The 53,874-nt window shown below is 64.5% G+C and carries 66 protein-coding genes (2 of these 66 only partly in view); 40 read left to right on the top strand and 26 right to left on the bottom strand.

Annotated elements, in window-relative coordinates:
- The 23 genes from AC3G88_RS08805 to AC3G88_RS08695 all read left to right on the top strand — a co-directional run.
- Window positions 1–686, top strand: partial view of a DUF1376 domain-containing protein gene (locus tag AC3G88_RS08805; protein ID WP_488893299.1) — the 3' portion only. It extends 271 nt beyond the left edge of the window; 686 of the gene's 957 nt are visible here — the last part of the coding sequence; its start codon lies beyond the left edge, outside the window; it ends in the stop codon at window positions 684–686.
- On the top strand, window positions 683–1,354 hold the full coding sequence (locus tag AC3G88_RS08800; protein ID WP_488893298.1) for a DUF6475 domain-containing protein: 672 nt from the start codon (window positions 683–685) through the stop codon (window positions 1,352–1,354). Before AC3G88_RS08805 ends, AC3G88_RS08800 begins: the two co-directional genes overlap by 4 nt.
- A 245-nt stretch (window positions 1,355–1,599) precedes the next feature.
- Window positions 1,600–2,106 carry a hypothetical protein gene (locus AC3G88_RS08795; protein WP_488893297.1) on the top strand — a complete coding sequence of 169 codons (507 nt, stop codon included), beginning with the start codon at window positions 1,600–1,602 and terminating at the stop codon, window positions 2,104–2,106.
- Window positions 2,088–2,441, top strand: a complete 354-nt coding sequence (locus tag AC3G88_RS08790) for a hypothetical protein (protein ID WP_488893296.1) — start codon at window positions 2,088–2,090, stop codon at window positions 2,439–2,441. Before AC3G88_RS08795 ends, AC3G88_RS08790 begins: the two co-directional genes overlap by 19 nt.
- Window positions 2,442–2,697: 256 nt before the next feature.
- Window positions 2,698–3,006, top strand: coding sequence for a hypothetical protein (locus AC3G88_RS08785; RefSeq protein WP_488893295.1), 309 nt, complete (start codon window positions 2,698–2,700; stop codon window positions 3,004–3,006).
- On the top strand, window positions 3,003–3,485 hold the full coding sequence (locus AC3G88_RS08780; protein WP_488893294.1) for a RuvC family protein: 483 nt from the start codon (window positions 3,003–3,005) through the stop codon (window positions 3,483–3,485). The genes AC3G88_RS08785 and AC3G88_RS08780 overlap by 4 nt, the downstream gene beginning before the upstream one ends.
- Window positions 3,478–3,672, top strand: a complete 195-nt coding sequence (locus AC3G88_RS08775; protein ID WP_488893293.1) for a hypothetical protein — start codon at window positions 3,478–3,480, stop codon at window positions 3,670–3,672. The genes AC3G88_RS08780 and AC3G88_RS08775 overlap by 8 nt, the downstream gene beginning before the upstream one ends.
- Before the next feature lie 55 nt (window positions 3,673–3,727).
- Complete coding sequence (locus AC3G88_RS08770) at window positions 3,728–3,976, top strand: hypothetical protein (protein ID WP_488893292.1); 249 nt, start codon at window positions 3,728–3,730, stop codon at window positions 3,974–3,976.
- Window positions 3,976–4,449, top strand: coding sequence for a hypothetical protein (locus AC3G88_RS08765; RefSeq protein WP_488893291.1), 474 nt, complete (start codon window positions 3,976–3,978; stop codon window positions 4,447–4,449). Before AC3G88_RS08770 ends, AC3G88_RS08765 begins: the two co-directional genes overlap by 1 nt.
- Window positions 4,446–4,730 carry a DUF968 domain-containing protein gene (locus tag AC3G88_RS08760; RefSeq protein WP_488893290.1) on the top strand — a complete coding sequence of 95 codons (285 nt, stop codon included), beginning with the start codon at window positions 4,446–4,448 and terminating at the stop codon, window positions 4,728–4,730. The genes AC3G88_RS08765 and AC3G88_RS08760 overlap by 4 nt, the downstream gene beginning before the upstream one ends.
- Window positions 4,731–4,758: 28 nt before the next feature.
- A complete protein-coding gene (locus AC3G88_RS08755) occupies window positions 4,759–5,274 on the top strand; it encodes a hypothetical protein (protein WP_488893289.1) in 516 nt (171 codons plus the stop codon).
- 79 nt (window positions 5,275–5,353) lie between these two features.
- Window positions 5,354–5,518 (top strand): hypothetical protein, encoded by a 165-nt coding sequence (locus tag AC3G88_RS08750; protein ID WP_488893288.1) that lies wholly within the window; start codon window positions 5,354–5,356, stop codon window positions 5,516–5,518.
- Window positions 5,519–5,531: 13 nt separating this feature from the next.
- Window positions 5,532–5,843 carry a hypothetical protein gene (locus AC3G88_RS08745; RefSeq protein WP_488893287.1) on the top strand — a complete coding sequence of 104 codons (312 nt, stop codon included), beginning with the start codon at window positions 5,532–5,534 and terminating at the stop codon, window positions 5,841–5,843.
- 21 nt (window positions 5,844–5,864) lie between these two features.
- Window positions 5,865–6,545, top strand: coding sequence for a hypothetical protein (locus AC3G88_RS08740; RefSeq protein ID WP_488893286.1), 681 nt, complete (start codon window positions 5,865–5,867; stop codon window positions 6,543–6,545).
- An 81-nt stretch (window positions 6,546–6,626) separates the two neighbouring features.
- A complete protein-coding gene (locus AC3G88_RS08735; protein ID WP_488893285.1) occupies window positions 6,627–6,980 on the top strand; it encodes an Lcl C-terminal domain-containing protein in 354 nt (117 codons plus the stop codon).
- Between the two features lie 30 nt (window positions 6,981–7,010).
- Entirely contained in the window at window positions 7,011–7,472 is a 462-nt protein-coding gene (locus AC3G88_RS08730; RefSeq protein ID WP_488893284.1) for an Lcl C-terminal domain-containing protein, read from the top strand.
- A gap of 14 nt (window positions 7,473–7,486) precedes the next feature.
- Window positions 7,487–7,861 (top strand): four helix bundle protein, encoded by a 375-nt coding sequence (locus tag AC3G88_RS08725; protein WP_488893283.1) that lies wholly within the window; start codon window positions 7,487–7,489, stop codon window positions 7,859–7,861.
- Window positions 7,836–9,206, top strand: a complete 1,371-nt coding sequence (locus AC3G88_RS08720; RefSeq protein ID WP_488893282.1) for an RNA-directed DNA polymerase — start codon at window positions 7,836–7,838, stop codon at window positions 9,204–9,206. The genes AC3G88_RS08725 and AC3G88_RS08720 overlap by 26 nt, the downstream gene beginning before the upstream one ends.
- A complete protein-coding gene (locus AC3G88_RS08715) occupies window positions 9,203–9,508 on the top strand; it encodes a hypothetical protein (protein ID WP_488893281.1) in 306 nt (101 codons plus the stop codon). Before AC3G88_RS08720 ends, AC3G88_RS08715 begins: the two co-directional genes overlap by 4 nt.
- On the top strand, window positions 9,505–10,113 hold the full coding sequence (locus tag AC3G88_RS08710; RefSeq protein ID WP_488893280.1) for a hypothetical protein: 609 nt from the start codon (window positions 9,505–9,507) through the stop codon (window positions 10,111–10,113). The genes AC3G88_RS08715 and AC3G88_RS08710 overlap by 4 nt, the downstream gene beginning before the upstream one ends.
- 2 nt (window positions 10,114–10,115) lie before the next feature.
- On the top strand, window positions 10,116–10,481 hold the full coding sequence (locus AC3G88_RS08705) for a hypothetical protein (RefSeq protein ID WP_488893279.1): 366 nt from the start codon (window positions 10,116–10,118) through the stop codon (window positions 10,479–10,481).
- On the top strand, window positions 10,474–10,776 hold the full coding sequence (locus AC3G88_RS08700) for a hypothetical protein (RefSeq protein ID WP_488893278.1): 303 nt from the start codon (window positions 10,474–10,476) through the stop codon (window positions 10,774–10,776). The genes AC3G88_RS08705 and AC3G88_RS08700 overlap by 8 nt, the downstream gene beginning before the upstream one ends.
- Complete coding sequence (locus AC3G88_RS08695; RefSeq protein WP_488893277.1) at window positions 10,773–11,219, top strand: zinc-finger-containing protein; 447 nt, start codon at window positions 10,773–10,775, stop codon at window positions 11,217–11,219. Before AC3G88_RS08700 ends, AC3G88_RS08695 begins: the two co-directional genes overlap by 4 nt.
- 263 nt (window positions 11,220–11,482) lie before the next feature.
- Here AC3G88_RS08695 and AC3G88_RS08690 read toward each other — a convergent pair whose 3' ends face one another.
- Both AC3G88_RS08690 and AC3G88_RS08685 read right to left on the bottom strand, forming a co-directional pair.
- Window positions 11,483–12,010, bottom strand: a complete 528-nt coding sequence (locus tag AC3G88_RS08690; RefSeq protein ID WP_488893276.1) for a hypothetical protein — start codon at window positions 12,008–12,010, stop codon at window positions 11,483–11,485.
- Window positions 12,003–12,731 (bottom strand): hypothetical protein, encoded by a 729-nt coding sequence (locus AC3G88_RS08685; protein ID WP_488893275.1) that lies wholly within the window; start codon window positions 12,729–12,731, stop codon window positions 12,003–12,005. Before AC3G88_RS08685 ends, AC3G88_RS08690 begins: the two co-directional genes overlap by 8 nt.
- Window positions 12,732–12,864: 133 nt before the next feature.
- Here AC3G88_RS08685 and AC3G88_RS08680 point away from each other — a divergent pair, with 133 nt between their 5' ends.
- The 7 genes from AC3G88_RS08680 to AC3G88_RS08650 all read left to right on the top strand — a co-directional run bounded on the left by AC3G88_RS08680 (window position 12,865) and on the right by AC3G88_RS08650 (window position 18,029).
- On the top strand, window positions 12,865–13,923 hold the full coding sequence (locus AC3G88_RS08680; protein WP_488893274.1) for a hypothetical protein: 1,059 nt from the start codon (window positions 12,865–12,867) through the stop codon (window positions 13,921–13,923).
- A 28-nt stretch (window positions 13,924–13,951) separates the two neighbouring features.
- The gene (locus tag AC3G88_RS08675) at window positions 13,952–15,583 is read left to right on the top strand and encodes a YqaJ viral recombinase family protein (protein ID WP_488893273.1); all 1,632 of its coding nucleotides are present in this window, start codon (window positions 13,952–13,954) and stop codon (window positions 15,581–15,583) included.
- A 34-nt stretch (window positions 15,584–15,617) separates the two neighbouring features.
- Window positions 15,618–16,250: a hypothetical protein gene (locus AC3G88_RS08670; RefSeq protein WP_488893272.1), complete on the top strand. Its 633-nt coding sequence runs from the start codon at window positions 15,618–15,620 to the stop codon at window positions 16,248–16,250.
- 9 nt (window positions 16,251–16,259) lie between these two features.
- The gene (locus AC3G88_RS08665; RefSeq protein ID WP_488893271.1) at window positions 16,260–16,559 is read left to right on the top strand and encodes a hypothetical protein; all 300 of its coding nucleotides are present in this window, start codon (window positions 16,260–16,262) and stop codon (window positions 16,557–16,559) included.
- A 134-nt stretch (window positions 16,560–16,693) separates the two neighbouring features.
- Window positions 16,694–16,834 carry a hypothetical protein gene (locus AC3G88_RS08660; protein ID WP_488893270.1) on the top strand — a complete coding sequence of 47 codons (141 nt, stop codon included), beginning with the start codon at window positions 16,694–16,696 and terminating at the stop codon, window positions 16,832–16,834.
- A gap of 2 nt (window positions 16,835–16,836) precedes the next feature.
- Window positions 16,837–17,361 (top strand): hypothetical protein, encoded by a 525-nt coding sequence (locus tag AC3G88_RS08655; protein WP_488893269.1) that lies wholly within the window; start codon window positions 16,837–16,839, stop codon window positions 17,359–17,361.
- A gap of 245 nt (window positions 17,362–17,606) precedes the next feature.
- Entirely contained in the window at window positions 17,607–18,029 is a 423-nt protein-coding gene (locus AC3G88_RS08650) for a helix-turn-helix transcriptional regulator (protein ID WP_488893268.1), read from the top strand.
- On the opposite strand, the gene AC3G88_RS08645 is transcribed toward AC3G88_RS08650, so the two are convergent.
- Window positions 18,015–19,310 (bottom strand): tyrosine-type recombinase/integrase, encoded by a 1,296-nt coding sequence (locus AC3G88_RS08645; protein ID WP_488893267.1) that lies wholly within the window; start codon window positions 19,308–19,310, stop codon window positions 18,015–18,017. The genes AC3G88_RS08650 and AC3G88_RS08645 overlap by 15 nt on opposite strands.
- A gap of 244 nt (window positions 19,311–19,554) precedes the next feature.
- Here AC3G88_RS08645 and mutS point away from each other — a divergent pair, with 244 nt between their 5' ends.
- Window positions 19,555–22,176 carry a DNA mismatch repair protein MutS gene (gene mutS, locus AC3G88_RS08640; RefSeq protein WP_488771374.1) on the top strand — a complete coding sequence of 874 codons (2,622 nt, stop codon included), beginning with the start codon at window positions 19,555–19,557 and terminating at the stop codon, window positions 22,174–22,176.
- Window positions 22,173–23,225, top strand: coding sequence for a hypothetical protein (locus tag AC3G88_RS08635; protein WP_488771330.1), 1,053 nt, complete (start codon window positions 22,173–22,175; stop codon window positions 23,223–23,225). The genes mutS and AC3G88_RS08635 overlap by 4 nt, the downstream gene beginning before the upstream one ends.
- 147 nt (window positions 23,226–23,372) lie before the next feature.
- Here AC3G88_RS08635 and AC3G88_RS08630 read toward each other — a convergent pair whose 3' ends face one another.
- Window positions 23,373–23,912 (bottom strand): FKBP-type peptidyl-prolyl cis-trans isomerase, encoded by a 540-nt coding sequence (locus AC3G88_RS08630; protein ID WP_153948906.1) that lies wholly within the window; start codon window positions 23,910–23,912, stop codon window positions 23,373–23,375.
- Between the two features lie 11 nt (window positions 23,913–23,923).
- Here AC3G88_RS08630 and AC3G88_RS08625 point away from each other — a divergent pair, with 11 nt between their 5' ends.
- Window positions 23,924–25,132, top strand: a complete 1,209-nt coding sequence (locus AC3G88_RS08625) for a ribosomal protein uL16 3-hydroxylase (protein ID WP_488771328.1) — start codon at window positions 23,924–23,926, stop codon at window positions 25,130–25,132.
- A 199-nt stretch (window positions 25,133–25,331) separates the two neighbouring features.
- The gene (locus tag AC3G88_RS08620; protein ID WP_082926518.1) at window positions 25,332–25,571 is read left to right on the top strand and encodes a hypothetical protein; all 240 of its coding nucleotides are present in this window, start codon (window positions 25,332–25,334) and stop codon (window positions 25,569–25,571) included.
- Between the two features lie 98 nt (window positions 25,572–25,669).
- On the opposite strand, the gene AC3G88_RS08615 is transcribed toward AC3G88_RS08620, so the two are convergent.
- The 7 genes from AC3G88_RS08615 to AC3G88_RS08585 form a co-directional block, all read right to left on the bottom strand.
- Window positions 25,670–26,458, bottom strand: coding sequence for an MBL fold metallo-hydrolase (locus AC3G88_RS08615; RefSeq protein WP_488771327.1), 789 nt, complete (start codon window positions 26,456–26,458; stop codon window positions 25,670–25,672).
- A gap of 67 nt (window positions 26,459–26,525) precedes the next feature.
- Window positions 26,526–27,776, bottom strand: a complete 1,251-nt coding sequence (gene bamC, locus AC3G88_RS08610) for an NlpB/DapX family lipoprotein (protein ID WP_488771326.1) — start codon at window positions 27,774–27,776, stop codon at window positions 26,526–26,528.
- A 58-nt stretch (window positions 27,777–27,834) separates the two neighbouring features.
- Window positions 27,835–28,719, bottom strand: coding sequence for a 4-hydroxy-tetrahydrodipicolinate synthase (gene dapA, locus AC3G88_RS08605; RefSeq protein ID WP_488771325.1), 885 nt, complete (start codon window positions 28,717–28,719; stop codon window positions 27,835–27,837).
- 168 nt (window positions 28,720–28,887) lie between these two features.
- A complete protein-coding gene (locus tag AC3G88_RS08600; protein ID WP_488771324.1) occupies window positions 28,888–29,457 on the bottom strand; it encodes a class I SAM-dependent methyltransferase in 570 nt (189 codons plus the stop codon).
- A gap of 60 nt (window positions 29,458–29,517) precedes the next feature.
- Window positions 29,518–30,183: a site-2 protease family protein gene (locus tag AC3G88_RS08595; RefSeq protein ID WP_092596242.1), complete on the bottom strand. Its 666-nt coding sequence runs from the start codon at window positions 30,181–30,183 to the stop codon at window positions 29,518–29,520.
- Window positions 30,184–30,286: 103 nt separating this feature from the next.
- Window positions 30,287–30,922 carry an L-threonylcarbamoyladenylate synthase gene (locus tag AC3G88_RS08590; protein WP_153948910.1) on the bottom strand — a complete coding sequence of 212 codons (636 nt, stop codon included), beginning with the start codon at window positions 30,920–30,922 and terminating at the stop codon, window positions 30,287–30,289.
- Between the two features lie 31 nt (window positions 30,923–30,953).
- The gene (locus AC3G88_RS08585) at window positions 30,954–31,799 is read right to left on the bottom strand and encodes a 3',5'-nucleoside bisphosphate phosphatase (protein WP_488771323.1); all 846 of its coding nucleotides are present in this window, start codon (window positions 31,797–31,799) and stop codon (window positions 30,954–30,956) included.
- Window positions 31,800–31,919: 120 nt separating this feature from the next.
- On the opposite strand from AC3G88_RS08585, the gene AC3G88_RS08580 reads away from it, so the two are divergent.
- Complete coding sequence (locus tag AC3G88_RS08580) at window positions 31,920–32,987, top strand: NAD(P)/FAD-dependent oxidoreductase (protein WP_488771322.1); 1,068 nt, start codon at window positions 31,920–31,922, stop codon at window positions 32,985–32,987.
- Window positions 32,988–33,068: 81 nt separating this feature from the next.
- Here the strand turns inward: AC3G88_RS08580 and AC3G88_RS08575 are convergent, their stop codons facing one another.
- On the bottom strand, window positions 33,069–33,962 hold the full coding sequence (locus AC3G88_RS08575) for an alpha/beta fold hydrolase (RefSeq protein ID WP_488771321.1): 894 nt from the start codon (window positions 33,960–33,962) through the stop codon (window positions 33,069–33,071).
- A gap of 145 nt (window positions 33,963–34,107) precedes the next feature.
- Between AC3G88_RS08575 and AC3G88_RS08570 the strand changes: the two genes are divergently transcribed.
- Window positions 34,108–35,847, top strand: a complete 1,740-nt coding sequence (locus tag AC3G88_RS08570; protein ID WP_488771319.1) for an acetate--CoA ligase — start codon at window positions 34,108–34,110, stop codon at window positions 35,845–35,847.
- On the opposite strand, the gene AC3G88_RS08565 is transcribed toward AC3G88_RS08570, so the two are convergent.
- Entirely contained in the window at window positions 35,844–36,728 is an 885-nt protein-coding gene (locus tag AC3G88_RS08565; RefSeq protein ID WP_488771318.1) for a ferritin-like domain-containing protein, read from the bottom strand. The two genes, AC3G88_RS08570 and AC3G88_RS08565, sit on opposite strands and share 4 nt — an antisense overlap.
- 132 nt (window positions 36,729–36,860) lie before the next feature.
- Between AC3G88_RS08565 and AC3G88_RS08560 the strand changes: the two genes are divergently transcribed.
- From AC3G88_RS08560 to AC3G88_RS08550, 3 genes are all read left to right on the top strand, one after another.
- Window positions 36,861–37,385 carry a gamma carbonic anhydrase family protein gene (locus AC3G88_RS08560; protein ID WP_066738778.1) on the top strand — a complete coding sequence of 175 codons (525 nt, stop codon included), beginning with the start codon at window positions 36,861–36,863 and terminating at the stop codon, window positions 37,383–37,385.
- 47 nt (window positions 37,386–37,432) lie between these two features.
- The gene (gene hslO / locus AC3G88_RS08555) at window positions 37,433–38,437 is read left to right on the top strand and encodes an Hsp33 family molecular chaperone HslO (protein ID WP_488771317.1); all 1,005 of its coding nucleotides are present in this window, start codon (window positions 37,433–37,435) and stop codon (window positions 38,435–38,437) included.
- A gap of 167 nt (window positions 38,438–38,604) precedes the next feature.
- Window positions 38,605–39,015: a hypothetical protein gene (locus AC3G88_RS08550; protein WP_488771315.1), complete on the top strand. Its 411-nt coding sequence runs from the start codon at window positions 38,605–38,607 to the stop codon at window positions 39,013–39,015.
- A 90-nt stretch (window positions 39,016–39,105) separates the two neighbouring features.
- On the opposite strand, the gene ftsB is transcribed toward AC3G88_RS08550, so the two are convergent.
- The 12 genes from ftsB to edd all read right to left on the bottom strand — a co-directional run bounded on the left by ftsB (window position 39,106) and on the right by edd (window position 52,207).
- Window positions 39,106–39,447, bottom strand: coding sequence for a cell division protein FtsB (ftsB, locus tag AC3G88_RS08545; protein WP_153948917.1), 342 nt, complete (start codon window positions 39,445–39,447; stop codon window positions 39,106–39,108).
- 241 nt (window positions 39,448–39,688) lie between these two features.
- A complete protein-coding gene (gene eno / locus AC3G88_RS08540) occupies window positions 39,689–40,978 on the bottom strand; it encodes a phosphopyruvate hydratase (RefSeq protein ID WP_153948918.1) in 1,290 nt (429 codons plus the stop codon).
- A gap of 63 nt (window positions 40,979–41,041) precedes the next feature.
- Window positions 41,042–41,332, bottom strand: coding sequence for a DUF1330 domain-containing protein (locus tag AC3G88_RS08535; RefSeq protein WP_153948919.1), 291 nt, complete (start codon window positions 41,330–41,332; stop codon window positions 41,042–41,044).
- Window positions 41,333–41,465: 133 nt separating this feature from the next.
- Window positions 41,466–42,335, bottom strand: coding sequence for a 3-deoxy-8-phosphooctulonate synthase (gene kdsA, locus AC3G88_RS08530; protein ID WP_488771313.1), 870 nt, complete (start codon window positions 42,333–42,335; stop codon window positions 41,466–41,468).
- 25 nt (window positions 42,336–42,360) lie between these two features.
- On the bottom strand, window positions 42,361–44,013 hold the full coding sequence (gene pyrG, locus AC3G88_RS08525; RefSeq protein WP_092596280.1) for a CTP synthase: 1,653 nt from the start codon (window positions 44,011–44,013) through the stop codon (window positions 42,361–42,363).
- Between the two features lie 137 nt (window positions 44,014–44,150).
- Window positions 44,151–44,972 (bottom strand): alpha/beta fold hydrolase, encoded by an 822-nt coding sequence (locus AC3G88_RS08520; RefSeq protein ID WP_488771312.1) that lies wholly within the window; start codon window positions 44,970–44,972, stop codon window positions 44,151–44,153.
- Between the two features lie 99 nt (window positions 44,973–45,071).
- Complete coding sequence (locus tag AC3G88_RS08515) at window positions 45,072–45,875, bottom strand: proteasome-type protease (RefSeq protein WP_092596288.1); 804 nt, start codon at window positions 45,873–45,875, stop codon at window positions 45,072–45,074.
- A gap of 104 nt (window positions 45,876–45,979) precedes the next feature.
- Entirely contained in the window at window positions 45,980–46,813 is an 834-nt protein-coding gene (locus tag AC3G88_RS08510) for a transglutaminase family protein (RefSeq protein ID WP_488893266.1), read from the bottom strand.
- An 82-nt stretch (window positions 46,814–46,895) separates the two neighbouring features.
- Entirely contained in the window at window positions 46,896–47,849 is a 954-nt protein-coding gene (locus AC3G88_RS08505; protein WP_153948922.1) for an alpha-E domain-containing protein, read from the bottom strand.
- 34 nt (window positions 47,850–47,883) lie between these two features.
- Window positions 47,884–49,359 carry a circularly permuted type 2 ATP-grasp protein gene (locus AC3G88_RS08500; RefSeq protein WP_488893265.1) on the bottom strand — a complete coding sequence of 492 codons (1,476 nt, stop codon included), beginning with the start codon at window positions 49,357–49,359 and terminating at the stop codon, window positions 47,884–47,886.
- A gap of 242 nt (window positions 49,360–49,601) precedes the next feature.
- Window positions 49,602–50,126: a gluconokinase gene (locus AC3G88_RS08495; RefSeq protein ID WP_153948924.1), complete on the bottom strand. Its 525-nt coding sequence runs from the start codon at window positions 50,124–50,126 to the stop codon at window positions 49,602–49,604.
- A 164-nt stretch (window positions 50,127–50,290) separates the two neighbouring features.
- A complete protein-coding gene (edd, locus tag AC3G88_RS08490) occupies window positions 50,291–52,207 on the bottom strand; it encodes a phosphogluconate dehydratase (RefSeq protein WP_488771307.1) in 1,917 nt (638 codons plus the stop codon).
- Window positions 52,208–52,510: 303 nt separating this feature from the next.
- Between edd and AC3G88_RS08485 the strand changes: the two genes are divergently transcribed.
- Complete coding sequence (locus tag AC3G88_RS08485; protein WP_488771305.1) at window positions 52,511–53,473, top strand: MurR/RpiR family transcriptional regulator; 963 nt, start codon at window positions 52,511–52,513, stop codon at window positions 53,471–53,473.
- Between the two features lie 6 nt (window positions 53,474–53,479).
- Here the strand turns inward: AC3G88_RS08485 and AC3G88_RS08480 are convergent, their stop codons facing one another.
- A protein-coding gene (locus AC3G88_RS08480; protein WP_488893264.1) for a DNA internalization-related competence protein ComEC/Rec2 crosses the window boundary here: on the bottom strand, window positions 53,480–53,874 show its 3' end. 2,152 nt of this gene lie beyond the right edge of the window; 395 of the gene's 2,547 nt are visible here — the last part of the coding sequence; its start codon lies beyond the right edge, outside the window; the stop codon is at window positions 53,480–53,482.

Below are 53,874 nucleotides of genomic sequence, written 5' to 3'. Positions count from 1 at the left end.
GCGCCGGCGCGCTCCGCGGCTGGATCGAATGCAGCGACGGCCGGCTATACCACCCTGTCGTCGCCGAGAAGGCGCGCGACGCATGGCAGGCCAAGCTGCAGCAAAGATGGCGCACTGAATGCGGCCGCATCAAGAAACACAACGAGCGCCACCCCGGCGCCAACGTCCAGAAACCGTCGTTCGAGGAGTGGATGGCGGCGGGCTGCCCGCAATGCCAGTTGCTTCCAGTCCCTGACGACGCACCGCAATGTCGCCAGGGACAACAGCATGATGTCACCGGCGAAACGCCCTCCAAGAGACAGGGAGAGGGACAGGGACAGGGAGACTCTATATATACCGTTCCTTACGGAACGGGCGGCGAGCCGCCTGCAAAGAGTGCCGAGCAGATGAACAAGGACGAGCTCTGGTCCGCTGGCAAGTCGCTGCTGCAGCAGTCCGGCATGCCAAAGGAGCAATGCGGCACCTTCGTGGGCAAGCTGGTCAAGGACTACGACCCGCAGATCGTGGTGGAGGCCGTGCGGGCCGCGGTAGTTGAGCGGCCGGCAGATCCGGTTTCGTACCTCAAGGCGACCTGCCAGCGCATGAGCGGCGAGCGCCAACGCCCGAACAAGCAGGAAGCACTTGAAGCCAATAACCGGGCGGTAGCCGAGAAAGCCGCTGCCGAAATCCTTGGAGCCACGCAATGACCCCGCAAGACGTAGCCTCCTTTTCCGCGCTGATCTCTGACGTGTACGCCTTCTATCGCCAGGACTCCTCGACGTTTGCCGTCAAGGTCTGGTGGCAGGCCATGCAGCCGTTCGAATTCACTGCTGTCGCTGATGCTCTGAACCGCCATTGCGTCAACCCGGACTCAGGGCAATTCATGCCCAAGCCAGCCGACGTCGTGAAGATGCTGCAGGGTTCCACGCAGGACGCCGCGCTCGTGGCCTGGGCCAAGGTGGATCGCGCCGTGCGCACCGTCGGCACCTATCGCTCTGTCGTATTTGATGACCCGCTGATCCATCGCGTTATCACCGAAATGGGTGGATGGATCGAACTTGGTCGCAAGGAGGAGGACGAGTGGCCGTTCTTACGCAACGAGTTCGTGAACCGATACCGCGGTTACCGCATGCGCAGCGAGGTTCCTGACTACCCGCCGCACCTGATTGGCATGTCGGAGGCGCAGAACTCCAAGGCCGGATTTCAGATCGAGCTGCCCTTGCTGCTCGGCGACCCCAAATCCGCTGAACTGGTGGCCAGACGCGGATCCAATGCGCCGCTACTGCAGATCACGAAGGCCGACCCCAAAACGCTGCTGCTTAGGGGTGCTCGTAAGCCCGGCGATGAAATCCCTCCACAAGCCTCTTCTTTTTGACTATCATGCTAACGTGTTAGCGTTTCGTTTTGCTATTAGCCATGCCGACCTGCATCACTTGCCAGTACTGCAACCTTAAAACCGACACCGCCATGGCGCGGTTCGGCTATGGCCATTGCGACCTGGACAAGCAATCAGGCCTATTCCGCCCGTTTGACCGAGAGATCGAATGTAGCAGGTTCGAGCGGCTCCCTCGGGACCGCGAAGAAGCACGGCTCGAATGGGCCAAGGGTCGTCGGTGAGTCATGGCTAAGAACAAGCGTCCGCGCAAGCAGTACCGCCCGAAGCAGATCAACCCGACCGCGATCGTCGATGCGTTCGCGGCACGTCTGCCGATGGCCACCGACAAGCAGCAGGACGTGTCGTTGGTTGCCCATCAGTCCCTGACGGCTCTCACGCAAGGCAAGGGCACCGAGTTCGACGCCGAGGCGCTGGCCGTCGCCATGAACCTTTCGATGCTGCTGACGGAGTTGGACGTAGGCAAGGACTACATGGCGGTCGCGATAGCTGGACAGGAAGCGGTGGTTCGCTGCCAGGCCCGCGCTGCGAACACCGGCAAGTGGGGACTGGACGGCCCCGCAATCGCTGCCATCGAGCAAGCGCTCGAACTGCACGACCAGCAGGTCGAGATTGCCACGCAAGCACAGATGTCCGCCGCGATACGCGAGATGCACCGACGGATCGCAAATCCAGAGTACGTGATGAGAGTCGAAAAAGAGGAGAGGAAGACCGAATGCCATCCCCAGTCCTGAGAACCGCCAAGGCCGATCGCGCGCGCACCGTGCGACAGATCGAGATCGTCGATGCCCTGGTGTCGAATGCCGGCGAGCAATTCACCGTCGACGCGCTGGTGGCCCGCTTCGGCTCCACACCTGAGAAATTGGGCAAGATCGCCAACCGTGCCGCCGAATCCGCCCTCCTCCGCAAGGGCCGCGACATTGCCGGTGAGATCGTCTACTGGGCACCCACCATCAGCGAACGCGAAGTCGAGCGCAACCGACACAAGGGTGGCATCAAGGGCTACGAGGCCTACCTGTTCTCGCACTGGCGCATTGCCGCGGAAGCCCCGTTTGCGAGGTACGCATGAACTGCAAGCCTGGGGATTTGGCATACCTGTCCAGCGACTGCGTAGACGAGGGCGTTGTCGTTGAGGTGTTGTCGGCGGTAGCTCGCGCACCGGATCAACCTCCGGCGTGGAATTGCAGGTCCAGGACGCCGCTAAGGTGCACGTGGGAGATTAAAGGCACGGACTGCTTGGCTACTGAAGTCGCCATCGAAGACCGGTACCTCCGCCCCATCAGTGGCGTCCCCGTAGAAGACGAGCAGCACGACGAGGTGCCCGCATGACGCCCAACCAGGACCAATTCAGCAAACGCTTCGCCACGGTCCGGTTCGTCATGGGCAAAGCGTTCCAGCAGCACTTCGTCGGCCGCGGCCGCAAACCGGACACCGCTGACCGGATCATCCGCACGGCCGCGCGCGAGTTCAAGCGCAAGCGTCTGGACGTCCGCCTCGACCCGACTTCTGTGAAGTGGCTCGGCTGGACGGGCAACTACACAGGCCTGGAGATCAGCGCGCGAATTGACGGCGTCGAGCAGAAGATCGTCATGGACACCGCCATCGCCGCTCGGCGGATGCGAGGTGAGGCATGACGATCCTTGCCATTGACCCAGGCACCACAGAAAGCGGCTGGTGCATCTACCACCCCGAGAGAGGCATCTTGGGTGCCGGCGTAAAGCCGAACGACCTCATCCTGGACGAGATCCGCTATCAGCCTGTCGATCACCTGGCTATCGAGATGATCGCTTCATACGGAATGGCTGTCGGCAAAGAGGTTTTTGAGACCTGCGTCTGGATCGGCCGCATGGTCGAGACCTTCCGCGCCCCCAGCGACGTGCGCCTTATCTACCGCCGCGACGTGAAACTGCACCTGTGCGGGACCACTCAAGCCAAGGACGCCAACGTGCGTCAAGCCGTAGTCGATCTGTTTCCGCGCACCGGTGGCGGCAAAACGCCACAGGTCGGCACGAAGAAACAGCCAGGCCCGCTTTACGGCGTCACCTCGCATGCATGGTCAGCGTTGGCGGTCGCATTGACCGCGCTCCATCAGATGGAGTCCGCCCGTGCCTGATCCCCTGATCGCCCTCCCCGGCGTCGAGCAAGAAGGCGCCGCTGCATTCGAGCACGGCAAAGCCATGTGCATGCACGCCATGCCGAAGGGTTTTGCGTTCAACCCCTACCCGCTAGGCACGGTCCTTCATGCCAACTGGTTGACGGGGTACGCCGCAGCCTGGCGTGTGGACGGCAAGCGCAGGTGATAACAACCGATACGCTGTATTTCCGTTTTACAACCTTTGTGATGTAAGGAGAGCCATGAAAAAGAACATCGCAGGCGCTGTCACCTTGGTCGTTATCGGCTTCCTGCTCGGCTTCGGCCTGAAGTTGCTTCTGTGGATCGTGCTCATTGTCGGCATCGCCCTCGCTGTGGGCTGGACCATGACCGCCGGCAGCAAGTTGGGCGAGGACGACATCGAGGAGGTGTTCCCCGATCCGCCTACCAGAGCGCCGGAAGCCCGCCACGAATGGCGCAACAACAGCGCCAAGGCTCCCCACGCAGACTAATGGCCAAGGTCACACTTGAACGCGCGCAGACGGGTAAGTTGGATGGATTGTCCGATGCCGACAAGCGCGCGTACGGCAGATTTCGCAAGGCTATCGAAGGAATGGCGCCAGGCGACACGCTGGCCTTCGAGTTCAAGCTGCCTCGCAGCCCGGTTTTTCATCGTAGGCATTTCGCTATCCTTGGTGCCATCTTCGACGCTCAGGACCAGTTCACGGACCGCGATCAGATGCGATGCTGGCTCCAGGTTGGCGCAGGGCACTGCGAGTACGTCCCGGCAGCGGATGGTGGCCTTATCGCCATGCCAAAGTCGGTCGCTTACGACGCGTTAGACGACGCCGAGTTTGCCGAGCACCACAGGAGCGTCATCGCCTTCCTGCGCGAGCCGCACGCCTACAAGTTCCTGTGGCCGCAGATGTCAGCCGCTGGCGCCGAGGGGATGGTCGAATCCATTCTTGCGGAGTTCGAGCGATGAGCAAAACCGCCACCAGGGCCGAATCGCGCCACATCGAGCGCGTCAAGAACATGGACTGCTCCGTCTGCGGCGCAGCCGGGCCAAGCGATGCCCACCACATCCTTGAAGGGCGCACACCGGGCCGGAAGAGCCCGAACTTCTGTGTGATTCCGCTCTGCAAAGACTGCCATCAAGGCAGCTTCAACGGGATCCACGGCCAGCGCCGCATGTGGGAAGTCATGAAGGTGAGCGAGCTCGACTGCCTCGCCTGGACGATTCAGCAACTCTACGGCGGCCGCTGACCGCCAGCAAAAGACCGGGGAGAGATCAATGAAATTCCGAGACACCGACGCCGTCCTGCGCCATGCCTACGCCATGGAGCAAATCCCGATCTGCAAGGTATCCGACGCCCAGCGCGCCATGGCCGGCGCAAGCGCGACCAACAAGGGGGCCGACGGCGCCCTGTCCCCGCTGGATCAGCACGCCCAGGCCGCGATGATCCGCAATCACGTCAATAACCTCCCTCCCCTATCCCGGGCCTATGGCTGGGCCATGTTCTCCTGGTCGGACGAGCGTACTAACGCGTTAGCGGTGTTGGATTCCCATGTCGCCCGCGAGACGAAGATCGCCAACAACCGGATGCGCTCGCTTCTCGTCCGGCGGTACGTCGACATCGGCCGCAAGAACCGACCGACGCACGAGCTCATCGCGACCAAATCCAGCGTGCACAAGCGTACCGTCCAACGCTACGAGACCCCAGTGAACGAGGCTATCGACGTCATCCGCGCGCGCTTCTACGAAATCCTCGACGAGGACTTCGGGAGAGCTGGCCTGATCCGCCTCTAAATATTTTTGCTAACGTTCTTGCACACACGTTATCTGTTTGCTAAAGTGTGCACATACGTTAGCAAAACGGGAGCGCGAGATGAACACCTACCAAGTCACCTTCAAGACGAGCCTCGGCCAGATGAGCGTCGATGTCGCAGCCTTCGACCGCGATGACGCCCAGGAATCGGCCATCGACCTGATGGAACAGGTAGGTGTGTGCCACGGCGAGATCGTCTCGATTCGCCGCGCTGACCTGCACTAATTCGGAGAGCGCCGTGGACCGCTATCAAGCCGAAGACCAGATCGAGCACAACCTGCGCGTCGGTGCCATCGAGGAGTACGTCGACGGAGATACCGCGCTGGAAGTGCTCGGCGAACTGGTAAAGCTGTTCAACGCCCGCGCCAAGCCAGGCATCCCCGTGATGGAACACCTCCGCCAAGCAAACATCGCCATCGCTGGCAAGTTGGCCCAGTTCACCGAGCAGGTCATCGCAGACAACGTCGATTTCGTGATCTCGGCCGCGGCCGAGGATCGCCTCCACGCCCGCTCCGACTACCGCGAACGGGTGTCTGAGGCGCTCCACTGAGTTTCCCTAGGGGAAGACAACATGAAGAAGATTCTCACCAGCGTGGCGCTGATTGCGTCGACGCTGCTCCCCATGGCCGCCCATGCGGTGGACATCGAGGTGGGTGCCGGACTGGTTCACTACCAGCCCCGCGGCAACATGATGTGGTACCAGGAAGGCATGCCGTACAAGCTGGACCTCAACGCGCCGTCTATTGAGGTCGGGCTTGCAGGCGCCGTCATCACCCACGACCGGTGGGGCCTGGACTGGCATGCCGGCTACGTCTACATGGGCACCGTAAGTTCGGACGCCATCGCTACCTCCGATGAGAACTACAACAAGGTTCTGAAGAGCTGCGACGGCCCTTGTCACTACAAGAGCCGCTTTGTTGGCCACGGGAACGTCCACGGAATCAAGCTCTCGCTCGAACCGAACTTCACCCGCAACGGCATCCGCTATGGCATCGAGTTCGGCGCCTACATCTTCAAGCCGAAGTGGGAAGTCACGCTCTACAACCGCCCCATCGAAAACGGCTACGAGGGTACCGGAGCAGTGACCGTCTCTCACAACCGAAAGATCCAGGTAGCGCCAGTCGTCGGCGCCTCCGTTGGATACAAGAACTTCAGCGTTTCGTATCTCTACTACTTCAACCGTTCCACCGGCGATGAATGGCATTCGCTGTGGAAAGGCACGAGCACGCTGATGCTCAAGTACCGCTTCTGAGTACCCCTTTGCGGTGCTCTGCATTCCCCCGCCGGGGCGCCGCCTTTTCCATTCCTCCACTCCACCGACCAAGGAGAACGCATGCAAGTCCAAATCCCACCGCTCGCCGAAGGCGAGGTCTACCTCTGCGGCTTCGTCGATTCCAATGGGGACGTCACGCACACGATTCTGCTGCCCGGCGATACCCGCGCGACGTGGCATGGCGCACTCGAATGGGCCAAGAGCATCGGCGGCGATCTCCCGACTCGCGCCGAGCAGGCTGTCGCCTTCGCCAAGCTCCGCGATCAGTTCGAGCAGGCCGCGTACTGGTCGAACGAAGAGGATACCGAAGACCCCGGCTGGGCTTGGTCTCAGCACTTCCGCAACGGCCGCCAGCTCGACCACCACCAGGGCCACGAGTTGCGCGCCCGTGCCGTCCGCAGGTTGACCATTTAACCCTTCATCCATTTCCAAAGGAGGTTCGCAATGACGATCACGCTTGAAGCCATCAAGGCAGAGCACTCCAGAATCGGCGACATGATCGCGGCGTTCGAGAAGCAATCCGCCAGCGAATATGTCGTGGCCGGCGCCACCATCGAACTCAGGGCTGGCGAACGCTACGCCGGCGTCGTGCTCGATGAAGACGGTTTGTTTAGCCACCACCTGATTCTGCTTCCCGGTGATGTCGATGACAAGACGTGGGAAAAGGCCAATGAATGGGCCGCATCGATCGGCGGCGAACTGCCCACGCGCCGCGAGCAATCCCTGCTCTTCGCCAACCTGAAGGGCGAGTTTGAAAGCGCCTATTACTGGTCTGGCGAGCGCCATGAGAAAGAATCCGGCTGGGCTTGGTTTCAGTACTTCGGCGACGGCACCCAGGACTACGGCCCGCAGCGCTACGAGTTGCGCGCCCGTGCCGTCCGCAGGTTCATTCCTTCAGTAATTTAACCATTTGAACCACCGTGGCACTGCACAACCAACTTCCGATCTATAAGGCCGCATACGGTCTTTTGGACGTTGTCACCGATCTGGTCAAGAACATGGCGCGCGATTTCAAACGCAGCATCGGCGAGAAGATCAACGCCGAGTGCATTGAGATCATGGTGCTGGTGTTCCGCGCCAACGTTTCCGCCGACAAGTCTCCTCACCTGACAGAACTGCTTGAGCGCCTTCAGGTGATCGAGTTGCTCCTGCGCTTGAGCATGGACAAGCGGCTGATCTCCAGACCGGCCTATGCCAAGGCTATCGAGATCACTACGGGAATCGGGAAGCAGGCCAACGGGTGGAAAAAGTTCGCAAGTCGCCCGCTTCATGGAGGTCAAGGCCGCCATGACTGAGCGATCTTTCAACCTGGTCGTGCCGCTGGCTCACGAGGCCACCGCCATGCGCACCACGGATACCTCCGACTTCGGTCGGGCAGCGTCCGGCGCAGTTTCCCGCCTGAGCAATCGGATGGGCGACGTAGATAGCACGATGTTTCCGGCTGGGCTTGGTATCAGAACTTCAACAACGGCAACCAGAACAACAACCAACAGAACAACGAGTTGCGCGCCCGTGCCGTCCGCAGGTTGGAACGAAAGCGCCCCCTTCTCGTTCGCCGAACTTGTCGAGGCCTATCTCGACTGCCGGCGCACGAAACGCAACAGCGCCAGCGCTCTGGCGTTCGAAATCCACCTGGAGGGCAATCTCCGGGCCCTGTACGACGAGCTGACCGACGGCAGTTACACGCCAGGCCGCTCGAAGTGCTTCGTCATCACCCGCCCAAAGCCGCGCGAGGTTTGGGCCGCAGAGTTCCGCGACCGCATCGTGCACCACCTTCTGTACAACCGGATCGGCCCTCGGTTCGAGCGTTCGTTCATCGCAGATTCCTGCGCGTGCATCACGGGCCGCGGCACGCTTTACGCGGCTCGCCGCCTCGAAGCGAAGGTGCGTTCGATCACCCAGAACTGGTCGCACCCGGCGTACTACCTGAAGTGCGATCTCGCCAACTTCTTCGTCAGCATCGACAAGCGCGTCTTGCTCGGCCTGCTGCAGAAGAAGATCCACGAGCCGTTCTGGCGCGGTCTGACAGAGCTCGTGCTGATGCACGATCCGCGGGCCGACTTCGTCTACCGAGGCGATCCGGCGATGCTGGCACTGGTACCGCCGCATAAGCGGCTGATGGAACAGCCGGCGCATCTCGGCCTGCCTATCGGCAATCTGAGCAGCCAGTTCTTCGCCAACGTGTATCTGGATGTGCTCGACCAACACGTGAAGCACCGCATCGGCGCACACCATTACATCCGATATGTCGACGACTTTGTGATTCTCCACAAGTCGCCTCAGTGGCTGAACGCCGCTCTCACCGAGATTGACGCCCTCCTGCCCCGCCATCTCGGCGCGCGCTTGAACCCGTCAAAGACGATCCTGCAGCCAGTAACACGCGGAATCGATTTCGTCGGCCAGGTGATCCGGCCTTGGGCGCGGCATACACGGAAGCGGACGCTCAATGTCGGTGCGCACCGCCTTTCCACTATGCCGGCCGGCGAAGTCTTTGCCGCAGCGAATAGCTACCTAGGGCTCGTCCGCCAGGCTAGCGCCAGCCATACGAATCAAGCCTCAATCGCCAAAATTGCGAGGCGGCGTGGGCATTCCATCGACTTCAGCCTGACGAAAGTCTACCGAAAAAAGGAGGCAGCGTGACCCAAAAACTATTCATCGTCGAGATCAGCACCACGGCTATCGTGGCCGGCAATGACGAGGCAGATGCTCACCGCAATGCCTGCTATCGCATGAGCGACATCATCGGCGATGCCGATCCGGAGATCGACGTCGCTGGCGAGGTCAAGAGTCTTGCCGGTCTTCCGGATGGCTGGGATGGGGATGCCTACCCGTACTGCGGAGACGGTGAAACTCCCTTGAAAGGACTTCTGCCCGAGGAAGAGCCGACCCGCGACACCAGGACTATCGACATGTTCGAGGCGCAGACTGGAGAAGTCGCATGAAACCCCTGAAGGCATACGAGGTCTACGACGGCGGCGACAACTGGGCAATCGTGTTCGCCACCAATTCGGCCACCGCCCGCCGCGAAGGCGCAAACGAGTGCAACTGCGACTGGGAAGATGTTGACCATTGCCGCCGCCGGCCCGCGCTCGACCAATTCGCACCGGGGCCGGTTCCTCCGCTTGCGCTCATTGCGCAGGGCTGGCATTACGAGTGCTTCCACTGCGGTTGCCGGGTTGACGAGGACATGTGCGACGTCGAGCCGGACCCGCACTTCGATACGTGCTCCGAATCCTCCCCGGTTGAGCGCGGACAGTTCGTCTATTGCAGCAAGTCCTGCGCAGCGATCGACGCCGCCCGCCGGCGCGGACGACAGGCCGCAGAGGCGGCGCTAATCGAACTCGTGGAGACAAAGTACCCCGGTTCCGTGGCGACGCATGTTCACATCTACGGCGATCGCATTGAACAGAACGATGGCCACTGCTCCGCAACCTTCACCTTTCCTGGAGGCAAGTACGCCGCCACCTGGAGGGTGGGCGACGGCATTTGGGTCTCTCAATGCGATCAGGATGCGTGGGCAGCGTATCGCGGCGATGCGGAGGATTGAGGATGCTGACCATCCGCCTACCCCGCCCCAGCGTGGATCTGGACGCCGTAGTCGTTGAGGCCGCTGAGAAACCCGTCGACGTAATCGTCGTCTACAAGTGCCCAGAGTGCCTCGAGGAATACGACTGGGAAGATGAAGCAATCGAGTGCTGCCAGGAAGATGCCGCCGAGCAGATCGCCCCGGGGCGCCTCGTTTGCCCGCAGTGCGGCAGCCAACATGACGACGTTGAGGATGCCGTCGATTGCTGCCTATGGAAGACCCACGGACCGGCGGAGCGATATGCGCTGGCGCAGCAGATGCGGACCTACGGCTACCTGCTGGACAGCGCGCTGGTCGGCGTCGTGACGGAGGGGGCAAGCAATGCCTGACGAAGACGGATACCCAGAAGATGATGAACTGAAGCAGATCGCCGAATGGTCTTGGCAGGACATCCCATTAATGCTGGCATTCGTGCTGGGCCTTTGGTGGTGCCCGGACTTTGGTTGGCACCTAGAGGGCGACAAACTCAAGTTGTCCACCGGAGGATGGTCTGGCAATGAAAGCCTGATAGGAGCTATGCAGGCGAACCGCATGTTCTGGACGCTATGCTGGGAATCTTCGCGGCGAGGTGGCCACTACGAGTTCGACTTGTCTCCTCTCAGGAGAATGGGAGAGAAGGGATGACCGCCCTCACCCCGTGGAATCCGTCCCGCCGCGCCGTCGCGCGCGTGAAGGCGCCATTGCCGGCGCCGACGCATTGCCGCTACTGCGGCGCCCGAGTCTCAATCGTCAACAACAGCGAGATCTACGGCAAGCCGCACGGCGACTGGCCGTGGCTGTATCTGTGTGGCAATCGGCTATGCGGCGCCTACGTCGACATGTACGCCGGCACCGGCATCCCGAAGGGAACGCTGGCCGATTCCCCGACGCGCCAGGCGCGCGGCTGGGCCAGCCAGTTGTTCAACTCAATCTGGCAGAGCGACTACATGCCCAAGGACGGGGCCCGCGCCTGGCTGGCCGGCGCACTCGGCATCTCCGAGTCCGAGTGTGAGATCGGGCGGTTTGATGTGCCGGAGTGCCAGCGAACCGTTACCCTTTGCTTGGAGCTTGCGAGGAAAGCGGCCTGACTACTTCGGGATCGGAATGTCGAACTGGGTTCGACAGCTTGGACATTTGACTGGTTCCACGTCCCCCACCGCGTTTAACGGAACGAGTGGTTGATCCTCCCCCCGATCCAGGAAGCACACTGGGCACGGAAACGCTTCTACATCACGAAGGCGAAGCCACCGCGCCTCGAACTTCTCAATGGCCTCTTGCGGCCAGCCATCGCGACGTAGATACGCCGCCAATGCTCGATACAGATCCGGATGTCGCATACTTTGATCCCCAATCAATAGTCGGCCGGAGAACGACGCCTCATGTCATCGATAGCTCGCTGTTGCGCAGCATCGACCTCCGCACGCAATACATCGCTTGCGATTTCAGCATCGCACTGCGGGCACTTTAAGTAGGGGACTCCACCGGGTCGCTGCAAAACAACCTTCATTCCACCGTCATAGCAAGCCTGGCAGAGATAGTGTTGGGGCTGGCCAGCGATCAAATCCTTGAAGGTGTATGCGAAGCTGTGTGGGCTAAGCGAAACCAAGTGATAGCGCTCACGTTCTTCGGCAGCCGCTTTGAGCTTAGTCACCTCTTTCTCAAGTTCGGCAATGCGCTTATCTAGCCCCCGCGCCTCCTGCGCACTACGAAGCGCATCTTGAACGGCGTCGAACGCGTTATTTGTGACTGCGCGGAGGCTCTCTGTCATATCAGCGACCGCATTCTCAGCGACCTTTTGATCATGAATTTCGATACCCCTCTTCAGCATATCAAGAGCGGTATTGGCCCCGGACACGGCAGCCATGAGTTGATCAATCATGTTTGCTCCCTTCGGCATTGATCGACGGATCGATGCGTGCAACCGCCTGCAGGTCGGCAGCATCCTCTCCGCTGATAGGCATCTTTAGCTCGTCGTACTTGCGCTGGATACCGGCCGCGTGCACACGGGTTAGCGAATCGACTTCCCACAGCCCCGGCGCCTGGCCTTGCTGCGTAAAGACGAATGCGGCCGGCTGCACGAGTTGGGCATGCGACACCGTGAACTCACAGTGATGCATGCCCATGTCGACCCCGCAATTGTTCGGCTTCAGTATCTGGCCGCCTACCGCGAACACGGGGCTCACCTTCCCGGCCTGCTGCTGCAGCCACATTACCTGAACGTATTCCGAGGTCTTCGGCTTCGGCGGCCGCCCCAGTTTCTTGTCGGCCGGAACGCCAATGACGATGGTCGCCTCCACCTGGCGCAGACGGACCGCGCCGGCCTGCACTGAGATATCGGCTTTGCTGATGTAAGTCTTCCCGGCGCCAGCGACGTTCACCGCCTCCTGGCCTTTGGAGTGCGCATAGCCGTCAATCAAGCCCTTGGCGTACTGCTCTTCAGTGATGACAAACAGCGCGCCGCCCTGCCGGACAGCAATGTAGTCGCCCCACGGCGTCGAGATACGCGGATTGCCGCCCGGGCCCGGATCGACCCGAATAACCGCCTGAGCGCCAGCAACAGCCGGCAGGACGGCCAATAACCAAACCAATACGGAGCGCATAGCTTCTCCTCCCTTGATGTTTTTGGCGATTCTATGGCGTCACCAGAAAAAAACAACGCACGGTTCTTGCACAGTTATTATTCTTTTGCTAACGTGTGTGCATGCACGTTAGCAACCAACCTGCGAGGAGAAGATGACTCAGACCGCTCTGGCCGTCCGAAGCGAATTCGGCGCCCAAACCACTACCACCGCACTCGTTGAGACCGCGTCCACCGCAGTAGCCGCCCAGGCAAAGGCCATGGTCGAAGCCCGGTATGTCATGGCCATGCAGCGGCCGCGCGACTGGGATCAGGTCCGCCAAACGCTCCTGCGCGAGTGCCGCCGCCCGTCGTTCGCCCACAACAAGAGCGCCTATTACCGCAAGCCGATCGGCCAGGGCGTGGAAGGTCTCGGTATTCGCTTCGTCGAGGTGGCGCTGCGCTGCATGACAAACGTCCTGGTCGAAACGACCATGATCTTCGAGGACGACAGTAAGGAAGTGCACCGCGTATCGGTGACCGACCTGGAATCGAACCTCACCTACCCGCTCGACGTGCGCGTATCCAAGACGGTCGAGCGCTCCAAGCCGATGGACGACGGCAGCTACATCTCCGCCCGCAAGAACAGCTACGGCAAGATGACGTACACCGTCCCCGCCAACGATGACGACCTTCTAAACAAGCGGGCCGCACAGATTTCCAAGGCCATTCGGACTCTAGGCCTGCGCATCATCCCCGGTGATATGCAGGACGAGGCCGAGGAGATCATCAAATCCGTCCGGATGGATGAAGCGGCGCGCGACCCAGATGCTGAGCGCAAACGGATTGCTGACGCCTTCGCCGGCATCGGCGTCAAGGCCTCCGACCTGGTTGCCTATCTCGGCCACGCCCTCGACAGCTGCTCGCCGACCGAGCTCGTCGACCTGCGCGGCATCTACGGCGCCATCAAGGACGGCGAGGCCACGTGGAAGTCCGTCATGGACAACAAGGCGGAGCAGTCTGGCGGTAATGGCGGCGACGAGAAGAAGCCGGAAGGCAAGGTCATCCCCGTCTGTAGCGACGAGCGATTCAAGGACAAGACTCCGGAGTGGAGGAAGCTGATCCTCGACAAGAAGAAGGCCGTCGCCGACTTGATCGCGATGATCGAGAGCAAGGAAAAGCTCACCGAAGACCAGAAGCTCGAAATTGACGCCTGGTCTCACGAGAACGACTGACCTAGCCATCCCCAACCGGAAGACAGACATGAACATAATGAACGTTGTACAAGGCTCGCCCGAATGGCTGGCCCTGCGCAGGAATTACCTGACGGCTTCCGAAGCGCCTATCGCGCTCGGGAAGTCGAAGTACACGAATCGAAGCGATCTGCTGCGGCAGAAACACACCGGCGTCGAGAAGGAAGTCGACGCCTTCACCCAAGGGCTGTTTGATCAAGGCCACGCCGCCGAAGCGATGGCCCGCCTGATCGCCGAGGAAATCGTCGGATCGGATCTCTATCCCGTCACAGCCACAGACGAGGTGGCCGGCCTTCGCCTGCTCGCCAGCCTGGACGGCGTCACGATGGACGAAGAGATCATCTGGGAGCACAAGCTCTACAACGCCGACCTCGCGGCCGCCGTCGCCACCGGCAAGCTCGATCCCCATTACACGATCCAGATGGATCAGCAGTTGCTCGTCTCCGGCGCGAAGAAGTGCCTCTTCATGACGTCCGACGGCACCCGTGAAAATATGGCCTGGTGCTGGTACGAATCCAGCCAGGAGCGATTCGATGCGCTGATTGCAGGCTGGAATCAGTTCGCGAAGGATCTCGCCGTTTTCGAACTCCCCGATGCGCAGCCGACTGTAGTCGCTGAGGCAGTCCAGGCGCTCCCGGTCGTTTCGGTGCAGATCAGCGGCAAGATCGATGTCCGCGAGAATTTCAAAGTCTTCGAGGTGGCACTGCGCGAATTCCTCGAAAACAAGCTGATCCGAGAGCCGCAGACGGACCAAGACTTCGCAGACCTCGACCTACAGATCAAGGCTATGAAGAAGGCCGAGGAAACGCTGAATGCGGCCGAAGCCATGATGCTGGCCCAGATCCAGAGCGTGGACGAGGCGAAGCGCCAGAAGGATATGTTGGCCAAGCTCGTGCGCGACAACCGGCTTATGGCTGAAAAGCTGCTCGCCAGCGAAAAGGAGCGCCGCCGGGCCGAGAAGGTTGATACAGCCCGCAAGGCGTTCACTTCCCACGTCGCCGAACTGCAGCGCGAGATTCGGAGCGTCCGCCTTGAGGTTACGGCGCCCGATTTCCCGGCGGCCATAAAAGGCCTGAAGACGCTGGCCAGCATTCAGGACAAGCTGGATAACGCACTTGCTAATGGGAAGATCGCGGCCGATCAGCAAGCAGCCGACATCCGCACCAAAATCGATTGGCTGAATGCCAATGCCGCCGAGTACCGCGCGCTGCTGGCCGACCTGCAACAACTCATCGCGAAGCCAATCGACGATTTCAAGCTGACAGTCACGTCGCGGATCGACCAGCACAAGCGCGACGAGGAAGCCCGCCTCGAAGCCGAGCGCGCCCGTATCCGTCGCGAGGAAGCTGAGCGCGTCGAGCGCGAGGCGGCCGAGAAACGCGCCGCCGACGAAAAGGCCGCTCGCGAGGCTAGGGATGCGACGAAGGCAGCGGAGCCGATTATCGAGACCGTTGCCGCCAAGTCTCCAATCCCATCGCCGCGGGCTGCAGCCGCCATCATGCCGCTCAAAGGCGCGCCGCGCGCCCAGCGCCGCCGCCCCTCTGACGCCGACATCATCGAAGCGCTGGCAATCCACTTCGGCGCCCAGCAAGCGACGGTAATCGAGTGGCTTAGGGATCTGCACCTCCCCGCCGCAGCCTGATCCCCTCCCCTGACAGAGAGAGACGAGAGAGACCATGCAAAGAAGAACGCCCGAGTACATCGAATGCGCGCGCGCCATCATGCGGGACCATTTCGACGAAATCCCGTCTGAATTCAACGTGCGCGTGCTTGCCCAACGTATGCCGGAGCACAGGCCCGCCATGATTACCAACGCACTCCGCCACCTGGAGACCGAGAGGCTCGTCCACGCTCCCGGCGACAAGACGTACGACGGCGCGACCGGCCGGCGCAAGGTGGCGGTTATGGTCTGGCGGAAGGGCCCGAGCGATGGCCCGCGTGCGATTGCCCGCCGCGGTGGCGATACCCACGTCCCGCCCAGCGAAGCTCTTGCCCGGCTTGGACTGCCGTCGCCGCACGATAAGGCAAAGGAACTCCAGATGTGCATGGCGAAAGCAATCCCGCTGGAGAACATCGCCCGCGCAGGCGAGCAGCCGGTCTATTACGTGCCGCGCGCTTGGCTGGATGAGCGTGCGCCGGCGTTGGTGGCGGCTCCCTCGCGCGAACCGATCACGGCTTCTGCGCCCGACCCTGCGCAAGAACCCAAAACGCTCGAACGCCACATCGCCACGCTCTTAGCTGAGGCGGTAGGCCATCTGCGGACGCTCGTTCAGTTGTCGCAGCCCGGGCAGACGACGCTGAAGTTCTAGGAGGCAGGGATGAACCTCACTCGACTCACATTCCCATTCGACGGACATACCGTCACTGTCACCGGCTACCACTATGCCGGTTACAACGGCAACGCGTCTCCGCCCGAGCCTGAGTCGTTCTTCGTCCACCAGGCCGAGATCGTCAAGCAGGCAGATGACCAGGAGCCGGTCTCCGTCGATGACCTCGACGATGACGAGCTCGCGGATGCCGCCCTCCGCGCCTGGCGCAAACGGGACGAAGCAGACCGCTGTGATCACGCCGACGCAGTCCGCGAAGATCGCCGCCTGGAGTCGAGGAGCTACCTGTGAGCGCGGCCAACGTCAGAGCGGTCCTCGCCGGCGCCCTTTACGGGCTGGTGCTCGCCCTGCTTCTTGCCGCCTTTATTTTTCGCCGCGTTGGCTAACATGTGTGCTGTCAGCATACTATGAACAAAACAGAAACTATGGAATCGACAATCGACCTCAAGGACTGGATCACCCCGGACCTGTCACTTCCGGAAGAGCCTGCAGCTGAGCCGGCCAAACGTTGCATCGGCTGCGGCGCAGAAGTGAACGACGGCGAAACGCCGCCCTGCGGTCACTGATCATGGAAAGCCTGGCAACCGGTCATTGGCTGGCGGACGAGCGCGGCGACGTCGTGCATGCCCGCTTGCTGCCAGATGTCCGGCTTTCCGTGGAAGGCGAATTCGCGTCGCTGGACAAGAAGGTGGCGGCCGCACGGTACATCGCCCACTGCCTGAATGTGGCAATCGACTCAACGCCGGTGGACGACAACCCCGCCGCAGAACGCATCTACGTCGGCGGTGCGGGCGTCAGCCTGACGCCGGTATCCGACGGAGTCGAGTACGTGCGCGCGGATATCGCCGCAACCCTCTCGAAGATGACAGGCCAACTGGCCGAACTGATCAACGCAATGGCCGGAGCCCATGCGCTCGAGCGCGAGCGAGTGCTCAAAGCGCTGGAGGCCCCGGCCCACATCGCCATCATGCCCGACGAATGCAAAGGGCTGGCGCATGACCGCTGCTACGAGATGGGCGCGAGGGAAGGCGGTACCGCCGTCCGTCTGGCCATCAAACGGCACGTAGCGGACGCAATGAATCTGGAGGAATAACGAATGCCAAAGAGGAGAAGACTCGTTCCGTCGGCAGCGCCGCTCGAATCTACCAATCTCCGTCGCACTGCCGCGGTCGGTGATGAACTCGATAGGCTGGCGGCCGCAGCAAACATCGCATTCCAGGCCGCGGGGAAGCATGGCCTTACCAGGCTTGAACTGGCTCGCGCCATCGATACAGGTCGCAACGGTGCAAAGGCCACCATTGAGACGATGCGAAAGGGCAAGCGCCTCTACATCTCGGCATGGCGTCGGGGTACCCCCGCGTATGCGCTTGGCGACCTCGTAGACACACCAAGGCCAGTTCCGCCCGAACTCCCTGCCGAGCGATTCAAGCAAATGGACATTTTGGCTGTCGCCAAGCAGGAAGTTGCGGCTGCACACGCACAGTGGGCCGCCACATGGGTTCCACATCGAGACCCTGCTGCAGCATGGATCGGAGGTACCGTTTGATGAAGCCAATCTATCTCGATCGGCATGCGGCGGCAGCGGCCGTCAGCCTATCGGACACCAGCCTGGAAAAGCTGGTTCGGGAAGGGAAATTCCCAAAGCCGCGAGTTCTTTCCGGGCGCCGAGTCGCCTGGCTAACGCGCGAGGTCGAAGAATGGGCCGAGACACGGCCGATCTCCGACCTCCCTCCCCCGGCAAACACCTCACGCCGCGGCTAAGGACGGGGTGGCCGCGAGCGATTCGAGCTTTACCGAAAGCTTGCCCAGCCACTCATGCCGCTCCTTATCGTAGGTGTGGCGGTTGTAGACGCCCTGGACGCCAGGCAGCATATGGCCCAGGATCGACTCCGCCACCTCATTTGGGCACCCCATTGAGGCAAGCATCGTCCGGACGGTGCGACGAAGGTCATGCGGCGCCCAGTGCGTTACTGTCAGGCGCGGGCGCTTCATCTGTGGGCGCGTCTTGGAATACGGCTGGTGATAGAAAACGGCCGTTTGAATGGTCTTCTGCTCCACATTCCCACCCATGCGGGACGCGAACAGGTAGCCCTCCTTTACGACAGCCAGCCGGCGCCTGACGATCTGCTCTGCTTGACCAAACAGCGGCACCCGCAGGTCCGTAGCGCCGGCCCTCTTCGCGTTCTTGGTCTTTTCCTTGGGAATCGTCCACCACAGCCCGGTTGGCTCCTGTTGGATCTCGGCCGCTTCCATGCTGACGATCTCAGACCCGCGCGTTCCGGTCCAAAGGTAGAGCGCCAGCACGTCGGCCACGATGCGGCTGAAATTGGGCAGCCAGCGGATCAGCTCGCCGACCTCCGCCTCGGTCAGCACGCGCTTCACCTCACCGATCGACTTTCCCTGAATCTTCTTGCCCTTGCTTTGCAGGCGCCCCCGCATGATCTGACGCCACCAATTGGCCGTCGAGGCGTCCAGCCGGCCGGAATCGAGGCCATAGCCCCAGGCCGCGCCTAGCTCCGATCTTAGCTTTGCCGCCTGAACCGGAATACCGGCGTGGGAATCCAGCAGGTCGAAGGCCTTGGCGCGAGTCACCTCGCCCGGCAGCAGGTCGGCGAAGTCCCCGAGCATTGTGTCGAACATCCGCCGCACTTCCTTGGCGCCCTTGGCTGTCCGATTGCGCTCAATGTGACCGACGAGGAAGTCATCACACAGCCGGCGCACTGTATAGGGGCCGCGCTGGGGTAAACTCCCCTCCGATACCGACCGCGCCATGGTTCGCGCCGCCTTTTTCTCGGCGGCGACGTCCCGGCCGCTGTCGCGCGCAGTTCGCAGCTTCTCCCATTCGACGATGGCGGCGGCCGGAGACATTGCCGGCCAGGCCCCGATCTTCGACTGTTTCATCTTGCCGTCGATGGGCGACTTATAGCGGTAGATCCAGGTCCGCCGCGTGACGGTGCATTCGAGACGCAGACCAGGATGGTCCGCGATCGTCATATGTTCCCCCGGCTTGAGCAGCTTGGCTGCGCGCGCGTCGAAGTACATGGCGTAGGTTTTCCCCGGCGTAGGTTTTGCCGCAAAGGGATGATCGCGATGCGGCGTAGGTTTTTTGTGATGATACGCGAAAAACCTACGCCGACGACTAGAGTGAAGGCTTGCAATGACGAGTGTTGATGTGGTTGGCGAGATTGAGCCAAAAGACGTGGAAGCCGCCCCCACAAAGGGATTGCGGGCGAAAACCGAGGCAGATCAAGCGGTTAAGAAAACTGCCAAAGACGCACACACGCCAATGATGCTGCAGTACCTGCGCATCAAGGCGGACCATCCGGACACGCTGCTCTTCTACCGGATGGGCGACTTCTATGAACTGTTCCACGATGACGCCGAGAAGGCTGCCCGCCTGCTCGACATCACGCTGACGTCGCGCGGGCAGTCCGGCGGTGTGCCGATCCGCATGGCGGGCATCCCGTTCCACTCGGTCGATCAATATCTGGCGCGCCTGGTCAAACTTGGCGAATCGGTGGCGATCTGCGAGCAGATTGGCGATCCGGCTACGAGCAAGGGGCCGGTCGAGCGCAAGGTGGTACGGATTGTCACGCCGGGCACGCTGACCGACGCGGCGCTGCTGCCCGACAAGACCGACAGCTATCTGATGGCCGTACACCAGCAGACCACGCGCCGCGGCGTCAGCAAGACAGGCCTGGCGTGGCTGAACCTTGCCAGCGGCGAACTGCGCCTGATGGAATGCGATGCCGCCCAGTTGCCGCGCGAACTCGAACGCATCCGCCCGGCCGAACTGCTGTATGCCGACGGCATGGATCTGCCCGTGCTCGAGTGTGCCCGCACCCGCCTGCCCGAATGGCACTTCGACCAGGACGCCGGCACGCGCCGGCTGCGCGAGCAGATTGGCGTGGCCAGCCTGGAGCCATTCGGCTGCACCGGACTGGGCGCCGCCCTGGGTGCGGCGGGCGCGCTGCTGAACTATGCCGCCACCACGCAGGGGCAATCGCTGCGCCACGTGCAGGGCGTCACCGTCGAGCGGGAATCCGAGTTCGTCGGGCTGGATACCGCGACACGGCGCAATCTGGAACTGACCGAAACGCTGCGTGGCGGCGAATCGCCGACGCTGTTCTCGCTGCTCGACACCTGCTCGACGACGATGGGCAGCCGCGCGCTGCGCCACTGGCTGCATCACCCGCTGCGCGACCCGGCGCTGCCGCGTGCACGTCAGCAGGCCATTGGCGTATTGATCGCGCAAGACCCGGAAACCGTGCGCGCCACGCTGCGCCGCCTGTGCGATGTCGAACGGGTCACGGCCAGGCTGGCGCTGCTGTCGGCGCGGCCGCGAGACCTGTCGTCGCTGCGCGACACGCTCGGCGCGCTGCCCAGCGTCCAGGCCAGCGTCAGCGCCGCGCACGAATCGCCGTTGCTGGCGCAGACGATCGACGAACTCGAAGTGCCGGCCGACTGCCTGTCGCTGCTGACACGCGCGGTGGCCGAGGAGCCATCGACAGTGATCCGCGATGGCGGCGTGATCGCGCGCGGCTACGATGCCGAGCTCGATGAACTGCGCGACATTTCCGAAAACTGCGGCCAGTTCCTGATCGAACTGGAAACGCGTGAACGCACACGCACCGGCATCTCGAACCTGCGCGTCGAGTACAACCGCGTGCATGGCTTCTATATCGAAGTGACGAACGGCCAGGCCGACAAGGTGCCGGACGACTATCGCCGCCGCCAGACGCTGAAGAACGCCGAACGCTACATCACGCCGGAACTCAAGGCCTTCGAGGACAAGGCCCTGTCCGCGCAGGACCGCGCCCTGGCACGCGAAAAGCAGCTTTATGAAGCACTGCTGCAGGCGCTGTTGCCGCACATCGGCAGCCTGCAACGCGTGGCGGGCGCCCTGGCGCGGCTCGACGTGCTGACCACGCTGGCCGAACGCGCCCGCACGCTGGACTGGACCCAGCCGGAGCGGGTCAGCGAAAACGTGGTCGATATTGCACAGGGCCGCCACCCGGTGGTGGAGGGGCAACTGGCAGCGGAATCGATCGCGTTCATCGCCAACGACTGCCAGCTCAACGAGGCGCGCAAGCTGCTGCTGATCACCGGCCCCAACATGGGCGGCAAGTCGACATTCATGCGCCAGACGGCCCTGATCGTGCTGCTGGCCTGCGTGGGCGCGTGGGTGCCGGCGCGGCAAGCCAGGATCGGCCCGATCGACCGCATCTTCACGCGGATCGGGGCAGCCGACGACCTCGCCGGCGGACGTTCCACCTTCATGGTGGAAATGACCGAGGCGGCCGGCATCCTTCATCACGCCACACCGTCCAGCCTGGTGCTGATGGACGAAATCGGCCGTGGCACGTCGACCTTCGACGGCCTGGCGCTGGCGTGGGCGATTGCGCGCCACCTGCTGTCGCACAACCGCAGCCACACGCTGTTCGCCACGCACTATTTCGAGCTGACGCAACTGCCGCAGGAATTTCCGCAGGCGGCGAACGTGCATCTGTCCGCCGTGGAGCACGGCGACGGCATCGTCTTCCTGCATGCCGTGCAGGACGGCCCGGCCAGCCAGAGCTACGGCCTGCAGGTCGCACAACTGGCGGGCGTGCCGCAGCCCGTGATTCGCGCCGCGCGCAAGCACCTGGCATGGCTGGAGCAGCAATCGGCCGACGCCACGCCGACGCCGCAGATGGACCTGTTCGCGGCACCGGCCACGCCTCCCGATGACGACGACACCGTGTCCGGTCTGGTCTCTGCATCGGTCGAGCAGGCGGTCGAACAGGCGGTCGCGCGGGAAGCGCTGGCGGCGCTGACCGCCATCGACCCGGACAACCTGTCGCCGCGCGACGCGCTGGAGGCGCTGTACCGGCTCAAGGCCATTGCGGAATCTGCCGCGCAGGCATGAGCGCCGCGCACGGCTCCGGACGCCTGGCCCTGGCAGCGGCCGTCCTGATTGGCTACGTCTGCCTGACGACACCGGGCGCTGCCCTGGCGGCGCGCACCGGTAAGGTATCGCCGCCACCGGCACCTGCCGTGCAGCCCACGCGGATGGCGCTGATCGCCGACGTGCCGCAATGGCCTGCGGCGGAAGCGGATCTGGCGGCACTGTTCACCCAGATGAACGCGCGACAGGTCGCGCTGATCGTGCATGCCGGCGGCATCAAAGGAGACACGGAATCCTGCGGAGACGCGGTGCTCGGCGCGCGACAGCGCGCGCTCGACGACTCTCCTGCGCCATTGCTCTATGTCCCCGGGGAAACTGACTGGGCAGAATGCCAGAAGCCGGTCAACGGCAGATTCGATGCTGTCGAGCGCCTGAACCGGCTACGCGAGCTGTTTTTTCCGATGGATACCACGCTCGGTCGCCGCACGATCCCCGTGGTGCGGCAGTCGGACCAGGCCATGTTCCGCAGCTTTCGCGAGAACGTGCGACTGGTGGAAGGCAACGTGATGGTGGTTGGACTGAACCTGCCCGGGGACAACAATCACTATCGCAGCGAAGGTGGCCGCAACGGCGAGTTCGAAGACCGCCGCGAGGCCAACCGGCAATGGCTGCACCGGGCATTCTCGGTGGCGACCCAGCGCGATCTGCCTGGCGTTCTGGTGGTGGTCCACGCCGACCCGATGTTCGGCAACGGCTGGGAGAAGCGCGGCAAGCCATCGCTGTTCGACGGATTCCTGCGACGTGGCACGCGCGATGGCTACCTTGAATTCAAGAAACAACTACGCGATTTGACCGTGAAGTTTCCGGGCCAGGTACTGCTTGTCCATGCCAGCGACAGTGGCTTCAGCGTCGACAAGCCGTTGCGCGACACAGCCGGCAAGGTCGTCGGAAACTTCACGCGCGTGGCGTTGCCCATCGGCAATCCGTCGCGCTGGGTCGAATTGACCGTCACACCCGGTACGCGATCGGTGTTCCAGGTGGAGGTGCAGGACCGGCCGAAGCCCAACTAGCGCCAACCAGACGACCTGCGGAATTGACCTGCATCATGCATCGGCCAGCGTCCGTGAATCCAAATGAAAAAAGCCGGCAGATGCCGGCTTTTCCCAATTCGCGATGACCTGTCGCGTATCGCTCGACTGGCAGGGATCCGTATCGAGTCAGTGCAGCGTGCGCGGGCTGTCCGCCTCGCCTCCGTCGTCCTCGTCTTCGTCGACGACTTCGATGCCCGAGGCGCCATGCGCATGGCCGTGTTCCACTTCCTCGGTGGTGGCTTCACGCACCTCGGACACTTTCAGCCAGAAGCGCAGCGCCATGCCGGCCAGCGGGTGGTTGCCGTCCAGCACAACCTTGTCTTCGGCAACGTCGGTCACCGTGTAGATGATCGAATCCTCGTCGTCACCGTCCTCGGGCACGCCCTCGAACTGCATGCCGACTTCCAGCGGCTCGGGAAAGCGGTCGCGCGGTTCGACCTTCACCAGTTCGGCATCGTAGTCGCCGAACGCGTCATCGGGTTCCAGCTGGAGCTGGGTCTCGAAACCGGCATCGTGGCCGTCCAGAGCTTCCTCGATCTTGGGGAACGTGCCATCATACCCGCCGTGCAAATAGACCATGGGCTCATCGGATTCCTCGATGAGATTGCCCTGCGCGTCCGACAGCTTGTACACAACGGACACCACCGTGTTCTTAGCGATTTTCAATTCTTGACTCCATGAGCGATTCCGCATTATACGCGCAGGCCCTGCCTGCGGGCCCCATTGATCCCGACGCACCGCTCACGCTGCTCGGGGGCATGACGCCCGCGGCATTCATGCGTGACATCTGGCACCGCAAACCGTTGCTGATTCGACAGGCCGTGCCCGGAATTGTGCCCCCTGTGTCGCGCGAATCGCTTTTTGAACTGGCCGATCGGGACGATGTGGAATCGCGCCTGGTGTCGTACTTTCGCAACCGCTGGAAGCTCGAACACGGCCCGTTCGCCGAAGACAACCTGCCGTCACGCAAGACCGGCAAGTGGACGCTGCTGGTGCAGGGCGTGAACCTCCACGCCCGGGCGGCCGCCGAACTGATGAGCCAGTTCCGCTTCGTGCCCGACGCCCGGCTCGACGACGTCATGATCAGCTACGCCACCGACGGCGGCGGCGTGGGTCCCCACTTCGATTCTTACGACGTCTTCCTGCTGCAAGTATCGGGCCGACGCCGCTGGCGCATTTCGTCACAGACGAAGCTCGATCTGATTCCTGACATGCCGCTGAAAATCCTCTCGGACTTCAGCGCCGAAGAGGAATGGGTGCTGGAACCTGGCGACATGCTCTATCTGCCGCCGCAGTACGCCCATGACGGCATTGCCGAAGGGGAATGCATGACGGCGTCGATCGGGTTCCGCGCCCCCGCCTACCGCGAACTGGCGGGCCACTTCCTGGCATGGCTGTCTGAAACGGTCGAGGGCAACGAAGCGCTGGACGGCCGCTACGCCGACGCTGGCGAGGCCGCCACGGCCACCCCGGCCCAGTTGCCCCCCGGCCTGGCCCGCGCTGTCGCCGACCGGCTGCAGGCGCTGAAATGGGACAAGGGCATGGTGTCCGAATTCCTCGGGTCGTACCTGTCGGAGCCCAAGCAGTCGGTGCAGTTCGAGGAGATCGCGGAGATCAGCCTGAAGCAATATGCGAAGCTGGCCAAGGCGCATGGCGTGGTCCTTGCTCCCGGCTCCATTGCGCTCTACGACCGCACGAACTTCTTCCTGAACGGCGAAGCGTATGAGCCGCCGCCGGCCTTGGCGAAATGGCTGCGGCGCCTGGCAGACATGCGCCAGCTGACGGCCGACGAAATGGCTGCGTGCGCGGCACTTCCCGATCTGATGGACACATTTCACGATTGGGCGATGGAAGGCTGGTTGCAGATCGCGCCGGCACGTGTGTAATTTTGCGTAACAGAATGAACCGGCATATTTCGCCTATACACAAGGCGGGAAAACGCGGATATAATCGCCCGCTGGCTAGTACTGTGGACCACTGCACTGTCGGCACCCGGGAGAGCCTCATATTTGCAGTACAAGAGCGATAATTACCGGTAATTATTCATCGCCTGTTTTCGTTTTATTAAAAGTTAAAGGACGAACAATGAAGAAGTCTCTCCTGATCGCATCCCTGCTGGCTGCTGTTGCTCTGGCCGCTTGCGGCAAGAAGGAAGAAGCCGCTGCACCCGCCGCTGACACCGCCGCTTCGGCTCCCGCCGCTGCTGCTCCGGCTGCTGACGCTTCGGCTCCCGCAGCTGCTGCTCCGGCTGCTGACGCTTCGGCCCCGGCTGCCGACGCTTCGGCTCCGGCTGCTGACGCTTCGGCTCCGGCTGCCAAGCAGTAATCGGATCTTTCCGAAAAACAAAAAGCCGACCTTCGGGTCGGCTTTTTGTTTTGGCGATTATCTGACGCCTCTCTATTAGCAGGATCGGCGCTCGCCGATTATGCCCGCACGGGCTGCCAGCCCAACCCCTCTTCCTGATCGGCGATCAGAATTTCATCAGGCAGTACGCCCAGCACCGTGGCCAGCGCGCCCGCGGCGAGTTCGCGGGTATTGTTCTGCTTGCTCAGGTGCGCCGCCACCACGCGCGACAAGCCTGCGTGGGTCACCTGCGACAGGATGGCGGCCGCGATATCGTTGGCCAGGTGGCCGAAGTCGCCCCCGATTCGCCGCTTCAGCGACCACGGATACACTGAGTTGGCCAGCATGTCGCGGTCATGGTTGCATTCCAGGACCAACGCATGGACGCCTGCGAGCCGGGCGGTGACGTAGGGCGTTTCCATGCCGGCATCGGTCAGCACACCAAGCCGGGCATCGCCATCGGTCAGCACGAACTGCAGCGGCTCGCGCGCATCGTGCGGCACGGTATAGGGATGGATCTGAAGGGCACCCACCGAAAACACGTGATCGGCGCAACATACCCGCACGTCGGCCTGGTCCGCGCCACGCATATGCGAAGTGGCCAGCCAGGTGCCGTGACTCGTATGGACAGGCAGCTTGTGGCGCGCGGCAAACGCGTAGGCAGAGCCTACATGGTCGCCGTGCTCGTGGGTGACCAGCACCGCGTGGAGTTGCGTGGGGGATACACCCAGGCGCTCAAGACGACGCGCCGTTTCCTTGATGCCGAAGCCACAGTCGAGCAGCACACGCGTCACGGACGCGCCCTCGCCGGCCTCGATCAGCAGCGAATTGCCTTCGCTGCCACTTCCCAAAAAAGCAAAGCGCATCATGGATGCGCTCGCCTGGGGAGATGCCCGACGGCGGGCGCCGTCGGGATCGATGGACGACAGACGACCATCAGTGCAGCTGTTCGTCCAGCAGCGACAGGATACGCTTGCTGATCTCGGTGTTTTCCGGCTGGCCGGCATCGTTCTGCACCGTGACCGTCGTGCCCGTGCCATTGCCCTTCAGCGACACGCGATACTTCTTCGCGGTCTTGCCGTCGTTGGGCTTGGTGAACAGCTTGGAGAAGAAGCCGCGATCGTCCACTGCCTGCTTCGGATCCACGTAGCGCACGTAGTACAGGCCTTGCGCGCGGTCGCGATCTTCCACCGTGAAGTTCACGCGATCCAGCGACAGGCCGACCGAGCGCCATGCGCGATCGAACGGCTCCGGCAGTTGCAGTGCCGGCGCGCCATTGACCTGCGCCAGGAACGACTTGGTTTCGGCTGCGCTGGCCGTCGCCGCACCGGTTGCCGCGGCGGCACCGATACCCGTGGCATCGCCCGACGGTGCGGGGGCTGCGGCGGCCGCAGCATTGCCCACCGGCGTCGGGTTCTTGGCCATCTGGTTGGCCTGCTCCTTCTGCACGCCCAGGCGCTGCGCCAGACGCGACAGGAATTCGGCTTCCAGTTCCGGATCGGCCGGACGCGGCGTCCAGACCGTGGTCGACTTGTCGACGCCGGTCAGCTGTTCCTGCGCGCCACGGTGGCTGATGAACACTTCGAGCTGGCCGTTCTGGGCGCGCTCCACACGCGTACGGAACTTGTCGCGCTCGGACGTCGAGTACAGGCCGTCGAACACCTTGCCGATCGTGTTGCGGATGATGTCCTGCGGAATCTTGGCGCGGTTCTCGGCCCAGTCCGTCTCCATGATGCCGGTCTGCGGCGAGTCCTGCGTCAGCAGGAAGCCGTTTTCCTGCCAGAAGCCGCGCAGCGACTCCCACAGCTGGTCGGCACGCATGCCATTGCTGATGACGAGCCAGCGCTGGTTGCCGTCACGCTCCATGCGGATGCCCTGCGAGGACGGCAGCACGTTGGTCGCCGGTTCGGCTTCGCGCGTCTTGGTGGCCTGCTGGTAGTTCGACAGCGTCGACGTACCGGCGGCGTCGGGCACGGTATAGCGGCGGTCGCCTTCGAGCTTGGTCAGGTCCGGCGGAATGTCCAGCGACGCGGTCTTCTTGCCCTGGGACTTGTAGTCGATCTTGTCGGGCTGCATGGCTTCATTGATGCTGCTGCAGCCGGCAATCAGCGTCAGCGCCAGCACGGGCGCAACCACGGCGACACGGCGGATCTGCGTCGCGCCGCGACGGTTAAGCTTCTGTTTCATTGACACGTAATCCTGGTTTCAAGAATCGGCGAATAGCCGAACGTTCAGCCGGCGAATCTCAGCCCAGCAGGCCGGCCGCTGCCAGCGCGCGGCGCACGGTTTCGTGCTGGCCTTCCGCCAGCGGGGTCAACGGCAGGCGGATGCCGCCTGCCATCTTGCCCATCTGCTGGAGCGCCCACTTGACGGGAATCGGATTGGCCTCGACGAACATCGCACGGTTGAGGTCGATCAGTTCCATGTGCAGACGGCGGGCCGTCACCACATCGCCCTTCAGGGCCGCGACGCACATCTCGTGCATCTTGCGCGGCGCCACGTTGGCGGTGACCGAGATATTGCCCTTGCCACCGAGCAGGATCAGCGCCACCGCGGTGGGATCGTCGCCGCTGTAGATGGCGAAGGTATCGGGGGCGTCCTTGATCAGCTGCGCGGCACGGTCGATATTGCCGGTGGCTTCCTTCACGCCAACGATGCCCGGCACCTGCGCCAGGCGTAGGATCGTCTCGTTGTTCATGTCCGCCACGGTACGGCCGGGCACATTGTAGAGCAGCACCGGCAGGTCAACGGCTTCCGCGATGGTGCGGAAATGGCGGTACATGCCTTCCTGCGTCGGCTTGTTGTAGTACGGCACGACCTGCAGCGACGCATCGGCACCCACCTTCTTCGCGAAGGCGGTCAGTTCGATGGCTTCCTTCGTGGAATTGCCGCCGGTCCCGGCGATGATGGGCACACGGCCAGCCGACTGCTGGACTGCCACGCGGATCAGTTCGCAATGCTCCTCGACGTTGACCGTCGGCGACTCGCCCGTGGTGCCCACGATCACGATGCCATCGGTGCCTTCCGCCGCATGCCAGTCGATGAGGGCGCGCAGGGCCGGGTAATCCAGGCTGCCATCCTCATGCATCGGGGTGACGATGGCCACGATGCTGCCGGTAATCTGTGTCATATCTCAGGGAATTCGGGAAATTCGAACAAACGGGATTGTACCGGAACCGTCAGGGCCTCCGGACCCCCTATCAGTGAGGGAAAACGTTAGCGGGCGTAACGTGTGGCGCGCCGGTCTCGCCAACAGCCTGTGCTGGGCCCCCGGCGCCTCACGGCGGCGGCCGCCCGGTTACGCCACAGGTAACGGATAACGCGGCGGCGGCGCCTCCGGCGCCCTGCCGGACGCCTCGTGGACGGCACAAATCCGCTGCACGAAGGCCTCGCGCGGCGCCGCCAGCGTGCCGTCCTCGTAACCCGTCACGCGCAACACGCCGCGGGTCACTTCCAGCAGTTCGCCGGGCCGCAGCAGGAAATCGGGCCGCGACGGCTTGCCGACCGTCTCGTTGCCGGCCGCGAAAGTCTCGTAGATCAGCACGCCGCCCGGCGCCAGCGCGTCCAGCAGATGCGGCCAGAGCGGCCGGTGCAGATAGTTGGTGACCACCACGGCATCGAACCGCCCGGCGTCCGCCAGGGGCCACGCGCCCTGCTCCAGATCGGCCACCCGCCCCTCGATGCCGGCCGGCAGCCCGGCGACGGCCTCGGCATCGCGGTCCACGGCCAGCACCGCAAACCCCTGCCTTGCCAGCCACGCGGCGTGCCGCCCACTGCCGCAGGCCAGGTCAAGGACGCGGCCGCCGGGCCGGATCAGGTGGGCCCATCGGGTCAGCCAGGTGGAAGGCGCGGCAAGCTGGGAGTGCATGGAGCGGAACGGAAAAAGGAGGGAACCGGCAAGCCGGCACGAGAAGGCACCCGGCGCGCGCTACTGCAGCACCATCAGCACCGGGCGCAGCATCAGTTCGACGATCGACAGCAGCACCGTCATCACCGGCTGCATCCAGATCCGCGTGATGACGCCGGCGGCCACCAGCGCCAGCACGATGAAGATGCCGTAGGGCTCGACACGGCCCACCGCCTCGGCCATGCGGCGCGGCAGAAAGGCCGTCAGCACGCGGCCGCCATCGAGCGGCGGGATGGGGAACAGGTTGAACGCGGCCACCACGGTGTTGACCAGCACGCCGGCGCGGGCCATCTGGCTCCAGAACGGCTCCTGGATCTGCGCCAGCGCCAGGCCAACGGCGATCAGCGCCCACAGGAACGCCTGGACGATATTGCTGCCGGGCCCGGCCAGCGCCACCCACATGCCATGCCAGCGCGGGTTGCGCAGGTGGCTGAACACCACCGGCACGGGCTTGGCAAACCCGAACACGAACTGTCCGGCGGTCAGGAAATACAGCAGCAGCGGCACGGCCACGGTGCCGATCGGATCGATATGGCGGATCGGGTTCAGGCTGACGCGCCCGAGCAGCCAGGCGGTGTCGTCGCCGAAATACCTGGCCACGAAGCCATGCGCGGCCTCATGCAGCGTGATGGCGAACAGCACGGGCAGCGCATATACGGCAAAGGTCTGGACGATCGAGGAATCCATGCGAACTATTCTATTGGGCCGCCGGCGCCCAAGGCTGTCCGGCATGTCCGTGGATGTACGGTATGTATCAGAAACGACAGGTCAAATGACAAGGCGGGCAGGATCAGGCGGCGGCCGTCAGTCCGAATCGCTCCACATCGCCCCGCCCGGCACGAACCAGTTCCGGTTCGCCGCTGGTCAGGTCGATCACCGTGGTCGGCTGGGCCGGCGCCGGGCCGCCACAAATCACCAGGTCGATCTGTTTTTCCAGCCGCGCACGGATTTCGGCCGGTTCGTTCATCGGCGCCTCGTCGCCGGGCAGCTGGAGCGTGGCCGAAATCAGCGGCTGCCCGAGCTCGGCCACCAGCGCCAGCGGAATCAGGTGATCGGGCACGCGCACGCCGATGGTCTTGCGCGCCGGGTGCGACAGCCGCCTGGGCACTTCCTTGGTCGCCTCCAGGATGAACACGTACGGACCCGGCGTGGCGCCCTTGATCCAGCGGTACTGGCGGTTATCGACCCGGGCGAAGTTGCCGAGTTCCGACAGGTCGCTGCACATCAGCGTCAGATGGTGCTTTTCGTCGATGCCGCGCAGCCGGCGCAGGCGTTCCACGGCAGACTTGTCGTCGAGCTGGCAGGCCAGCGCGTAGCTGGAATCGGTGGGCAGCGCGATCAGACCGCCCTTCTGCACGATCTGCGCGGCCTGCTTCACCAGCCGCGCCTGCGGGTTGTCGGGATGGATCTCGAAGTACTGGGACATGAGGGGCGCGGCTTTCGGGGGAAGGGGCGGTTTACCAGTCGTACCAGACCGGTGTGACGTCCGACGGCAGCGGCGGCAGCGTGCCGATTTCCACCCGGCCCTCGCCGGGGCCGTGGAAATCCGATCCGCGCGACGCCAGCAGGCCATAGTGGCGCGCCACATCGGCGTAACGGCGGAACTGGTCGGGCGTATGGCTGCCGGTCACTACCTCCACCGCGCGGCCGCCCAGTTGCGTGAATTCGTCGAACAGCGCGTCGTGTTGCAAATCGGTGTAGTTGTAGCGACCCGGGTGCGCCATCACCGCAATGCCGCCGGCGCCGCGAATCCAGCCCACGGCGTCTTTCAAAGACGACCAGCGGTGCGGCACGAAGCCCGGGCGGCCTTCCGACAGGTATTCGCTGAACACATCACCGATGGTCTTGCAGCGGCCCTCATCCACCAGCCAGCGCGCAAAGTGCGTGCGCGAAATGAGGTCGGGATTGCCGACGTGGCGCAGCGCGCCTTCGTAGGCGCCGGGGATGCCGATTTTTGCCAGTGCCTCGCCGATGTCCTGCGCACGGCGCGCACGGCCGTCGCGGGTGCGGGCCAGGCCATCGATCAGGTCCGCGTTGAACGGATCGATCTGCAGGCCGACGATGTGCACGGTCTGCCCGGCCCAGGTGACCGAAATCTCCACGCCAGGCACATAGCGCATGCCCAGCGATTCGGCGGCGGCACGGGCTTCGGCCTGGCCGCCCACCTCGTCGTGGTCGGTCAGCGCCCAGAACGCCACGCCGCCGGCGTGCGCACGTGCGGCCACCTGGGACGGTGACAACATCCCGTCGGACACGGTGGAATGGCAGTGCAGGTCGGCGTTGATGGCATGGGCGTTTTGCATGGGCATATTCTACTCCCGGCAGGCTTTTTTAGCCCTGCCGTCAAAGGTGGTGTGCCCGGATTGCCGTGGCACGCAAGGTATGATGGGGCCTGTCCACACCGCATTTTTCCGCTTCCCGCCATGTCCTCCACGCCCGCCGCCACGCCCCCGGAAACCATCCAGACCGACGTGCTGATCGTCGGCGCCGGCCCCGTGGGCCTGTTCGCGGCGTTCCAGGCCGGCGTGCTCGGGCTCAAGTGCGAGCTGATCGACGTGCTGGACCGCGCCGGCGGCCAATGCACCGAGCTCTATCCAGAAAAGCCGATCTATGACATTCCCGCCGTGCCGGGCTGCCTGGCGCAGGAACTGGTGGACCGCCTGCTCGAACAGTGCGCGCCGTTCGCGTTTCCGATGCACTTCAGCCAGCGTGCGCAGTCGGTCAGCGACACCCACGGCGCCGATGGCCATCCGCGCCTGCTGATCACGACCGATGGCGGCAAGCGATTCGACGTGGCGGCGGTGCTGATCTGCGCGGGTGCCGGGGCGTTCGCCCCGCAGCGCGTGTCGCTGCCCGAGGCCGCCGCGCTGGAAGACCGGCATGTGCACTACGCCGTGCGCGACGTGTCGCGCTTCGCCGGCAAGCGCGTGATCGTGGCCGGCGGCGGCGATTCCGCGCTGGACTGGGCGCTGGCGCTGCGCAAGGTGGCGGCACGCGTCACGCTGCTGCACCGGCGCGAAGGCTTTCGTGCCGCCGATCACACGGTGGGCGCGATGCGCGCCGCCGTTGACGCGGGCGAGATGGATTTTGTGGTCGGCATGCTCGGCAGCCTGCAAACCGACGACGCCGGCGCCCTCACCCACGCCGGCATCAAGACCCGCGATGGCGACCGCACCATCGAGGCCGACGAACTCGTCGCGCTGTACGGGCTGGTGTCCGAACCGGGGCCGATCGCCCAGTGGGATCTGGACATGCACGCCGGCCGCATCCACATCGAGAACACCACCACGTACGAAACCTCGCGCCGCGGCATCTTTGCGGCCGGAGACATCGCCGTTTATCCAAACAAGCAGAAGCTGATCCTGTCGGGCTTCCACGAAGCCGCGCTGGCGCTGCGCAAGGCGTATCACTACGCCATCCCCGACAAGGCGCTGGTGCATATGCACACCAGCAACAACCCGGCGCTGAAGGAAAAGCTGACGCACGCTTGATCCAGCGCGAGTGGCTGGGTGTTTGCTCCCCTGTCCCACGAGTGGGAGAGGGAAGCAAACCAGGGGTAAATTCCCCAACACTTACCCCAAGAAGTCCTCGATCAACCCCGCCACCACCTTCGGCTGGTCGTGGTGCAGCATGTGCCCGGCGTCATCGACCAGCACTTCCCTGAAATCCGGAAAGGCGCGGAACCGCTCCTTGAACTCGTCGATACTCTGCTTGTGGGCGATGTGCTTGAGCGTTGCCGAATCGCGCGCTTCCACGTGCAGCACCGGCGCGGCCACCTTTTCCCAGATCGCCATGATCTCGTCGATGCGGTACAGCGTCGGGTTGGTCATCTTGTGCGCGCCGTCGCCCAGGATCTCCCAGCGGCCCGCTGCATTGCGGCGTGACCAGTGCGCAGCCAGGAAGGCGGCGCGGTCGTCGGGCAGGCGCGGATTGGTCTTCTGCAGCCGTGCAGCCACGGCGGCCTCGCTGTCGTAGGTCTTCAGTTCGGGCGGCGTGCGCAGTTCGTCGAGCCAGCGCGCCAGGCGGGCTGGCGCCTGGTCTGGCCGCGTGCGCGTCAGGCCGAAACCTTCCAGGTCCACCACGCGGCGCACGCGTTCGGGCCGGACGCCGGCGTAGATGCACACCACGTTGGCACCCATGCTGTGACCCACCAGGTCTACCTGCCCCTCGGGCTGGTAATGGTCGAGCAGCGCCTCCAGGTCTGCCACGTAATCGGGGAACCAGTACGAGCGCGTGCCAGGGTACTGCGTCGGGTAATCGGATTCGCCAAAGCCGCGCCAGTCCATGGCGATCACATGCCAGTCGCGCTGGAACGCATCGACCAGGAACTGGAACGACGCTGCCACATCCATCCAGCCATGCAGCATGAACAGCTTGCGCGCGCCGGGTTGTCCCCAGTGGCGGACGTGCGTGCGCAGGCCGCGCAGCGTGATAAATTCGGAACGCGAAGTTTCCGTGATGGTCATGGTGTCTGCCCTGTTGCCCGGGTCTTCCGATGCGCGCGCAGCCCATGGCCACGCGGCGGCCCGGATAAAAATAGAACGATCGTTCGCTTGCCGGATTATAGCCAAACGGCTATCTGAAGCGAGCGGGAACATTGGAGACAATTGCATGACCGCCTTGCCGGCCACGCGCCGTGACGACTATCACGCGCTGCACGAATCGTTCCACTGGGACGTCCCCGCGTTCTTCAACCTGGCCGAAGTCTGCTGCGGCCGCTGGGCGCGCGACCCGGCCACGGCCAGCCGCGTCGCCGTGCATACCGAACACGAGGACGGCCGGCGCGCGTCATACACGTATGCGCATATCCAGGCCGAGGCCAACCGGCTGTCGCGGGCGCTGCGCGCGCTTGGCGTGCAGCGCGGCGACCGCGTGGCCATCGTGATGCCCCAGCGCATCGAGACGGTCATCGCCGGCATGGCCGTATATCAGCTTGGCGCGATTGCCATGCCGCTGTCGATGCTGTTCGGTCCCGAAGCCCTTTCCTACCGGATCGACCACAGCGAAACGCGCGTGGCCATTGCCGACGAAACCTCGATCGACAACCTGCTGGCCGCCCGCCCCGACTGCCCCACGCTGAAGACCATCATCGGCGCCGGCCAGGCCACCGGCCGCGGCGACCTGGACTGGGACGTCCTGCTGGCCGCCCAACTGCCCGATTTCACGGCCGAACAGACCAAGGCCGACGAAGCCGCGGTGCTGATCTACACCAGCGGCACCACGGGGCCGCCCAAGGGCGCGCTGATTCCGCACCGCGCGCTGATCGGCAACCTGACCGGCTTTGTCTGCTCGCAGAACTGGTATCCGCAGGATGACGACGTGTTCTGGAGCCCCGCCGACTGGGCCTGGACCGGCGGACTGTGGGATGCGCTGATGCCGGCGCTGTATTTCGGCCGTCCGATCGTCGGCTACCAGGGGCGTTTTACGGCCGACCGCGCCTTCGAACTGCTGGAACGCTACGGCGTGACCAACACCTTCCTGTTCCCGACCGCGCTCAAGCAGATGATGAAGGCCTGCCCGACGCCATCGGAAAAATACGATCTGAAGCTGCGCGCCATCATGAGCGCCGGCGAGGCCGTGGGCGAGACGGTATTCACATGGTGCCGCGACGCGCTGGGCGTGATCGTCAACGAGATGTTCGGCCAGACCGAGATCAACTACATCGTCGGCAACTGCACGGCGCAATACGACAACAATCGCCTGGGCTGGCCGGCCCGGCCGGGGTCGATGGGCCGCCCCTATCCGGGCCACCGCGTGGCCGTGATCGACGATGAAGGCCGCCCGTGCGCGCCGGGCGAGGATGGCGAGGTGGCCGTCTGCGCCACCGATGTCCACGGCCATCCCGACCCCGTATTCTTCCTGGGCTACTGGAAGAACGAGGCCGCCACGGATGGCAAGTACTCGGAATCGGACGGGCTGCGGTGGTGCCGCACCGGCGACCTGGCGCGCATGGATGCCGAGGGCTATCTCTGGTATCAGGGCCGCGCCGACGACGTATTCAAGTCATCGGGCTATCGGATCGGGCCGAGCGAGATCGAGAACTGCCTGCTCAAGCATCCGGCGGTGTCGAACTGCGCCGTGGTGCCGTCGCCAGACCCCGAGCGCGGGGCCATCGTCAAGGCGTTCATCGTGCTGACGCCCGCCGTGGCACGCTCGTTCGACAACGATGCGGCGCTGGTGGCCGAGCTGCAGCAGCATGTGCGCGGCCAGCTGGCGCCCTATGAATACCCGAAGGCCATCGAATTCATCGACCAGTTGCCGATGACGACGACGGGCAAGATCCAGCGCCGCGTGCTGCGGCTGATGGAGCAGGAACGCGCGCAGCAGCAGGCCGGGAATCGGGCGAACTAGCCGGCCGAGGCCTCCAGCCACGCCAGTTCATCCTCGTCGAACCCCGCCTCGCGCCGGGCGTCGAGGTTGAACGGCCCGCGCAGCTTCGGCGCCTTGTACTGCTCGGCCAGCTGCGCATAGGTGGCCACTGGCTCCAGCCCGCGCTGGGTACAGAGCCAGCGATACCAGTGGTTTCCGATGGCCACGTGGCCCACCTCGTCGCGCAGGATGATGTCGATGATCGCCGCGGCGGCTGCGTCGCCGGCATCGGCCAGTTTGGCCCGCACCGGCGGCGAGGCATCGAGCCCGCGCGCCTCCAGCGTGCGCGGCACCAGCGCCATGCGGGCCAGCACGTCGCCCGCCGTCTTGTCGGTCATCTCCCACAGGCTGTTGTGCGCCGGGAAATCGCCATAGGTGGCACCCAGCGTCTGCAGGTGATCGGCCAGCAATGTGAAGTGATAGGCCTCTTCGTCGGCCACGCGCAGCCAGTCCCGGTAATAATCGGCCGGCATGCCGGAAAAACGCCAGACGGCGTCGAGTGCCAGGTTGATCGCGTTGAATTCGATATGGCACAGCGCGTGGATCATGTTGGCGCGGCCGGCCGTGGTGTGGATCGACCGGCGCCGCTCCACCCGCATCGGCGGCACCAGTTCGGGCCGCGCCGGGCGGCCAGGCACCGCGCCTGGCGCCGCCACAAGGCTTTCATCGGGGTCCACGACGGTATCCCCACCGGCCAGCAGCGCGGCATACAGGGCGCGGGCCGCCGCGGCCTTGGCCCGGGCATCGGTCATGCATAGCACGTCCAGTGCGCGCTGGCGCGCAGAGGCCGGCAGGGCGGCGGCTGCGGGCAAGGGCTCGACAAGTGGCGTGGACGCGATGTCGGCGGGTGCGATCACTGGCATAGGCGTAAAATTCGGGAAGCCGCCATTGTAGAGCCCCTGCCCGCCCGAAGCTTGTCCCCGGGCCGGCCCTTTCGGCGGGCTCTTTTAATCGGCGCGGCCATCCCCAATTACGCACATTCAGCAGGAGACCCCATGGCGCTTTACCAGCTCGGCGATACCGCCCCGAAAATCCACGAAGACGCCTATGTGGCGGCGGAAGCCACCATCATCGGCAACGTGACGCTCAAGGCGCGTGCCAGCGCCTGGCCGGGTGTGGTGATTCGCGGCGACAACGAGCCGATCGTGGTGGGCGAAGACACCAACATCCAGGAAGGCTCGGTGCTGCACACCGATCCGGGCCGTCCGCTGACGCTGGGCGACAAGGTGTCGGTGGGCCATCAGGCCATGCTGCATGGCTGCACCGTGGGTGAAGGCTCGCTGATCGGCATCCAGGCCGTGGTGCTCAATGGCGCCGTGATTGGCAAGGAATGCCTGGTCGGCGCTGGTGCCGTGATCACCGAGAACAAGGTGTTCCCGGACCGCTCGCTGATTCTGGGCGCGCCCGCCAAGGTGGTGCGCGAACTGACCGACGCCGACGTGGCCAACCTCTATCGCAACGCCGAGACGTATGCGAAGCGGCAGGCCGTATACAAGACCGAACTCAAGCGCATCGGCTGACCGCCCCGGACGCAGCCGATACGCCGACTTAACCGCTAGACAGAACCGTGACCGCCTCCTCGAATCCCGATACGCTTCAGAAATTCCTGTTCGATGCCGCGCCCGTGCGTGGCGAACTGGTACGCATCGAATCCACCTGGCAAGAGGTGCTGAACCGCCATGCCTATCCGGAGCCGGTGCGGCGCGTGCTGGGCGAGATGATCGCGGCCGCGGCGCTGCTGTCCGCCAATCTGAAGTTCAATGGCGCGCTGGTCATGCAGGTACACGGCGACGGGCCGGTGCGCATGCTGGTGGTGGAATGCCTGTCCGACCTGTCGCTGCGTGCCACGGCCAAGATTGCCGAGGGCGCCGAGATTGCCGACGACGCCACGCTCAAGCAGCTCGTGAACGTGCATGGCAAGGGCCGCTTCGCCATCACGCTGGACCCCCAGGACAAGCTGCCGGGCCAGCAGGCCTACCAGGGCATCGTGCCGCTGGCCGACGAACATGGCCCGCTGGCGACCATGACCGAGGTGCTCGAACACTACATGCAGGCGTCCGAACAGCTCGATACGCGCCTGTGGCTGGCGTCCAACGACCAGGTGGCGGCTGGCATGCTGCTGCAGAAGCTGCCGTCGTATGGCGGCACGGCCGGCGCGCAGATCGGCGAGACCGGCAGCGCGCTGACCGACGAAGTACAGGGCCAGGATCTGGACACCTGGGATCGTGCCTGCCAGTTGGGCGCCACGCTGAAGGAAGACGAACTGCTGGCCGAAACGCCGGATACCCTGCTGCGCCGCCTGTTCTGGGAAGAACTGCAGAATGCGGGCCTGCGCGTGTTCGAGCCAATGACACCGCACTTCCAGTGCTCGTGTTCGCGCGAAAAAGTGGCGGGCATGCTGCAGACGCTGGGCCGGGAGGAAATCGAAGGGATCATCGCCGAGCGCGGCGAGGTGGAGATCCACTGCGATTTCTGCGGCCAGCGCTATGCGTTCGATCCCGTGGACGCCGCCCAGCTGTTCACCGCGCCGGTGGCCACGGGCGCCGGCGAGGGTGCCAAGCAACAGCATTGAGTTGCCGCTCGCCCCTTTCAGGTAGATCGGGGCGGGAACCCCGGAAGCGCCCGGGAAACCGGGAAACCGGGGAAAACCATCGAGTCCGCCTACCGTGCGGAACCTCACACACGGGTGGTCGGGTCCAATGGCATGCTTGTTCGTCAGCCGTTCGAACGGAGTCCGATATGACAGCGACCATTCGTTCCAGATCGACCCCTGCCCTGGCCTGCCAGGTGGCCAGCGTACTGGCCCTTGCCGGATTGATCGCCGGCTGTGCGGCGCCGGTGCCGCGCAGCCCCGACGGCGTGCCGGCCACGGCACGATTGCCGGACCATGCCATTCCCCCGGCCCCGCTTAGCGACGCCGAGCGCCAGAGGCTGGGGGTGCTGAACCAGCAGATCCTTCAGGAGCAGGCCACGGTAATGGCCAACCAGCAGTCGGCGGCCGCATGGAGCCGCGCGTCGTACTACCCGAATACGAGCGTCAACATGTTCTACAACGGTTGGGGTGGCGGCGGCGGTGGCTGGGGCGCCGGCGTAGGCTTCGGCTTTCCGGGCTACGGCTACGGCGGTTATCCATACGGCGGCTGGTGGTGATGCGGCGTCCGGAAACGATACCGGCCGCATTGCGCGGCCGGCTGTGATACTGGATGACACCTGCTGGACGACGCCCGCTGGGGCTGATGCCTAGTGACCGCCGCGTCCGGCGACGGAATTGGCAGGCGGTGGCAGTGGCGGCGTGGCGCTGACCTTCGGGGCCGGGGCCACGAACTGGACGAACACCTCGTCGTCCTTGACCATGCCGAGTTCATAGCGGGCGCGTTCTTCGATGGCGCCCGTGCCATCCTGCAGGTCCTTCACTTCGCCTTCCAGCTTGGCGTTGCGCAGTTTCAGCGCCTGGTTGTGCGTGACCTGCTCGCCCACCTGGCGATTCAGATCCCATACGCGCAGCCAGCCGCCCTTGCCCAGCCAGAGCGGGTACTGAATGGCCAGCAACAGCACGAACAACAGCAGGGAAATCAGGCGCATCGGAGCAAAAGGCGCAATGGAATAATGGCGTGGTCGGAGGTTTCCGATGGGCACCAATGATCCATCATGCGGCCGCAGATTGCAAAACAAAAGACGCTACAAAGCGCAACAACAGTGCGTGCGGCACCGGATATCGGCACAATCGCCACACCAGATCGCAAAAAACGCCGCCCCGGCGAACCCGGGAGCGGCGTTTTTCGTTGGCTCGCCGGTGGCACGCACCGACGGCAGGCTCGGGGGATCAGCGCAGGTTGTAGAACGCGCTCTTGCCCGGGTACGTGGCGATATCGCCCAGATCTTCCTCGATGCGGATCAGCTGGTTGTACTTGGCGATACGGTCCGAACGCGACAGCGAGCCGGTCTTGATCTGGCCAGCGTTGGTGCCCACGGCGATGTCGGCAATCGTGCTGTCCTCGGTCTCGCCCGAACGGTGCGAGATCACGGCGGTGTAGCCGGCGCGCTTGGCCATTTCGATGGCGGCGAACGTCTCGGTCAGCGTACCGATCTGGTTGATCTTGATCAGGATCGAGTTGCCGATGCCCTTCTCGATGCCTTCCTTCAGGATCTTGGTGTTGGTCACGAACAGGTCATCACCCACCAGTTGCACGCGCTTGCCGAGCTTTTCGGTCAGCGTCTTCCAGCCTTCCCAGTCGCCTTCTGCCATGCCGTCCTCGATCGACACGATCGGGAACTTGTCGCACAGGTTGGCCAGGTAGTCGGCGAATTGCGTCGACGACAGCTTCAGGCCTTCGCCTTCCAGCGCGTAGACGTCTTCGGCCTCGTGGTAGAACTCGCTGGCGGCGCAGTCCAGCGCCAGCAGCACGTCTTCACCCATCTTGTAGCCGGCCTTTTCCACCGCCTGCACGATGGTGTTCAGGCATTCCTCGTTCGACGAGAAGTTCGGTGCGAATCCGCCTTCGTCGCCCACGGCCGTCGACATGCCCTTGTCGGCCAGGATCTTCTTCAGCGCGTGGAACACTTCGGCGCCGCAACGCAGGGCTTCACGGAAGCTGGTCTGCGACACGGGCATGATCATGAATTCCTGGATGTCCAGGCTGTTGTTGGCGTGCGCGCCACCGTTGACGATGTTCATCATCGGCACCGGCATCTGCATCGCGCCCGAACCGCCGAAGTAGCGGTACAGCGGCAGGCCAGCCTCTTCGGCGGCGGCCTTGGCCACGGCCATCGACACGGCCAGCATGGCGTTGGCGCCCAGGCGGCCCTTGTTCTCGGTGCCGTCCAGTTCGATCAGCGTGCGGTCCAGGAACGCCTGCTCGGAAGCGTCCAGGCCCATGATGGCTTCGGAGATCTCGGTGTTGATGTGCTCGACGGCCTTCAGCACGCCCTTGCCCAGGTAGCGCGACTTGTCGCCGTCGCGCAGTTCGATGGCTTCGCGCGAGCCGGTCGATGCACCCGACGGCACGGCGGCACGGCCCATCACGCCGGATTCCAGCAGCACGTCGCACTCGACAGTGGGATTGCCGCGCGAGTCCAGCACCTCGCGACCGATGATATCTACGATTGCACTCATATTTCCTCTCAGGACTGTTGAATCTTCGTGAATCTTCTACGTGCCAGATGACGGGTGGAAGTCTTAGACGCCTTCCACGACGATCATGTTCATCTTTGCCGCATGCTCGCGGGATTGGCGGGCTGCCAGGTATTCCTCGCTGGCGTAGAAGGCCTTGGCGGCCTCGTAGCTCGGGAATTTCAGCACCACCACGCGCGTCGGCGCCCATTGCCCCTCGAGCGGCTCGGTCTTGCCGCCCCGCACCAGCACCTGCGCGCCGTGCGCCTGCATGGCCCGCGTGGAAAGCACCTTGTACTGCTCGTACTGCTGGGGATCCGTCACGTCGACGTACGCGATGATAAGGCCGGCGGCCATACGCTATCTCCGAATCTTTTGTATTGTCTTTCGATACCAGTGCGTCCGGGGCGATTCACGCGCGCACCCGATCTGACGCATCGGAAGCGACACCGCCCGCGACAGGCGCGGGCGGCGGGTACTGCTGGCTGGATCAGGCGCAGGCCGGCCAGCCGAAGTTGTCTTCCAGGAAGCCGGCGCGCTTGACCAGGGTATCCAGGTCCTTCAGCACGGCCAGCAGTTCCTTCATGCGCGACAGCGGCACCGCGTTGGGGCCGTCGGACATGGCCTTGCTCGGGTCCGGATGGGTTTCCATGAACAGGCCCGCCACGCCGGTGGCCACCGCGGCACGCGACAGCACCGGCACGAACTCGCGCTGGCCGCCCGAGCTGGTGCCCTGGCCGCCCGGCAACTGCACCGAGTGGGTGGCGTCGAACACCACCGGGGCACCGGTCTCGCGCATGATCGCCAGCGAGCGCATGTCCGACACCAGGTTGTTGTAGCCGAAGGAAACGCCACGCTCGCAGGCCATGAACACGTCATCGGGCAGACCGGCCTCGCGGGCCGCGTCACGCGCCTTGTCGATCACGTTTTTCATGTCGTGCGGCGCCAGGAACTGGCCCTTCTTGATGTTCACCGGGCGTCCGCTCTGGGCGCACGCACGGATGAAATCGGTCTGGCGGCACAGGAAGGCCGGCGTCTGCAGCACGTCCACCACGGCGGCGACGGGCTTGATCTCGTCGATCTCGTGGATGTCCGTCAGCACGGGCACGCCGATTTCGCGCTTCACCGTGGCCAGGATATCCAGGCCCTTCTCCATGCCCAGACCACGGAACGACTTGCCCGACGACCGGTTGGCCTTGTCGAACGACGACTTGTAGATGAACGGGATGCCCAGTTCGCCGGTGATCTGCTTGAGCTCGCCGGCGGTGTCCAGCGCCATCTGTTCGGACTCGATGACACACGGGCCGGCGATCAGGAAGAACGGCTTGTCGAGGCCGACGTCGAATCCACACAGTTTCATGGCTTGTCTCCTTCGTCGCGGCGCGTCAGGCGCCCTTGCGCTGCTGCGAGGCCAGCGCGGCTTCCACGTAGGCCTTGAACAGCGGATGGCCGTCACGCGGGGTCGACGTGAATTCCGGGTGGAACTGCACGCCCACGAACCACGGGTGCATCGACTCGGGCAGCTCCATCATTTCCGGCAGGTTTTCGGTCGGGGTACGGGCCGAAATCACCATGCCGGCCTTTTCAAGCTGGGGCACGTAGTGATTGTTGACCTCGTAGCGATGGCGGTGACGCTCGTTGACTTCGGCGCCGTAGATCTGCGCGGCCTTGGTACCAGCCTGGATGGGCACCCGCTGCGCGCCCAGGCGCATCGTGCCGCCCAGGTCGGATTCGGCCGAACGCTGTTCCACCTTGCCCTCGCGGTCCACCCATTCGGTGATCAGTGCCACCACCGGGTGCTCGGTCTCGAGATTGAATTCGGTCGAATTGGCGTCCTTCATGCCTGCCACGTCACGGGCGAATTCGATCACGGCCAGCTGCATGCCCAGGCAGATGCCCAGGTAAGGCACCTTGTTCTCGCGGGCATACTGGATCGCGCGGATCTTGCCTTCGGTGCCGCGCTTGCCGAAACCGCCCGGCACCAGGATGGCGTCCAGCGGCTGCAGCACTTCGAGGTGACCCGATTCCAGTTCCTCGGAATCGATGTACTCGATATTGACGCGCGTGGCGGTATGCATGCCGGCGTGGCGCAGGGCCTCGATCAGCGACTTGTACGACTCGGTCAGGTCGACATACTTGCCGACCATGCCGATCTTGATCTCGTGCTGCGGGTTTTCCTGCGCGTTCACCAGCTTCTGCCACATCGACAGGTCGGCCGGCTTCGGGTCCAGGCGCAGTTCCTCGCAGATCAGGCGGTCCAGGCCCTGTTCGTTGAGCATCTGCGGGATCTTGTAGATGCTGTCGGCATCCCACACCGAAATCACGGCGTCCTGCGGGATATTGGCGAACAGCGAGATCTTGGCGCGCTCGTCGTCCGGAATCGGACGGTCGGCACGGCACAGCAGCGCCGTCGGCGAAATGCCGATTTCGCGCAGCTTCTGCACCGAGTGCTGGGTCGGCTTGGTCTTCAGCTCGCCGGCGCTGGCGATGAACGGCACCAGCGTCAGGTGAACGAAGGCGCAGTGGTTGCGGCCCATGCGCAGGCTCATCTGGCGGGCGGCTTCCAGGAACGGCAGCGATTCGATATCGCCCACCGTACCACCGATTTCCACCAGGGCCACATCGGCCTTGCCGTCATGCGACGCGGCCGCGCCGCGCTCCACGAACGCCTGGATTTCGTTGGTGATATGCGGAATCACCTGCACGGTCTTGCCCAGATACTCGCCGCGGCGCTCCTTGCGGATCACCGACTCATAGATCTGGCCAGTCGTGAAGTTGTTCGACTTGCGCATCTTGGCCGACACGAAGCGCTCGTAGTGACCCAGATCGAGGTCAGTTTCGGCGCCATCCTCGGTCACGAACACCTCGCCATGCTGGAAAGGGCTCATCGTGCCGGGGTCGACATTGATGTAGGGATCGAGCTTGAGGAGGGTGACTTTGAGGCCGCGCGACTCGAGAATGGCCGCGAGCGAAGCAGCAGCGATGCCCTTGCCGAGAGAAGAGACGACGCCACCGGTGACGAAGACGAATTTGGTCATAAACCGAGCTTGCCGGGGAAATCGGGATTATACATGAGACCCCGTCCGCCGCCGACCCGGATTTTGTGACAGGGCAGTGTCCGCGATGCGCTGCCCCGCCGCTGCGGCGCATGCGCCGCTCGGTGCCCTGCCCGTCCTCAGTGGCCGCTGTCGCGCATCTGCCCGATCAGCTCTTGAACGGTGGCGGCGGTTTCCAGTGGCCGCTCCATCGGATAGAGATGCCCGCCTTCCATGAAGCGCAGGCGGTCGCCCACGAGCTTGCGCGTGGCGCCCAGTCCCGCCTGCCTGACCTCGCGCGATTTCGTGCCGGCAATGAAGCCCACCGGCACCGGCGCGCCATGGGCCACGCGCCGGCCCAGGCTGGTGGGCAGCGTGCGATAGATGCGGTATTCCACGTCGCGGTCGAAACGCAGGCGGCGTTCCGCGGCCCGGCCGGTCGGCTCGGTGCCATGCTCCGCGTAGTCGCGCAGCACGTCCGGGTCCCAGACCTGGAAATTGCGCTTGGCCTGGAAGTGGGTCCAGACCGATTCGGTATCGGGCCAGTGCGTGCGGCGGTTCTTGGTCACGGCCGCCGGGCCAGGCTTTTCGTCCAGACCCAGGACCTGCGACGCCCGCAGCAGCGACGCCCGCCAGCCGGCGATGATCGGCGAATCGAGCATCACCACGCCGCGCACGCGCTGCGGTGCGCGCAACGCGGCCATCAGCGACAGGAAACCGCCCAGCGAATGCCCGACCAGCCAGACCTTGCGGGTATCGGCGCCCTCGCGACGCGCGCGTTCGATCTCACGTAGCAATTCGTCCACCAGATTGGGCCATTCGCGCGTGACCGGGTACTTCGGATCGTGGCCGTAGCGTTCGACGGCGCGGATCTCGAAGGCATCTTCCAGCGCCCCGAACAGCTTGCGGTACGTGGACACGGGAAATCCGTTGGCGTGGGAGAACAGCAGGATGTCGCGCATGAGACAAGTGCAATGGGAATGTGGCAGTCGCCGCAGAGTGTACTGCGGCGCCCCGCCGTTCGACGCCCGCGCCGGCGCGAATGGGGTAGACGTTTCCCTCTACCGTTCCCGGCGTGCGCGCACGGGCTGGCCCCAGCGGTCTGCCTCGTCGCGCGCCAGCGGAAATTCGGCCGGCTCGGCGGCATCCCACTCGGGATTGGCGATCTCGCCGAACACCTGACGCAGGCGCTGGCCCCAGGTGTCGCGGATCATGCGGAAGTACGCGTTCTTCTCGTCGATGTTGACAAAGCGCGTCACGCGCAGCGAATCGGCCTCGTACACCAGCAGGTCCAGCGGCAGGCCCACCGAGATATTCGACTTGAGCGTCGAATCCATCGAAATCAGCGCGCACTTGGCGGCCTCGCCCAGCGGCAGCGACGGCGACACCACGCGGTCGACGATCGGCTTGCCATACTTGGCCTCGCCAATCTGGAAGTAGCAGTTCTCGGGCGACGCCTCGACGAAATTGCCCGCCGCATAGATATGGAACAGCCGCGTGCGCTCGCCGCGGATCTGGCCGCCGAAGATCATGCTGACGTTGAAGTCGATGCCGGCCTCGCGCAGCGCGTGGGCATCGCGCTTGTGCACGGCGCGCACGGCGTCGCCGACGATCGTCGCGGCCTCGAACATGTCGCGGGCCGTCCACAGCGAACGCTTTTCGTCGCGCGCCTCGGCCAGCAGTTGCCGCACCGACTGGCTGATCGCCAGGTTGCCGGCCGTCATCAGCACCAGCACGCGGTCGCCCGGCTCTTCGAAGACGGTCATCTTGCGCGAGGTGGAAATGGCATCCACCCCGGCATTGGTTCGGGAATCGGACAGGAATACCAGACCGGCATCCAGCCGCATCGCTACGCAGTACGTCATGAACAGGTGTCTTGTTGGGGCGCCGTACCTCTGATGAGGCGGCAAACCTGCATTTTAGCTGCTCGGCAAAACGCTACGCCGTTTGAATGCCGGCGTAGCCCGGGTCAGGCCGCGGGCGTGATGGCGATATCGACGTCGAGCGTTTCGCCGGCGCCACCTTCCAGGATGCCCCGGATTGGTGCAGCGGAGGCGTAGTCGCGCCCCACCGCGAGCCGTACAGGGCGGGCATCTGTCACGCAACGGTGCGTCACGTCGATACTGCACCACAGGCCCCGGCCGGCATCGAGGCAGACATCGGCCCAGGCATGGCTGGCCAGCGCCGTGGCGGCCGGATCGTAGAAGTAGCCACTGACATACCGCGCCGGAATGCCAAGCGCACGGCAAGCGGCCACCATCACCTGCGCCTGGTCCTGGCAGACGCCGCTCCCCAGCGCGAAGGCCTGGGCGGCCGACGTACCGACATCCGTGGTATTGGCCTGGTAGCGCACGCGATCGGCAATGCTGCCCGCCAGGGCCAGCAGCGCCGGCACATCGTGGCCGGCCGCCACATAGGGCGCGGCAAATGCCTGAAGGCTGGCCGGCGCCTGTGTAAGCGGCGTAGTCGCCACAAAATACAACGGCGACACGCGCGCCTCGCCCGCGTCCGGCTGATCGACAAAGGCGTGGTGTCCGCCGTGTTCACCCCCCACCCCGCCCTGCACTTCCACCTCGCCGGTGGCGGTGATGGCGATCGTGCGGGCCGGGCCGGCCATGGTGAAGTTGTGGACGATATTGCCGAAACCGTCGCGCGCCTCGGTCAGGTTGCCAGGCGCCGAAAGCTGCCAGCCCTGCACCGATTGCAGCGGCCCCGAGCGCGGTGCAAGGCGCAGTTCGTGCACGCTGCGACGCACCGGTTCGGTGTATTGGTAGAGGGTCTTGTGGTGGATCCTGTATTTCACGATGCGTATCGCGCGCCCGGCACGGCACCCGCCGGTGCTTCACAGGCCCGGCGCGTGATGCACCGGGCACAGGCATGACGATTCAGGCGGCCAGCAGCGGCACGAGGAAGTCCCGGCTGATGCCATTGCCGAGATCGCCGATGCGCTCCAGGAAGCTGGTCAGGTAGGCGTGCAGGCCGACGGCGAAGATGTCGTCGATGCGCGCGTATTTGAGGTCGGCGTGGAGTTTACCAGCCTGGCGCTCGGTCTCCGACGATTGCTGGTTGGCCACCAGCGCCAGGATCGACACCACCTCGTCCATGCTCGACACCAGCGAGCGCGGCATGTCCGGCCGCAGGATCAGCAGTTCGGCCACGCGCTGCGGCGTGATCACGGCCCGGTAGATCTTGCGGTAGACCTCGAAGCCCGACACCGACCGCAGCACGGCCGCCCAGTGGTAGAAGTCGTTCTGCTCGCGGTTCGGATCGCTGTCGTCGCGGCCCGATGCCTGGAACTTGACGTCCAGGATCCGCGCCGTGTTGTCGGCGCGCTCCAGGAACGTGCCCAGCCGCATGAAGTGGAACGCATCGTCCTTGAGCATGGTGCCGAACTGCACGCCGCGCGCCAGGTGCGAGCGGAACTTGACCCATTCGAAGAAACGCGACGGATCGTCGCGCAACTCGCCCTCGGTGATCATGCGCTGCACGTCCAGCCACGTGGTGTTGATGGTTTCCCAGACCTCGGTGGTCAGCGACCCCCGCACCGCCCGCGCGTTCTCGCGCGCCGCGCGCAGGCAGCTCATGATCGACGAAGGGTTGGTCATGTCGCGCACCATGAAGTCGATCACGTCGTCACGGTGCAGCAGGCCGTACTTGTGGTCGTAGGCCTGGGTCAGCTCGGAGATGTCGAGCATCGCCCACCAGCCCTGCTCGGCCACTTCGGCCGATTGCGGCAGCAGCGAGGTCTGGTAGTTGACGTCGAGCATGCGCGCGGTGTTTTCCGCGCGCTCGGTGTAGCGGGCCATCCAGAACAGGTGGTCGGCGGTACGGCTCAGCATGATGGGGTCTCCCGGCGATCAGTCTTGTTCGGCTTCAGCGTTCCAGCACCCAGGTATCCTTGGTGCCCCCGCCCTGCGAGGAATTCACCACCAGCGACCCCTCGCGCAGCGCCACGCGCGTCAGCCCGCCCGGCACCATGCGCACTTCCTTGCCCGACAGCACGAACGGCCGCAGGTCGATATGGCGCGGCGCGATGCCCGATTCCACATAGGTCGGGCAGGTGGACAGCGCCAGCGTCGGCTGGGCGATGTACTGCTCGGACCGCGCCTTGACCACCTCGCGGAACTGGTCGATCTCGGCCTTCGTCGCGGCCGGGCCCACCAGCATGCCGTACCCCCCGGCACCGTGGGTTTCCTTCACGACCAGCTCGGCCATGTGGTCGAGCACGTATTGCAGGTCATCGGGCCGGCGGCACATGTAGGTGGGCACGTTCGACAGGATGGCCTCTTCGCCCAGGTAGAAGCGGATCATGTCCGGCACATACGGATAGATCGACTTGTCGTCGGCCACGCCGGTGCCGATGGCATTCGAGATCGTCACGTTGCCGGCGCGATAGACCGACAGCAGCCCCGCCGCACCCAGCGCCGAATCGGGCCGGAACACCAGCGGATCGAGGAAGTCGTCGTCCACGCGGCGGTAGATCACGTCGATCCGTTGCGGCCCCTGGGTGGTGCGCATGTAGAGGTGATCGTCCTCGACGAACAGGTCGCTGCCCTCCACCAGTTCCACGCCCATCTGCTGGGCCAGGAACGCGTGCTCGAAATACGCGGAGTTGTACATGCCCGGCGTGAGCACGACCACGGTAGGGTCGGCGATATTCTGCGGCGACACGCTGCGCAGCATGTCCAGCAGCAGGTCGGGATAGTGGGCCACCGGCGCCACGCGGTTGCGGGCGAACAGGTCGGGGAACAACCGCATCATCATCTTGCGGTTTTCCAGCATGTACGACACGCCCGACGGCACGCGCAGGTTGTCTTCCAGCACGTAGAACTCGCCCTGCCCCGCGCGCACCACGTCGATGCCGGCCACATGGGCATAGATGTCGCGCGGCACGTCGATGCCGAGCATCTCGGGCCGGTACTGGGCGTTGTTATAGATCTGGTCGGGTGGAATCACGCCGGCACGGATGATGTCCTGGCCGTGGTAGATGTCATGGATGAAGCGGTTCAGCGCCGCCACCCGCTGGCGCAGGCCGCGTTCCAGCGTCGCCCATTCGCTGGCCGGGAACACGCGCGGGATCACGTCGAACGGAATGGTCCGCTCGGTGCCGCTGTTGGACTCGTCCTTGTCGCCATAGACGGCGAAGGTAATGCCCACGCGCCGGAAGATCAGATCCGCCTCCGCGCGCTTGTTGTCCATGGTGGACACGGACTGCCGGCCGAGCCAGTCCGCAAAACTTCGGTAGTGAGTCCGGACCGCCCCTGGCGGCAATACCTGTCCGGCCTCGACGGCCGTTACCGTGCCGTCCTCTCGCCCTTCCAGCATCTCGTCGAAAAACCGCGCCGCCATGATGGCCGCTCCTTCGTGGAAATGGGCGCCTGCCGCGGTCCGTGCCGCCTGACTGCTCTTCGGCCCTGCTGCACGGCAATACCGCCGGCCACCCGTTTATCGATGCCTCGTCGAGTCGACGCTTCCAGCATATCCGCACCGGTAAATCCCGCAAGGGGTTGCATGCCCAAGACATGCGCCGGTACGCAAAACGGTTTAGCAAGATGCTTGCCAGCCACGCCTGGCCGGCCTTGGTGCAGGGATCAGTGCGCGGTCTTTGCCTGCCCGGCGCAAGAGACCGATTCCGGCGGGCATTTGGCCAGGATGTCCTCCACCAGGACTTCGGGCGCCCGGCGGATATCAAGCACCAGCGCGTCCCGAGGCTCTTCCAGGGTGTCGAACTGGCTTTGCAGCAGTGCCGGGTTGAAGAAATGGTCGGCGCGGGCCGACAGGCGGCCGCCGATCGTCGAGGCGTCGCCTTTCATGAACACGAAGGTCACGCCGCCGTCGGGCGGGGTCAGGCGGTCGCGGTACGTCTGGCGCAGCGCCGAGCAGGTAAAGACATGGGTGCGGCCTTCGGCGCGGGCGGCATCGATGGCCGCGCGCATGGCAGCCAGCCAGGGCCAGCGGTCTTCGTCGGTGAGCGGCACGCCGGCGTGCATCTTGGCCTTGTTGGCCTCGCTGTGAAAGGTGTCGGCATCATGGAAGCCACAGTGCAGCCGCTCTGCAAGCAGCTGGCCCACGGTGGTCTTGCCGCTGCCGGAAACGCCCATCAGGATATAGATCATGTCTGCTCCATCGAACATGGTGTCGGGTGGTATTGCCACCCTTGTCGGTAGCCGCCGGGCACGCGTCGGCGTGGCCCGGCAGTGCCCCGGGCGCCAGCGCCGCGGGGATAACGGAATGTCTGAAAGATTGGCTGTTGCGGGTCGGTGCCTGGCCGGACGTCCGCCTATTGTGCGACGGCGGACGCGGTTTTGACAGCCGCACCGGCCGTGGCCGACGACGGGGCATCGGCCTCGGACAGGTCGAGCGCGCTGCCACCCTCCTCGGCAATGCGCGCATGGCGCCGGAACAGCCCGAACAGGCCACGGCCCATGCTGAAATTCGCGAAATCGTCGGCCGGCGCCGGCACCGGCGTGCGCGCGGCAAATTCGGCCTGCACGCGGGCGTCGCCCACCAGTTCGAGCGTACCGGCCACGGCGTCGACACGAATGACGTCGCCGTCACGTACCCGCGCCAGCGGGCCGCCCGCAAGTGCCTCAGGGCCGACATGGATCACGGCCGGCACCTTGCCCGAGGCCCCCGACATGCGGCCATCGGTGACCAGCGCCACCTTGTGGCCGGCGTCCTGCAGCGCGCCCAGCGCCGGGGTCAGCCGGTGCAGTTCGGGCATGCCGTTGGCATTCGGGCCCTGGAAGCGCACCACCGCGACCACATCGCGATTGAGTTCGTCGGCCTCGAACGCCGCCTGCAGTGCCTCCTGCGAATCGAACACGCGCGCCGGGGCCTGCACGATGCGATGCGCGTCGGCCACGGCCGAGACCTTGATCACGCCACGCCCGAGGTTGCCCGCCATCAGCCGCAGGCCGCCTTCGGCCGAGAACGGCGCCGATGCCGGGGCCAGCACGGCGGTATCGCCGCTGGTGGCCGGCCCGTCGCGCCAGCGCAGCGCGCCCTCGGTCATGACCGGCTCTTCGGTGTAGCGTGCCAGGCCACGGCCCACCACGGTATTCACATCTTCGTGCAGCAGCCCGGCTTCCAGCAGTTGGCCGATCACGTAGGCCACGCCGCCCGCCGCGTGGAAGTGGTTCACATCGGCCGAGCCGTTCGGATAGACGCGCGCCAGCAGCGGCGTGACGGCCGACAGGCGGTCGAAGTCGTTCCAGTCGATCACGATGCCGGCTGCGCGCGCCATGGCCACCAGGTGGATCGTGTGGTTGGTCGAACCGCCCGTGGCCAGCAGGCCAACCATGGCGTTGACCACGGCCCGCTCGTCGACGATCTGCGCCAGTGGCGTATATTCGCGGCCCCGCGCGATCAGCGCCAGCGCGCGCTGGGCCGCCGCCGTGGTCAGCGCATCGCGCAGGCCGCTGTCCGGATGCACGAACGCCGCGCCCGGCATGTGCAGGCCCATGATTTCCATCAGGAACTGGTTGCTGTTGGCCGTGCCGTAGAACGTGCAGGTGCCGGCGCCATGGTAGGCCGCACATTCGGCTTCGAGCAGCGCGTCGCGCCCGACCTGTCCGGTGGCATAGAGCTGGCGCACGCGCGCCTTTTCCTTGTTCGACAGCCCGGAGGCCATCGGGCCGGCCGGCACGAACACCACCGGCAAATGGCCGAACTGCAGCGCGCCCATCAGCAGGCCAGGCACGATCTTGTCGCAGACGCCCAGCATCAGCGCGGCGTCGAACGTATTGTGCGACAGCGCCACGGCGGTGCTCATGGCGATGGCATCGCGAGAGAACAGCGACAACTCCATGCCTGCATTGCCCTGCGTGATGCCGTCGCACATCGCCGGCACGCCGCCCGCCACCTGCGCCACGGCGCCCACGGCCCGCGCGGCTTCGCGAATGACGGCCGGATAGCGTTCGTAGGGCTGGTGCGCCGACAGCATGTCGTTGTAAGCGGTGACAATACCCAGGTTCGGCGCATGTTCGACGCGCAGCTTGAGCTTGTCGTCGGCCGGCAGTGCCGCGTAACCATGGGCCAGGTTGGCGCACGACATGCCGCGCAGCGGCCCCAGGTCTCGCTGGGCGCGCTCGCAACGCGCCAGGTAGGCGGCGCGGCTGGCGCGGCTGCGTTCGACGATGCGGTCGGTGACGGCCGAAACTTCGGCGCGGACGTGGCCCTTGGCGGCTTGGGTCATGGCGGAATGGATCCTCGTGGGGCGATCCGGACAACCGCGCGACAGGTCTGACATGTCGCCGCAGGCCACCGGATCTGTAGATTTTCTACATTATAGCCACGGCCGACACCTCGCCGGAAGCCTTGCCACCGCGTGGAAATGGCGTTACGCGCGCAAATCCGGGTAAATCCTAGGATGAAAACCGGGCGCCAGGGGCTGCGAATCCGACAGTCGAATGTGTAGAATCTCTACATACCAAAAGACGCGACCACCCAAGGCCCGCCGTCACGACTCCCACGCACCGTTTCCCGCACGACCTTCACCATGCGCGACAGAATCCTTGCCGTCTACGACACGCTACGCCCGTCCGAACGCCGGCTGGCCGACTATGTGGCCCGCCACGGCGCCAGCGTCATCCGGCTGACCATGCCGGAACTGGCTGAACGTGCCGGCGTTTCGCAGCCGACCATCGCGCGCTTTTGCGCCGCGCTCGGCTACGACGGCTTCAAGGAGTTCAAGCTCCAGTTCGCCCAGAACGTGGGCGGCGGCACGCCGTTCGTGCATCAGGACGTGGAGGCCAACGACCGGCCCGCCGACATCGCCGGCAAGGTGTTCGACCGCACCATCGCCACGCTGATGTCCGTGCGCAATGCACTGTCCGCCGACCAGATCGAGCACGCCATCCGCCTGCTGGCCAGCGCGCGGCGCATCGAGTTCTACGGCTGCGGCAATTCGGGCATCGTCGCGCTCGACATCCAGCACAAGTTCTTCCGCCTGGGCATCCCCACCACGGCCTATTCCGATTCGCACGTGTTCAGCATGTCCGCCGCGCTGCTGCGGCCGGGCGACGTGGCCGTACTGGTGTCGAACAGCGGCCGCACCTGGGACATGCTGGCCGCCGCCACGCTGGCGCGCGGCAGCGGCGCCGGCGTCCTGGCGCTGACCCACAGCGGGTCTCCGCTGGCCAAGCTGGCCGACGTCTGCGTGTTCTCCGACGTCGAAGAGGACAGCGAGGTCTACACGCCGATGACGTCGCGCATCTGCCATCTGGTGCTGGGCGATGTGCTGGCCGCCGGCGTGGCACTGGAGCGCGCGGAGTCGGTGGCGGGCGGACTGCAGCGCGCCAAGGCCCATCTTCGCGAGCGTCGCATTGCCGGCGCGGAGCCGGCCGCAGCCAAGCCCGGTGCAAGCGCCAGCGGAAGTGCGAGCGCGAGCCCGAAGACCAGCACGCAGCCTCGCCGCGCTTCCACGGCCAGATCCGCCAAGGCGCCGGCGCGGGCCAACTGACACGCATCAACGCGGCGCGGGCGGCCCATCGCGCCAGTAGCGGCGATATCGCTGCCGATACGGCACGACCTCAAGCGCGTCGCCCGACGTCAAGATTGATATGGCACCAGTCTCGTCCGTGCGATAGCGGGCGACACCGGCCCGCTCGTAGCGCCGCCAGACATCTTCGCGCGGATGGCGGTAGCGGTTCGCAAACCCAAGCTGGAAAATCGCCAATTCCGGCTGGACGGCGCGCAGGAACGCCACATGCGATGACGTGCCACTGCCGTGATGCGGCACCAGCAGCACGTCGGCACGCAAATGGTCCGGCGGCAGGCGCTCGACCAACGCCAGTTCCTCTCGCACACCGATGTCGCCGGTCAGCAGCACGCTGCGCCGCGCCGTGGCCACACGCAGCACAC

This window comes from Cupriavidus sp. 86D6, from assembly GCF_057815095.1.
This window is presented reverse-complemented; position numbering and strand designations above follow the sequence as displayed.

Coding starts and splice junctions, on each gene's coding strand:
- AC3G88_RS08800 (WP_488893298.1), top strand. CDS start 683: ATGACCCCGCAAGACGTAGCCTCCTTTTCCGCGCTGATCTCTGACGTG.
- AC3G88_RS08795 (WP_488893297.1), top strand. CDS start 1,600: ATGGCTAAGAACAAGCGTCCGCGCAAGCAGTACCGCCCGAAGCAGATC.
- AC3G88_RS08790 (WP_488893296.1), top strand. CDS start 2,088: ATGCCATCCCCAGTCCTGAGAACCGCCAAGGCCGATCGCGCGCGCACC.
- AC3G88_RS08785 (WP_488893295.1), top strand. CDS start 2,698: ATGACGCCCAACCAGGACCAATTCAGCAAACGCTTCGCCACGGTCCGG.
- AC3G88_RS08780 (WP_488893294.1), top strand. CDS start 3,003: ATGACGATCCTTGCCATTGACCCAGGCACCACAGAAAGCGGCTGGTGC.
- AC3G88_RS08770 (WP_488893292.1), top strand. CDS start 3,728: ATGAAAAAGAACATCGCAGGCGCTGTCACCTTGGTCGTTATCGGCTTC.
- AC3G88_RS08765 (WP_488893291.1), top strand. CDS start 3,976: ATGGCCAAGGTCACACTTGAACGCGCGCAGACGGGTAAGTTGGATGGA.
- AC3G88_RS08760 (WP_488893290.1), top strand. CDS start 4,446: ATGAGCAAAACCGCCACCAGGGCCGAATCGCGCCACATCGAGCGCGTC.
- AC3G88_RS08755 (WP_488893289.1), top strand. CDS start 4,759: ATGAAATTCCGAGACACCGACGCCGTCCTGCGCCATGCCTACGCCATG.
- AC3G88_RS08750 (WP_488893288.1), top strand. CDS start 5,354: ATGAACACCTACCAAGTCACCTTCAAGACGAGCCTCGGCCAGATGAGC.
- AC3G88_RS08740 (WP_488893286.1), top strand. CDS start 5,865: ATGAAGAAGATTCTCACCAGCGTGGCGCTGATTGCGTCGACGCTGCTC.
- AC3G88_RS08735 (WP_488893285.1), top strand. CDS start 6,627: ATGCAAGTCCAAATCCCACCGCTCGCCGAAGGCGAGGTCTACCTCTGC.
- AC3G88_RS08730 (WP_488893284.1), top strand. CDS start 7,011: ATGACGATCACGCTTGAAGCCATCAAGGCAGAGCACTCCAGAATCGGC.
- AC3G88_RS08720 (WP_488893282.1), top strand. CDS start 7,836: ATGGAGGTCAAGGCCGCCATGACTGAGCGATCTTTCAACCTGGTCGTG.
- AC3G88_RS08710 (WP_488893280.1), top strand. CDS start 9,505: ATGAAACCCCTGAAGGCATACGAGGTCTACGACGGCGGCGACAACTGG.
- AC3G88_RS08705 (WP_488893279.1), top strand. CDS start 10,116: ATGCTGACCATCCGCCTACCCCGCCCCAGCGTGGATCTGGACGCCGTA.
- AC3G88_RS08700 (WP_488893278.1), top strand. CDS start 10,474: ATGCCTGACGAAGACGGATACCCAGAAGATGATGAACTGAAGCAGATC.
- AC3G88_RS08695 (WP_488893277.1), top strand. CDS start 10,773: ATGACCGCCCTCACCCCGTGGAATCCGTCCCGCCGCGCCGTCGCGCGC.
- AC3G88_RS08690 (WP_488893276.1), bottom strand. CDS start 12,010: ATGATTGATCAACTCATGGCTGCCGTGTCCGGGGCCAATACCGCTCTT.
- AC3G88_RS08685 (WP_488893275.1), bottom strand. CDS start 12,731: ATGCGCTCCGTATTGGTTTGGTTATTGGCCGTCCTGCCGGCTGTTGCT.
- AC3G88_RS08680 (WP_488893274.1), top strand. CDS start 12,865: ATGACTCAGACCGCTCTGGCCGTCCGAAGCGAATTCGGCGCCCAAACC.
- AC3G88_RS08675 (WP_488893273.1), top strand. CDS start 13,952: ATGAACATAATGAACGTTGTACAAGGCTCGCCCGAATGGCTGGCCCTG.
- AC3G88_RS08670 (WP_488893272.1), top strand. CDS start 15,618: ATGCAAAGAAGAACGCCCGAGTACATCGAATGCGCGCGCGCCATCATG.
- AC3G88_RS08665 (WP_488893271.1), top strand. CDS start 16,260: ATGAACCTCACTCGACTCACATTCCCATTCGACGGACATACCGTCACT.
- AC3G88_RS08660 (WP_488893270.1), top strand. CDS start 16,694: ATGGAATCGACAATCGACCTCAAGGACTGGATCACCCCGGACCTGTCA.
- AC3G88_RS08655 (WP_488893269.1), top strand. CDS start 16,837: ATGGAAAGCCTGGCAACCGGTCATTGGCTGGCGGACGAGCGCGGCGAC.
- AC3G88_RS08650 (WP_488893268.1), top strand. CDS start 17,607: ATGGCGTCGGGGTACCCCCGCGTATGCGCTTGGCGACCTCGTAGACAC.
- AC3G88_RS08645 (WP_488893267.1), bottom strand. CDS start 19,310: ATGTACTTCGACGCGCGCGCAGCCAAGCTGCTCAAGCCGGGGGAACAT.
- mutS (WP_488771374.1), top strand. CDS start 19,555: ATGATGCTGCAGTACCTGCGCATCAAGGCGGACCATCCGGACACGCTG.
- AC3G88_RS08635 (WP_488771330.1), top strand. CDS start 22,173: ATGAGCGCCGCGCACGGCTCCGGACGCCTGGCCCTGGCAGCGGCCGTC.
- AC3G88_RS08625 (WP_488771328.1), top strand. CDS start 23,924: ATGAGCGATTCCGCATTATACGCGCAGGCCCTGCCTGCGGGCCCCATT.
- AC3G88_RS08620 (WP_082926518.1), top strand. CDS start 25,332: ATGAAGAAGTCTCTCCTGATCGCATCCCTGCTGGCTGCTGTTGCTCTG.
- AC3G88_RS08615 (WP_488771327.1), bottom strand. CDS start 26,458: ATGATGCGCTTTGCTTTTTTGGGAAGTGGCAGCGAAGGCAATTCGCTG.
- bamC (WP_488771326.1), bottom strand. CDS start 27,776: ATGAAACAGAAGCTTAACCGTCGCGGCGCGACGCAGATCCGCCGTGTC.
- dapA (WP_488771325.1), bottom strand. CDS start 28,719: ATGACACAGATTACCGGCAGCATCGTGGCCATCGTCACCCCGATGCAT.
- AC3G88_RS08600 (WP_488771324.1), bottom strand. CDS start 29,457: ATGCACTCCCAGCTTGCCGCGCCTTCCACCTGGCTGACCCGATGGGCC.
- AC3G88_RS08595 (WP_092596242.1), bottom strand. CDS start 30,183: ATGGATTCCTCGATCGTCCAGACCTTTGCCGTATATGCGCTGCCCGTG.
- AC3G88_RS08590 (WP_153948910.1), bottom strand. CDS start 30,922: ATGTCCCAGTACTTCGAGATCCATCCCGACAACCCGCAGGCGCGGCTG.
- AC3G88_RS08585 (WP_488771323.1), bottom strand. CDS start 31,799: ATGCAAAACGCCCATGCCATCAACGCCGACCTGCACTGCCATTCCACC.
- AC3G88_RS08580 (WP_488771322.1), top strand. CDS start 31,920: ATGTCCTCCACGCCCGCCGCCACGCCCCCGGAAACCATCCAGACCGAC.
- AC3G88_RS08575 (WP_488771321.1), bottom strand. CDS start 33,962: ATGACCATCACGGAAACTTCGCGTTCCGAATTTATCACGCTGCGCGGC.
- AC3G88_RS08570 (WP_488771319.1), top strand. CDS start 34,108: ATGACCGCCTTGCCGGCCACGCGCCGTGACGACTATCACGCGCTGCAC.
- AC3G88_RS08565 (WP_488771318.1), bottom strand. CDS start 36,728: ATGCCAGTGATCGCACCCGCCGACATCGCGTCCACGCCACTTGTCGAG.
- AC3G88_RS08560 (WP_066738778.1), top strand. CDS start 36,861: ATGGCGCTTTACCAGCTCGGCGATACCGCCCCGAAAATCCACGAAGAC.
- AC3G88_RS08550 (WP_488771315.1), top strand. CDS start 38,605: ATGACAGCGACCATTCGTTCCAGATCGACCCCTGCCCTGGCCTGCCAG.
- ftsB (WP_153948917.1), bottom strand. CDS start 39,447: ATGCGCCTGATTTCCCTGCTGTTGTTCGTGCTGTTGCTGGCCATTCAG.
- eno (WP_153948918.1), bottom strand. CDS start 40,978: ATGAGTGCAATCGTAGATATCATCGGTCGCGAGGTGCTGGACTCGCGC.
- AC3G88_RS08535 (WP_153948919.1), bottom strand. CDS start 41,332: ATGGCCGCCGGCCTTATCATCGCGTACGTCGACGTGACGGATCCCCAG.
- kdsA (WP_488771313.1), bottom strand. CDS start 42,335: ATGAAACTGTGTGGATTCGACGTCGGCCTCGACAAGCCGTTCTTCCTG.
- pyrG (WP_092596280.1), bottom strand. CDS start 44,013: ATGACCAAATTCGTCTTCGTCACCGGTGGCGTCGTCTCTTCTCTCGGC.
- AC3G88_RS08520 (WP_488771312.1), bottom strand. CDS start 44,972: ATGCGCGACATCCTGCTGTTCTCCCACGCCAACGGATTTCCCGTGTCC.
- AC3G88_RS08515 (WP_092596288.1), bottom strand. CDS start 45,875: ATGACGTACTGCGTAGCGATGCGGCTGGATGCCGGTCTGGTATTCCTG.
- AC3G88_RS08505 (WP_153948922.1), bottom strand. CDS start 47,849: ATGCTGAGCCGTACCGCCGACCACCTGTTCTGGATGGCCCGCTACACC.
- AC3G88_RS08500 (WP_488893265.1), bottom strand. CDS start 49,359: ATGGCGGCGCGGTTTTTCGACGAGATGCTGGAAGGGCGAGAGGACGGC.
- AC3G88_RS08495 (WP_153948924.1), bottom strand. CDS start 50,126: ATGATCTATATCCTGATGGGCGTTTCCGGCAGCGGCAAGACCACCGTG.
- edd (WP_488771307.1), bottom strand. CDS start 52,207: ATGACCCAAGCCGCCAAGGGCCACGTCCGCGCCGAAGTTTCGGCCGTC.
- AC3G88_RS08485 (WP_488771305.1), top strand. CDS start 52,511: ATGCGCGACAGAATCCTTGCCGTCTACGACACGCTACGCCCGTCCGAA.